Here is a 57671-nt window from a genome sequence, read left to right on the forward strand (position 1 = left end):
AGAATCACCACGCGCAATGAACAGTAATTAGGACTTAATGTGAAGATTTGGACAGTAGCAAATCAAAAGGGCGGTGTAGGTAAAACCACAACGGCTGTCAGTCTTGCTGGTATTTTGGCCTTGCAAGGTAAACGCGTATTACTCATTGATACCGACCCTCACGCCTCACTAACGTACTATTTTGGTATTGATTCTGAAGATTTAGAAGTCAGTGTGTACGATATTTTTGCCCGCGGCACCTCAATGCAAAGTGAAGAAGTACTTCAAGCATTGTGCCCCTCTACGATGGAAAACCTGGATATATTGCCCGCGACGATGGCTATAGCAACCCTCGATAGAAGTATGGGCAATAAAACGGGAATGGGCTTAATTTTAAAAAAAACACTTGCAAAAATTAGTGAACATTACGATTATGCGCTGCTTGATTGCCCGCCCGTTTTAGGTGTTTTAATGGTGAACGCATTAGCCGCCAGCGAACGTATTTTAGTGCCAGTGCAAACTGAGTTTTTGGCGCTCAAAGGGCTTGATAGAATGATGCGCACTATGGAATTAATGCAAAGCTCTCAAGCGAAACAGTACCAATATACTATAATCCCTACTATGTATGATAAGCGCACTAAAGCGTCGCTTGAAGCCTACAAAACGTTGCAAAATACATATAAAGATAAAGTATGGCCAGGAGTGATCCCCGTTGATACAAAGTTTAGAGATGCAAGCCTTGCACAAAAGGTGCCCATAGAGTTTTGCCCACGTTCACGTGGGGTTTACGCTTATAAAGCGTTATTAGATTATTTAATTGGACAAGGTTAATGAATGAGTAAGCAATTATTTGCTAATGAAAAAGTAATGACTCAATACTTAGGGGCGCTATTATGCGAAGACGAACCTGAGGAAAACCTTGAGCCTGTAGCAAAGCTACTTGAGCAAGTACCTAGTGCCTTACAAAACGACGAAGTACTTTTAAAGCCCAAAGCGCAATTAAAAGTAACCGAGCAGCTTTATTCTGAGCAAGTAAAAGAGAGTAATAGCGAGGCTGACGCCACTATTTCGCCACCTGCACCTATTGAGCCTGAGCCATTAGAGACACCTGAGGTGCAAACCCAGTTAAGTACAGAACCTGCTCCTTTATTACATAGCCAAGAAGATTACTTTGAAGGTGAATTTCAGGCTCTGTTTTTTGAAGTGGCTGGTTTAACATTGGCTGTTCCTTTGAAAGCGCTTGGAGGAATTCATCAATTAGGTGAAGTAAATCATTTATTTGGTAAGCCAAAGTGGTTTAAAGGCGTTATGCTTAATAGAGATGAAAAGCTAAACGTAGTTGATACTGCACGTTGGGTAATGCCTGAAAAGTACGATGAAAAGTTAGAGGCCTCTCTTAATTATCAGTATTTAATAACCCTAGGCGATAGCAACTGGGGTTTATTGGCCGAAAAGTTAATAAATAACATTACATTGAGTAAAGAAGATGTAAAATGGCGAAAAAACAGTGGCAAACGCCCTTGGCTTGCCGGTGTTATTAAAGAAAAAATGTGTGCTTTAATAGATGTAGATAATTTAAATGCACTATTAGAAAAAGGCTTAGATAGCCGTCAGTAGTAACGACCATTACGGGGTAACAGCATGAGCGAAGATAGACTATTATCAGCGAATAAAAACGCAGATAACAACGATGAAATTTTACAGTGGGTAACGTTTAAGCTTGAAGAAGAAACGTATGGCGTAAACGTAATGCAAGTGCAAGAAATTTTACGTTATACCGAAATTGCCCCAGTACCTGGTGCACCTTCATACGTTATTGGCATTATAAATTTACGTGGTAACGTAGTCACTGTTATTGATACTCGTGCACGCTTTGGTTTGCCTGCTGCGGATGCAACTGATAACTCTCGCATTTTAATTATTGAAGCAGAAGAGCAAGTAATTGGTATTTTAGCTGATAGTGTTTCTGAAGTTGTGTACTTACGCAGCTCTGAAATAGACAGCGCGCCAAATGTTGGTACCGAAGAAAGCGCTAAGTTTATCCAAGGTGTATGTAACCGCGATAACGAATTACTTATTTTAGTCGATTTAAATAAATTACTTAGCGATGACGAATGGGATGAGTTAAGCGATATTTAAGCTTTACCACTAAAATTATGTTGTTACTCAGTATCGCAATAGCAGCGCTAGGGATAGGTTTAATATCGCTGGCGCTAATTGTTGCATTAAAAAATAAACAGTCGGCGGAGCTTAATGCGGTATCACAGCAATTAAAAGATACCTCAGAGCAAACACATATATTACGCAGTGAAGTGTCTGAGCTCAGAACAGGGCTTTTAAGTATAGGTAAGCGCGTACTTGAAGTTGAGCAACAAAATCAAGAGTTGATGCAACAACAAGCTGCCCAAAAATATGATGACCCAGACGCAAAAATATATTCTCGTGCTGTTAAAATGGTTGAGCTTGGCGCAGATTTAGATGAGGTGATACGCGAGTGCGAGCTTCCTAGGGCTGAGGCTGAACTATTATTTTCGTTACATAAACAAAAAGACGCCTAGCGTCTTTTTTGCTTTTAACTACACAATACCAATGTGCAGTAATACTTAATAAATGGGGAGATATAATTTATCCACCTAGTTATGCCTTTACATTTAGCTTACCTTGAAAGTCTTGCCAGCCAGGTGGGAACTGCCCACGAAGCACGTACGAAAAAGCAATCAATTCAGCAATAACATAATAAAGCTCTTTAGGTATTTCCTCTCCCAATTCTAAGTGTGAGAGTGTTTTAGCAAGTGCTTCATCTTGGTGGATCATAATGCCTTTTTGTTTCGCTGCTGCGATTATTTCATCGGCCAACTCGCCAAACCCTTTTACACTTACCGCGGGGGTGCTTCCTGCTTCATACAACAGGCCAATCGCGAATTTATTATTTGCTGCTAAATTAGAGGTGTCAGTCATGTTAAACCTTAATATTTATAATGGCATGCGATTGATAAAACGCTTGATGACTAGCATCTCCGCGTTTTAAGTTTAGCTCGCCTACTTGCAAGCCATGCTGAGCTAATTTAGCCCTGAGGCTATCTAAGTGAGGGTGTGCAATTGCACTTACTTCTTGGCTAGAGGCAAGTAGCTGGCAATCGAGCGCTTTGTCCATAAGCTCAGCCACTATTTGTAATTGCCCTTGCTGTGCATAATCAAAATTTAATCTAACAAACCACACGTTTTTTTCGGTTTTATCTACACTGGCTTTTTTATATTGCCCTAAGGTTATCTCTGTTTGTCCCGCTTCAGGCGGAAGTTTCATCGGAAATAAAAACTGTGCTAGCGGGGTTGTGTCGCTTTGTTGGTTTGGCGTAGTTACTTGTACTTGGCTAAGGGTATTTTTAACTTGTAGCAGCTCTGGGGCAAGCTCTTGTATTTGTGTTTGTTGAAGTTGCTCTAATAGTTTATCCGCGCCATTACCTACTTTAAAAGTAGGTAAAAGCACATTAAGTAGGGCATCCACGCCTGTGTGGTTATTAAACGTTAGTGAAGTACTTGATTGGCTTATTATTGGCGCCGCTAAAATAGTAACCGCAAGTTGCTCAAGCCCTTTTGTAAAGCTACTTTGTAGTGTGTCGTTTGGCGTAGTAAGCGGTTGTAAGGTACTTAAAAGCTCTCGCTGTATGGTGGCTGGGTGCACATTAGTACTGGAGACCATTCTATTAAAAGCTTGATTCACTAAACGCGTAAGATCAGGTGTATTTTGAGTAGCTTTACTTGCTATGTCAGTAATTTGGCTACTCAACAATGTTTTAGGGTTGGAAGCGCTATTTGGGCGCTCACTCTCTGTTGGCAAATTTAAAAGCGAGGTTAAAAGTTTAGCCTCTGTTGGTTGTAACTGCTGACTTACAGCTGTGTTAAAAAGTGAGTGAGACAAACTGGGTTGGTTAGGAGTATTTACCTGTGAAGTTGTGGCATGTAGTGTTTTTAAACTCAGCGGCACAGAAGAGTTGCCTTGCGTACTTACATTTGTTGGTTGGGCGCTCACTGCATGGGGCTGAGCTTTATTGTTTGCTGATTGCCATAACGACACACTCGCCTTTAATTGCTGGGTTATTTGCACTAAAGGAGGAAGCTGCGCAAAGTGTTTAGCTAAAGGGCTGCTAGGGGTAAAAGAATGATTAGCAACTTCTGCGGTTATATTTAGCTTGCTTAAATTAGGGTTTGTTAGCGTGTTTATTTGTGTAGGCGTTTTATTTACATCAAGCTTAGCTTGTTGAGCCTGCAAAGGCGGCGTTTTACTCGCAAAGGGTTTGTTTTCAAAGTATTTAACGGCATCGTTAATTCGCGTTTTTATATCACTAAAGCTACTTTGTAACCATGACTTTATAGGGCTTTGTGCACTTAACTGCGGGCTTGTTTTATCAGCGGGGGGGCTGGCTGCATTTTGCTGCTGTGATAAAACCAAGTCGGTAAAGGGTTTACTAAATGAGTTATTAAGTGCGACCTGCATTTTAGGTAAGTTAGTTTTAATGAGCAGCTTATCTGCTTGATTAGTAATATTGACTGCCACGGGCTTGCTAGGCAATTCACTAAGCTGTTTATTGGTTATCGGGGTTGTGAACGAGCCGCTATGCTGAGGGTGCGAAATAATAGCTAATTTAGGCGTTGCTTGTAGTTGCGCGCTGGGCAGTAAGTTAGTTAATAGCTGCGAAATTTTATGTTGGCTGAGAGTTTGAGTATGAACGGTGTCAGCAAAGCGGTTAATAACATTTATTTGTGCGCCTTTATTGGTTGTATTAATAAGTACCTGTAATGGCTGCTCGGTATTTAACAGCTGTGCGGTTTCTTTGTTAATTGCAATACTGGCATTAAGGCTAGGTATCATAAGCTGCGGTGACGGCGAAAGCTGTACATTGACTGGCAAGGGTTTACTTTGTATTTCACTACCGGTACTAACATAATTTAAAAAACGCTGCAGTTGTGATGCGTTGCTAAGTGTAATATTAGTATTGTTGGCAGTAATATTTAGTTGCTTTCCATCAGCGCTGAGCTGTATGTTAGCACTTGCTATTTTGTCTGTATTTTGAGGGGCATGCGTTATGCCTAAGCGTAGAGTTTGCCAGTGTTTATCTATTAAAACATCGAGTGTAATTGAGCCTTTTGAAAACTGAATATTTTTAGCCGCAAGTACCTGCTCGGGTAATTGTACTAATTCGTGCGAAGTGCTCGGGGCGCTTTGGTTATTAACCAATGAATTAGATAATGTGATTTGCGTTGGATTATTCATTATTTTAAATCAAGTTTTCGCTAATTTTCGTGAATCGATTTTAAAGCAATATTCGTATTACCCTATCATTATGGTAGACTAACGCCTAATTTTTGGCATAGAGAAACGTCATCTTGTTACACATTAAGTCCGTCACCTGCATCAAGCAAGAACGTTGTTTGTTTGCGGATCTTAATTTTAGCCTAAATAGCGGTCAAATCATGCAATTAGCAGGTCCTAACGGGGCTGGCAAAACATCATTATTGCGTATTGTCGCAGGCTTTAGTGTGCCTGATGAAGGCGCTATTCTTTATAACCAGCAAGCTATTACCAAGCATTATGAAGAGTACGCCACAGACCTGCTATTTATAGGCCATAAAACCGGTGTCAATGTGCAGCTCAGCGCACTGGAAAACGTACGCCATTGGTTACACATTAACGGCTATACAAATGAGCCCGACTTATATCCAATTTTAGCTAAGCTTGGCTTAGTGGGCCTTGAAGATGTGCCGGTAAGAATGCTCTCTGCAGGGCAGCAGCGTCGTGTCGCTTTAGTGCGATTATGGTTAAGTGATGCAAAACTATGGGTGCTTGATGAACCCTTTACTGCACTTGATAAAAATGGCGTTGCTTTTTTACAAAAACGTTTTTCTGAGCACTTAAAAAGTGGTGGCGCTATTTTACTAACAACCCATCAAGATTTAACAACACAGTTTGAAAACCTACAAACGGTGACCTTGGAGTATCGTTACTGATGACTCGTCAACATTCATATTGGCTGCTGTTTAGTGCGGTATTTAGTAAAGATGTAAAGCTTGCATTTCGCCAGCGCGCTGAAATTATCAATCCTATCTTGTTTTTTCTCATTGTTATTTCTTTATTTCCGTTAGCAATTGGCCCAGAGCCCGGTCTATTAAACAGAATGGCGCCAGGTATTATTTGGGTAGCAGCTTTGCTCTCTACCATGCTTGGACTCGATAAATTGTTCAGAGACGACTATAACGATGGCTCGTTGGAGCAGCTAATTGCTTCATCGTACCCGCTATCACTCACCGTGTTGGCTAAAGTCGCGGCGCATTGGGTTGTTACCGGTTTACCATTAGTATTAATGACACCGTTATTTGCTTTATTGCTTAATTTAGAGAGCTCTGCGCTGTTAGCGACCGTATTAACATTATTATTAGGCACGCCATTATTAAGCTTTATTGGTGCAATTGGGGCTGGCCTTACTGTGGGATTACAAAAAGGCGGCATTTTAATGAGCCTATTAGTGTTGCCTTTGTATATTCCTGTTTTAATTTTTGCAACGTCAGCCATTGATACCAGTACTATGTCGCTGGATTATAGCGGGCAGCTTGCCATTCTTGGGGCCATGTTAGTAGTTGCTATTATGTGCGCACCCATCGCCATATCGTCAGCATTAAAAGTGAGTGTAAGTTAATATGTGGAAGTGGTTACATCCCTACGCAAAAGCAGAGCGCGCATATCAATTATGTAATACGTTACTGCCTTATTTTGCCGTTGTTACGGTTATAAGTATGCTTGTTGGTTGGATTTGGGGCTTAGGTTTTGCACCAGCTGATTATCAACAAAAAGACAGCTACCGTATTATTTTCATTCATGTTCCATCGGCTATTTTGTCTATGGGCGCATACTCTTCTATGGCTATAGCAGCTATTGTCGCTTTAGTGTGGCAATTACGTAACGCTGAACTTGCTGTAATTGCTATTGCCCCGGTGGGAGCATGTGTTACAGCTATTGCCTTAATTACCGGCGCTGCATGGGGTAAACCTATGTGGGGTGCTTGGTGGGTATGGGATGCACGTTTAACCTCTGAACTTATTTTATTGTTTTTATACTTAGGCGTGCTGTCGCTTTACCATGCCTTTGAAGATAAAAAATCAGCAGGGCGCGCAGCGTCTATTTTAGCCATTGTAGGGGTAATTAATTTACCTGTTATTCACTACTCCGTAGAGTGGTGGAACACCCTGCACCAAGGCGCAACAATCACAAAGCTTGATACAAAAGCCATTGACCCAAGTATGTTTTGGCCGCTTATGGTAAATATTTTAGCATTTGCAGCGTTTGTGGGCACTGTAACGTTAATTCGCCTTAAAAATGAAATATTACAACGTGAAAAGCATCGACCTTGGGTTCGAGCCTTGTTAAGTAAGGGGTAAATTATGCAGTTTGACTCTTTTTCTGATTTTATTGCAATGGGAGGCTACGGGTTTTACGTGTGGCTTTCATTTGGTACATGCGCCTTAATTTTGTTGGGCATTTTATTTAGCTCTTTACGTGATACAAAACGTATTATGGCCTCAGTAGAGCAGCAAGTTGCGCGCGAAGCGCGAATTAAAAAAGCGAAGCAGGAACAAATCTCATGAACCCAAGACGTAAAAAACGCCTATTGGTAATTATTGCAGTACTGTTTGGTATTGGTGCCTCTGTAGGCCTAGTGCTTTATGCGCTACAAGAAAACATAAACTTATTTTATACACCAAGCGAGCTAATAGACGGCAAAGGCCCAGATAAAGAAAAACCGCAAATAGGGCAAAAGTTGCGTATTGGCGGTATGGTTGTGCCGGGTTCTGTCATTCGTAATGAACAAAGTTTACAAGTCAGCTTTAAACTGATTGATACTGGGCCATTGGTAACAATTAAATACCAAGGCATTTTGCCTGACTTATTTCGCGAAGGCCAAGGTATTGTAGCGCAAGGTGTGCTTGTAGAACCAAACGTGATTGAAGCTTTTGAAGTACTGGCTAAGCATGATGAAGAATACATGCCAGCAGAAGTAGCAGAAGCCGTAAAAGGAATTAAACACGAAAAACCAAAATACAACCTAGATAGCGGTAGCTAATATGATCCCAGAACTTGGTTATTTTTCTTTAACGCTTGCCATGGTGCTAAGCGTTTTACTGTGTATTTTTCCGCTGTGGGGCGCGCATACCGGTAATCTTCGTTTAATGCGTGCGGCCCCGTCTTTAGCCGTTGGGCAATTTGCTTTTGTACTTCTCTCGTTTGCTGCGCTTATCTATGCCAGCTTAACAGATGACTTTACGGTATCTTATGTGGCGTACCATTCAAGTAGTACGTTGCCTTGGTATTATAAAATTACCTCTACGTGGGGTGGGCACGAAGGCGCTATTTTACTGTGGCTTGTAATGCAAGCAGGGTGGACCGCCGTAGTTGCTATGCGTTCTAAATCCCTACCTTGGGTGTTGCGTGCACGCGTTTTAGGTGTGCTTGGCTTTTTAGGTGTCGGTTTTATGATGTACACACTACTGCTTTCAAGTCCGTTTGAACGCTTACTGCCGTATTTCCCTGTTGAAGGGCGTGATTTAAATCCGCTTCTACAAGACCCCGGTATGATCATTCATCCGCCATTACTGTATATGGGATATGTGGGGTTATCGGTTGCGTTTTCATTTGCTATTGCAGCACTTTTAACAGGTAAACTTGATAACACCTGGGCTAAATGGTCTCGCCCATGGACGATGACTGCTTGGGGCTTTTTAAGTTTAGGAATAACCATAGGCAGCTGGTGGGCTTATTCTGAGCTTGGCTGGGGTGGCTGGTGGTTTTGGGATCCGGTAGAAAACGCATCGCTTATGCCCTGGCTAGTCGCTACGGCTTTATTGCACTCTTTGAGCGTGACAGAAAAGCGCGGTGTATTTAAATCGTGGACTGTGCTGCTTGCCATCGCTGCATTCTCCCTAAGCTTATTAGGCACCTTTATTGTTCGCTCAGGTATTATTGTATCGGTGCATGCATTTGCCACTGACCCCGATAGAGGTTTATTCATTCTAGCCTTTTTAGGCATTGTTGTTGGCGGCGGTTTATCGTTGTATGCGCTGCGCGTATCACAAGTTAAAAGCGAAGGCCGTTACAAGTTTGTATCACGCGAAGTGGCCTTATGGCTTAACAACATCTTTTTAGTGGTAGCCACATTAATTGTTCTTTTAGGTACTTTGTTACCTATGGTGCATAAAGAAATGGGCCTAGGCAGTATTTCTATTGGCGAACCGTTCTTTAATAAAATGTTTGCCATTTTATTAGTACCATTTGCCATATTAATGGGAATAGGGCCTTTTCTTCGTTGGAAACAAAACAAGTGGGCTGTACTACAAAATAAAGTATTAATAGGTGTGTTAATAAGTGTTGTTATTACCTGTGCGTGGTTGTTCTCAAGCTACGATGTCGTAAAACCACTTACATTATTAGCAACCACATTAGGTGTATGGGTTGCAGTCTCAACTGCTATAGATTTATACGCCAAGGCGTCGGTTCACGGAACGCTAAAAGAAGGCATTAAACGTTTAGGCATTAGCTACTGGGCAATGGTGCTAGGTCACGTTGGTTTAGCATTTGTTATTGCAGGCGTTACGCTTACTTCGGCGTACTCGGTAGAGCGTGATGTTTCTATGAAGCAAGGCGATATTGTTACGCTTAACCAATACGAATACCGATTTGATGGCGTTAAATCAATACGCGGCCCTAACTACAGTGGGCATGCTGGTGTAGTGTCGGTATTCAATAACGATAAACTAGTGACTGAGTTACATGCAGAAAAACGCAAATACGATATTGGTATGCAATTTATGACCGAAGCGGCAATTGATGCCGGCTTTACTCGCGACCTATATTTAGCGCTTGGTGAGCAATTAAGTAAAGGGGCATGGTCACTGCGTATTTATCACAAACCTTTCGTGCGTTGGATGTGGATAGGCGGTGTACTTATATCGCTTGCAGGGTTTATGATTTTATTTGATAAACGCTACCGTACATCAGCAAGTACACGAAAAAAAGCGTTGGAGAATGCGTAATGAACCGTAAAATTTTAGCTTTAGCACCGTTATTAATATTCATATTTTTATGTGTATTTTTGTATCAAGGTTTGTTTGCCAACCCGCGTGAAATTCAAACCGGTCGACTAGGCCAAACGATGCCTGCGTTTAACCTGCCTGATTTAATGCAAGATGATAAGCGCTGGACAGATGAAAGCCTAAAAGGCGAAGTTTATTTACTTAATGTATGGGGGACTTGGTGCCCTACATGTTTAGTTGAACTTGGGTATTTAACCAAGCTGCGTGAGCAAGGCGTAAAAATTATTGGTTTGTACTATGTACAAGGCTACGATGCCGATTTTGATGGTCCATTTGATATGCAAGCTTTGCGTACCGATGTGAGTGATATGCTCAGCCGTGCTGGCGACCCATACCAGTTTAATATTTTAGACTTGCACCGTACCTTGTCACTTGATTTAGGTGTATCAGGTGCCCCTGAAACATTTTTAGTGGATAAAACGGGTAAAATTTTATTACACCATACAGGGGATCTAAACCCGCGCGTATGGCGTGCTAAATTTGCCCCTGTTATGCAGGAGCTAAATTAATGCGAGTGTTTTTATTAACCCTGAGCTTTTTTATAAGTATGGCAGTGTATGCCGAGCAAGATCGCTACCAGTTTGACAATAACCAACAAGCCGTGCGCTTTGAAGAGTTAACCAAAGAGCTCAGGTGCCCTAAATGTCAAAACCAAAATATTGCAGACTCTGATGCCATTGTTGCAAAAGATTTACGCGACAAGGTACTCGCGTTGGTAAAAGAAGGTAAAACAAAAGACGAAGTAATCGATTACATGATAGACAGATACGGTTATTTTGTTCATTACGATCCGCCTGTAACACCAGCCACATTAGTACTTTGGGTTTTACCTGTACTTATTGTTATTTTGGGTTTTGGTTTTATTGTAATTCGCCAGCGTAAGGCGTCAGTTAAGCAAACCTGGAACAGCGATGATGAAGCAAAACTTGCTAAGTTAATTGCAGAAAATAAACGTCAGGAGCAAAATTAATGATTTTAATGTGGGCGTGTTTTGCTTTACTCACACTAGTTGCACTGGCTTTCATTATGTTGCCTTTTTTAAAAAAAGAGCGCGTGCAAACCATTACTCACAATGCTAATGCAGAATTGATCAGCATTTACGAGCAGCGTTTAGTTGAGCTGCAAAACGACTTAGACAATCAACGTATTGATGCACAAAGCCACAGTGAATCGGTTATTGAGCTAAAACGTCGTTTATTGAACGAGCTTTCACCAGAAAAATCGCTTAATAGCAAAGGTAATAACCGTATTTTTGCTTTAACAGGCGCAGCATTTTTATTAGCCCTCACCGGTGTTTTTTACACCTTTACAGGGAGCCAGCAGCAAATAGCAGCGTGGTATGATGCAATGGATAACCTTGCAGATTATGGCGAGCGTGCGGTAATGCAAAAAGGTGAGCCACTAACTCAAAACGAGTTGCAAGCGTTTGCTTTAGCGCTGCGCACTAAGCTTAGTGAATCAGGCGATGACGAAGTTGCGTGGATGCTGCTTGGACGTGTAGCCATGTCGTTAAACGAATTTGATATGGCGCAGCAATCGTTTGATAAAGCCCTGCGAATGAACCCAGACAACATGCAAGTACTCATTAGCTACAGCCAAGTTTTACTGCTTGAAGGCAGTGAAGAGAACATGACGCGTGCAGCGGGTATGCTATCTAAAGTGCTAAAGGTTGAACCAACAAACCTTGATGCTATTTCTTTATTAGCGCTTATTGCCTATGAGCGCAAGGACTGGCCGCAAGCCAAAGCGGCGTTTGAAGTATTACTGGCAAGCATGGATAAAAGCGATACGCGCTACTCAATGATAGCGCAGCGTATTTCCGATATAGAGCAACAAATGCAAAATGAGGGCTCTGTAATGCCGGTCTCTGCTAATAGTGCTATTAGTGTTACTGTGAGCTTAGCGAATGAGCTTTTCGATAAGCAGCCACAGCAGGGGACTTTATTTATTTTTGCCAAGGCTGCTCAAGGCTCTCCTATGCCATTAGCGGTTGTTAAACTAAATGAATACAGCTTTCCGCTAACGGTGCAACTCACTGATGCTAATGCAATGGTTGATGGGTTAAACTTATCAAGTGCTAAAGATATTGTGATCACAGCGCGGATCTCAATCGATGAGTCAGTTATGCCAAGTAGTGGTGAGTTAGAGGGTCACTCTGAGACACTACAACGTGAAAACGTAAGTGACTACCAACTTCAAATTGATACATTAATACCTTAAGGACATTAGATGTTAAAGCATAGTTTTACTTTTTTATGTTTATTGGTGCTAGCCGGATGTGCACAAGTACCAGAAAACAAAGTTGATGAGCGCGATCCGCTACAAAGCATTAACCGTCCATTGTACGACTTTAATATGGATATTCTTGATGCTTATATTTTACGCCCTGTGGCTGTAGGGTATGTAGAAGTGACCCCTGTGCCTGTACGCAATGGGATTGTTAACTTTACCGATAATATTAGTGCGCCTGTTGATATGATAAACGCAGGGCTACAAGGTAAAGCGGGCAACGCAGGCGTGAGTTTAGCGCGTTTTTTAGTTAACTCTACGGTAGGTGTATTTGGTATTTTTGATGTTGCAAGTTCACTTGGACTTGAGCTGGTAGATGAAGACTTTGGCCAAACATTGGGCGTGTGGGGCGTTGGCGATGGCGCATATATTATGCTGCCAGCAATGGGGCCGACTACAGCACGTAACTTAACAGGCGATGTAGTTGATAACTTTGTGTTACCAGAAATCGCTCTGACTACGCCTCAAACTATTTTAGTTTTTGCGCTTAAAGCGGTTGAAGCTCGTGCTTCGCTTATCTCGCAAGAAGGCTTACTTAATGATTCACTCGACCCGTATTTATTTGTTAAAGACATATACTTCCAGCGTCAGCTTTATGAGCTATACGACGGCAATCCTCCAATCAAAGAAGAGCCTGAAGACTTTGATGAAGACTTCTTAGAAAGCTTATAAATAACAGCTATAAAAAATGCCAGCAATTGCTGGCATTTTTTATGTGTATTTTGAGCTTAAATAAACAGATTCTGATGTTTATTATTCTTTAACCATCAGCTGCATTTGCTCATTAACCCACGTTAAGGCGTCATGGTATGCATTGGCAACTTCTTCGCCTAAATTTAACTGTTTAGCAATTTCGTTGGCGGCTTCCCAATCTGCGTGCTCATAAAACTTAACCAAGTTTAGATACTGAGCAAGCAGGCCTTCGTCATTCAATAGCGCAGCTTTTATCTCTGCAGACAGCGGGAGCTTTTGCATAACGCTTTCCATGGTTTCATCTAAAATGGCGTCCATAAGCGACATCATGCCAGTTAAAAAGGCCATACCGGTATCTTTAAACTGCCCGTGTGAAATAGCAAGTAGTTCACCAAATCGTGCACGTGTTAGCGAAAGCCTAATTAGCTCGACAGGTTTATCGGCAGAAACTTGCGCTGCGAATAATAAAGATAACAGCTTTTTAATTTCGTTAGCGCCAAGGACGATGAGTGCTTGTTTGATTGTGTTTATTTCGGCTCTGCGCGCAAACGCAGCTGAGTTTGAATAACGCAATAACTTGTATGATAGATTTACGTCACGTTCAAACACATCGGTTATCTTTTTAAGATCCATTTCAACAGATGAGGTTTCGTAAAGCAGCTCTGCTAATGCCATTTCTGATGGCGGCAGTGCTTTACTTTGTACCATTTCAGGCTTTGAAAAAAAGAACCCCTGAAAATATTCAAACCCAAGCTCAAGAGCTAAATTATAGGCTTCATAGGTTTCTACTTTTTCAGCCAAAAGCTTGATGTGTGGATAGGCTTTAATATCGTTAATTATGGTTTTTATTGCATCTTCATCAGTGGTTAAAAAGTCTATTTTTAAAATATCGATAAACGGGTAAAAATGGCGCCATACTGGTTGGTGAATGTAATCATCAAGCGCTAGGGTGTAGCCTTTTTCTTTTAAATCTTTAACAATAGCCAGTAAGCGCTTACCTGGTTGCACTGTTTCAAGGATTTCTACAACGACCGTCTCTTTCCCTAACATAGTAGGGTAACCTTTAAGTAAGGTTTCTAGGGTAAAGTTAATATAGGCGGGCTTGTTGCCAGTTAAATCTTCTAAGCCAAAATTAAACTGACTCCCTTCGATTAGTTTCGTTGTTGCTTCGTCACCGTCTATGTCTGGAAATACATTATCAACGCCATCACGAAATAATAACTCGTATCCAACAAGCTCCTTTTCGCGGTCTAAAATAGGTTGGCGTGCAGCATAAAAATACATAAATAGTTCCGTACAAAATAATAATTATTAGCAATGGCTATAATATATGGCAAAAAGTTCGAAATAGCATTAGGTAATTATTATTGATTTAATGAATTGTTATTAAATATTAGCTATATATGTAAATAAATTTACCGTATATCGGGTGTTTGAGGGTTAAATAGTCAATACGGCTGTTTTTTGTTCACTTCAGTGTAACAAGTTGGAGTTATCACCTTTAAGCATGGTATAGTCAAGACGGATGGTTTTTACCCCAATAGTGTCTTTATTATAATATTTTAAGAGTCATTATTAGGATTAAAAGCCTGTTTTATACAACTTTGTGGAGGCGAATTTGGAAACAGGAATGATTATTTCACTGGTATTGTATTTTATAGTCATGCTTGGCATTGGACTTTATGCATACAAACAGTCTACAAGTGATGTTTCGGGTTATATGCTAGGTGGACGTAGCTTATCTCCAAGTGTTGCAGCATTATCTGCTGGCGCATCGGATATGAGCGGTTGGATTTTAATGGGCTTACCTGGCGCTATGTTCGTTACTGGCTTTAGTAGCACATGGATAGCAATAGGCTTGGTTATTGGTGCGTGGTTAAACTACTTTTTAGTTGCGCCTCGTTTGCGTGTTTACACTGAAAAAGCAAACGATTCAATCACAATCCCAGACTACTTCTCTAATCGTTTTAATGATAAATCAAACCTTTTACGTGTAGTTTCTGCGGTAGTAATTATTGTGTTCTTTACGCTTTATACATCATCAGGTGTTGTAGCAGGCGGTAAATTGTTTGAAAGCTCGTTTGGCTTAAGTTACGAAATGGGTTTATACATCACCACTGGTGTTGTTGTTTTATATACCTTATTTGGTGGCTTCTTAGCAGTTAGCTTAACTGACTTTGTGCAAGGCTGTATTATGTTTATTGCCTTGATACTGGTACCGACCGTTGCTTACTCTTTATTAGATCAACCGCTAGAGTCAACACTTCATAGCGTTAACCCCGATATGCTTAATTGGATAGGTGCAGGCTCTGCATTAGGGATTATTTCGGCAATGGCATGGGGCTTAGGCTACTTTGGTCAACCTCATATTATTGTACGTTTTATGTCGGTGCGTAGCGTAAAAGATATGCCAACGGCTCGCCGTATTGGTATGACATGGATGATAGTTGCAGCCATTGGTGCTGTGGGTACTGGTTTATTTGGTGCCGCGTACACTTACGAAAACAACATTGTTGTTGAAGACCCAGAAACCATTTTCTTAATTCTTTCTGAGTTATTATTCCACCCATTAATTGCTGGTTTCTTATTGGCGGCTATTTTAGCTGCAATCATGAGTACAATTTCTTCGCAGTTACTTGTTAGCTCAAGTTCGTTAACTGAAGATTTTTACAAAACGTTTTTACGCAAAGAAGCAAGCGACACAGAGCTTGTTACTGTAGGGCGTATTAGTGTAGCAGCAGTCGCTTTGTGTGCTATTTACTTAGCGTACGATAGAGACAGCTCAATATTAAGCTTAGTAAGTAATGCATGGGCAGGTTTTGGTGCGGCATTTGGCCCACTGGTTTTATTTAGCCTGTACTGGAAACGCATGAACTTTGAAGGCGCACTAGCAGGTATGGTTGTTGGTGCTGGTACGGTTCTGTTTTGGATTTACTCACCATTTATGATTGATGGACAAAGCTTAAGCAGTTACATGTACGAAATTGTACCAGGCTTTATTTTAGCAAGCATTGCAATTGTCGTTGTAAGCTTAGCGACGAAAGAGCCAGCGCAAAATATTACTGCGCTATTTGATGAGGTTGAAAAAGAGCTTTAATCAACCCGTACTGTAGATACGAAAAAGCCACCTAGTTTAACTAGGTGGCTTTTTTATTTGCTATGTGTTGTCCTCAAATGTGTTTGCTTATTTAGGACATATCGATAACCAATAAGTTATTTAGCAGGTAATACAGTGCTTTCTACACTACCAAAGCCAATACGGGCATAGCCTGGCTTTTCACACCAGCCGCGCATAATTACATTATCGCCATCTTCTAAAAAGCTGCGTTGCTCACCATTACTCAGGGTTATTTTTTCTTTACCACCACGAGAAAGCTCTAATAAAGAGCCCGCTTCTTCATGTGTAGGGCCTGACTGCGTGCCAGAGCCGAGCATATCACCTGGCATAAAGTTACAGCCATTTACAGTGTGATGGGTCACCATTTGCGCCACAGTCCAATATGAATGTTTGAAGCTTGAGGCAGAGACCTGCGTAGGTTGGTGGTTTTCATCACGCATTTTTTGAGTCTGAATTTTAACATCCATTTGAATATCAAATGCACCTAGCTCGCGATTAGCGGCAGATTCTAGGTACGGCATTGGCTGTGGATCGTTTTCATCACGTGTCCAGCTAGTTCTAAAAGGTGCAAGTGCTTCAGTGGTGACAATCCAAGGCGATACGGTTGATGCAAAGTTTTTAGCTAAAAACGGGCCTAATGGTTGGTATTCCCATGCTTGTAAATCCCGTGCTGACCAATCATTAAATACACAAAAACCAAATACATGGTTTTCAGCGTTTTCAATGGCGATAGCATCACCCAGCTCATTGCCTTTGCCTAAGTAAATACCGAGCTCTAACTCGTAATCTAGGCGCTTACATGGGCCAAATGATGGAGTATCTGCATCGGGCGCTTTAGTTTGCCCTTTAGGGCGGTGAAACGTTTGCCCCGATACATCAATAGATGAAGAGCGGCCATGATAGCCAATCGGCACCCATTTATAGTTTGGTAAAAGCGGGTTGTCTGGTCTAAATAAGCTACCAACGGCTGTTGCATGGTAAATTGAGGTATAAAAGTCGGTGTAATCACCAATACGACACGGCAGTGAAAACTCTATATCAGCTTGAGCAATAAGGGTACTTTGCATTTCTTTTTGTTGCTGTGCGCCTTCACGCAATGCTTTTGAAAGCGCTAAGCGCAGTGCTGACCAGTATTGCTCCCCTAAACCCATAAATGTATTTAGTGTTGATTCGCTTGCTGCATCCAGGGCTGCTTTAGCATCACCGGTAAAAATGTTTAAGTGGCTCAATTTTGCTAAATCAATAACCTGATCGCCAATAGCAACCCCGCCTCTGAATTCTTCATTTGTGTTTTTAGTACGAAATTCTGCAAAAGGTAAATTTTGAATCGGGAAGTCACAGCCTTTAATATTGGCCGACTCTACCCAGCTAGTTAAATTAATGTCGTGGGTTTCGTTAATTTGGCTCATTACTTATCCTTTAGGTTTGATGTTGGGTGCATGCATTTATTTAAGCATACTTGTATCTTGCACCCTACTTTTTAAATATTAAAACGACAAAAAGCAGCGAAGATCGCTGCTTTTAATTTACTCAAAAAAGTTATAAAACGCCGCGGCGCTCTTGGTCTCGCTCAATTGACTCAAACAATGCTTGGAAATTACCTTCACCAAAACCACCATCATCTACACGTTGGATCATTTCTATAAAAATAGGTCCAAATAGGTTTTTAGAGAAAATTTGTAATAGGTAGCAGTTTTCACTTTGGCTATCGACTAATATTTGATGCTCGCGAATTTTTTCTTTATCTTCTGCAACCCACGGCACACGGTCAAAAATAGTGTCGTAATACTCAGGAATAATGTCTAAAGTAGCAATGGTCGATTTATCAAGCTTATCAAGCGAGCTAACTAAATCGTCAGTTAAAAACGCGAGATGTTGTACACCAGGGCCATTATATTCGCCTAAATACTCGTCAATTTGGTTGTTGTCATTGCCTTTACCTTCATTAATAGGAATTGAGAAGGTGCCACAGGGTGATTTTAATGCATACGATAGCAGCGCTGTTTTTTGACCTTTAATATCGAAATAGCGTACTTCTGTAAAACCAAATACGTCTTTGTAAAAGTTTGCCCATGTTTCCATAGTGCCTTTGTAAACGTTATTAGTTAAGTGATCTATACGTATAAAGCCTTTATCTTCAACTACATTAGGTGATGATAAATCTTCAAAGTCAGACTCATAAATAGACCCTTTATCACCAAATTGCTCAATAAAGTAAATCAGGCTATCGCCAATACCGTAAATGGCGGGATAAGGTAAGTCTTTATGGGTTGAGTCGGTTGCGGGTTTTGCACCACGTGCTACAGCTGTTTCAAATGCATGCTGTGCATCCTCAACGCGCCAACCCATAGAGCAAATTGCTGGGCCATGACTTTTTGCAAATTCAGCAGAAAAACCATCGCGTTCGTTATTTAGTAAAAAGTGAATGTCGTTTTGGTTGTAATAGACAATATCTTTGCCTTTAAATTTTTTTAATTTTGAAAAACCAAAATCAGTAAACACTTTATCCATGTAGTCTGCATCAGGTGTTGCGTATTCAGTAAACTCAATACCAACTAAACCTAGTGGATTATTTGCTTCACTCATTTTTATTACTCCTGCAATAAATATTGCTACTGCGATTATGTGTTGTTGTCGTGTTGAGCTAGATAATCAACTAGATTTTAAGTTTGGGGAAGAGGGGGAGCAGATTTAGCATTTGAGCAAACTGTAAATTTAATAAGACGTTTACTTAGTCAATAGGTTTATACCTTACGCTTTAGGGTAAACGAGCATGTATTAGCTTGATGCTTTTCGTTTATTAAAGTTTAAGGTGTTGATATAAATAAATAAAAAAGAGGTTTTATAAAAATAAAACCTCTTTTAAAAATGTAGTTACGTAATGTTTTTTGTATTTAATTGTTTACACTTTGTGTGCGATTGTTAAAAAACGTGTTGCGCTGCTCGAGCCAAAGGTTAGGTTTTACGGTTGGAGCTGCTTGGTAATGGCGCTCAATAGCTTGGTTTAATACCCGTGTTGTAGGGGTAAATGTCAGCTTTGATTGTGCACTGCCTATGCTTTTAATTTCGTCTCGAGTCAGGGCGCGCCCAGCATATAAAAGGGCGTTTAAATAACCGGGCACTGTTTCAAAGTTGTTATCTGTAAAGAGTAAAACAGATGACGTTAATGCCCAGGTGTTATTTATTTCACCGTCTTCTTTAACACCAGCAAGCTCGCCATCTATGTACACTTCAAATACCCCATTACTGGGGGCGGTATAAAATACAAATGCAACTCGGTGCCAGTTTCCAGGCTCTGTTTGTCCAAAGTAACCACTATCACTAGTTGATTTACCATAACCGCCCGTTGGGTCGATAAACATATCGGCATCATCAGTGAGGTAATCTTGTGTGTTTGCTTGCATGATAGCGCGATAAATATCTTTGCCTTCTTCTGGCCAATATAAATCCATTACTAAGGTGTAATCAGAAACCATTCCTTCACTTGCATAATCACCATTGGCAGGTGTATTTAGGGTTATTAATAACCCCTCGGTAGGGGCGTGGCGTGAAAACGCCATTACACCTGAGCTGCCATCAGCAAAATCAGTAATACCAAGTGCTTGAGTTGTATTATATTGCGTTTCTTCAGGGCCCCAGTTTGTTTGTTCTGGGTCAAAATAGCTCAATACTGAAGGGCCATAATCTGCTGCCAAAGGGCTATTTGCATCGTCAAAATTCCACACTGTGACATTACTTTGCTCATTACATGAAAAGAGTTGATTATCGGTATCTAGGTATAAGCATTGGCTTGTTCTAAAACGCGCATATTGATCAAGTAACCACCATGCTTCGTCAATGGCTTCAACGTTTGAAAAGGTAACACCGCTAAAAAATAGCTCGGGATTAAGTGCTGCGCCTTTAAACAACGCAACCTGATAAGTGCTCGCAGCTTGTATATCATCTGGTTTGAGTAAAAACCAATCTGGCTGACTGGCAAACATGGTGTTTAAATCGCTACCTGTAACCGTTACACTATATAACGAATTAAAGCCAGGAGTGTTAGAGGGCTGGCGCTCAACATAGTAGGCTTTATGAAAGTCTTCTTGTGTTAAGGTCCCTGGTGTCCACCTCGTTTGTACTAATTCTGGGTTAAGCATGGCCGCCGTTATATCACTTGCATGGGCTGCAGCTAAAGCCGTTATTTCTGCAAGTTCTAAACTACTTGGGTAGTTTTCAGAAATAGCAATTTCTGTGTTTGCATCAGGCGCATATCGGCCCATAATTTCATCAATTGCCAGCTTAGTTGGTTCATCACGTTCGCTAATGCTGTCAGTTTCAATGGTGCTGTAATCTATTGTTGGCGATGTTTTATCTTGCAAGTTAAACGTAAGAGTAACATCGGTGATGCCTTTGGCGTAAAAATCTGGCTGAATAACCACAGCGCCGTTCTCGAGCGTATTATAACTTTCACCGCCATGAGTATGGCCGCCTAACACTAAATCAATACCGCTTACATCGGTTGCCATATCAATGTCTAAGCCTTCACCTAAATGGCTTAGCATTACCATGTAGTCAACATCGCCTTGGTATTGGTTTACTATACTTTGTGCTATTTGTTGCCACTGCCAGCTCATTTTAAATTGTTTGATAAAATCAGGTATAGGCTCATCATCTATCGGTTCGTCTAGCTCGTTCCAAGGTACTGAGGTCATGCCAAATACACCTAAGGTCACACAGCCTACTTGTACTTTAGCAAAGCCTACAGCGGCAAAGTCTTGTAATTGTTCGCCTTCATAGCGTGTATTACTGGCAAGCACTATGGCGTTATCATCTTGCGAGTAGCTTAATAGTTTTTCTGGCCCCCATGCATAGTCGTGATTTCCGACCACACGTAAATCAAACTGCATGGCTTTAATGGCTTCTTCTGTAGCGCTACCTTGTGATAGTTGCTCAGCAACAGTGCCTTTTTCGTAGTCATCCCCCCCGTTGGTAAAAAGGGTATGCGGCGTTTGTGCAAGTACTTGGTTGTAGTAGGCCTTTATGCGGCTAAAATATTGCTCCTCATAACCGAATCGCGCATGTAGGTCGGCAACATGAACAAATCTAACCGATTGCTCTGTGGCTGTGGCATCACACGTTGGGCCTATAGCTGCAAAGGCCTCATTGCGCTGCATCTTAATAGCGAAGGTTCCTAGTGTTGTTACTTGCGCACTTACAAAACCATCTGCAACAAAAGAGTTATCAATAACTTCCCAGCCATCGCCAGATTGTCTAGCAATAAATAGTTGGCCACCTAATTGGTAATCATCAGGTATTTTTATGGTAATTGTTATTGGGTTACTAAAAGAAAGCGTACTTGGGGTGAGTAGGTGTATATCTGAGATAATATTTAGTAGTGCATTTGCATCATCTAATACTGTTTTTTCGTGTGTAAGTTCAGTGTTTTGAGAGACGGCATTGGCAGGTACAGTCAGTAAAAAGCTTCCTTCATCAAGGCTGACATCTAAACCTGTAGTTGTAGATACTGTTAACTCGCTAGGCTCAGGCTCAACGGGATCATTAGGGTTAGTTGTAACTTGATCGTCTGAACCACCACAGGCTGATAAAAAAACAATGCTTAAGGTTAAAAATAGGGTGTGAGATAAAGTTAACAAGCGCATGTACTGCGTCCCTGAGACTAGTTAAAAATTAATCAGCAGATAATACCAGTTTACAGCGAGGTGATATAGAAATTTGAGAAAATTTCCCCCATAGCGGCTATGGGGGAAATTATAATTAGTATTACGCGTAATTAAACGTGCAATATTATGCAGCTTTTTCTTCTAGGCCTTGTTTTTCCCATACTTTCGCTTTAAAGCTCATAAGCACTAAAACAATACCTACGCCAATGCTAAATAAGGCAATTTGTAAGTATAAGTTAGGGATTTCTTCAACGTTATTTGGATCAAAGTTACCAGCCAGTAAGCCAGCAATAATGTTACCAATTGAATAAGTTAATACAAATACACCCATCATTTGGCCTGTGTAACGACGCGGCGAAAGTTTACTTACCGCACTTAATGCTACAGGGCTTAAACAAAGCTCACCCACTGTATGTAAAAAGTAGGTTGTTACTAGCCAGTATGGCGCTACTTTTAAGCCTTCAGCTGCGTAGTGAGCGGCCATAAACATAACTAAAAAGCCCGAAGCCATAATAATTAAGCCCATTGCACATTTTACGCTGTAAGTCGGCGATACCATCTTTTTAGATAAGTTAATCCAAAGCGCGGCAAAAAATGGCGATAAAGCAATAATAAATAGTGAGTTTAAAGATTGGAACCATGTTGTTGGAATTTCAAAAGTACCAATAAGGCGATCTGTGTAATCACGGGCAAAGAGGTTAAGTGATGAACCCGCTTGCTCAAAGCCAGACCAAAAACACGCAGAGGCAACACACACTAAAAATAGTGCCCACATTCTTTGTTTTTCGCCCGCTGTTAATTTACCTGTAAAGTAAATAACCCCGAAATAAATGAAGAATATAATAGTAAACACAACAGCTGTGTAGCCTGCTACAACAGTTGGGTTAATAATAATTGCGCCCGTCATTGCTGCAGCGGTCACACCAGCGGCAATAACAACAAAAGCAGCAATACCAAACCATGCACGAGATGCACCTTTAGCGCTTAATGGGTTAGCAGGCAAAGCGCTGTGCTCTGGTAGATTGTTAAGCGTGCGCTTATATTGGATTAAGCCTATAGCCATACCCACAGCAGCTGCACCAAATGCCCAGTGCCAACCTACGTTTTCCATAAAGTAACCACATACGTAGTAACCAATTAAAGAACCTAAGTTAATACCCATGTAGTATATAGCGTAACCGCCATCACGGCGCTCATCAGCATCGCTGTATAACTGGCCTACCATTGCGCTGATATTTGGTTTTAGCAAACCAGTACCTGTAGCAACAAAGATCAAACCAATAAAAAATGAATACTCATGAGGCACGGCCAAAATAATATGGCCACACATGATGATGATACCGCCGTACCATACGGCCTTTTGACCACCGAATAATCTATCCGCTAGCCAACCACCCGGTAAGCCTAAGAAATAAACGGCACCTGTGTATAAACCGTAAATTGCAGCAGCTGATGCAACCGTAAAGGCAAGGCCTTCTTCTTGTAGGCTTGCTGTCATAAACAATACGAGCATCGCTCGCATGCCGTAGTAACTCATTCGTTCCCACATCTCAGTGAAGAACAATGTCGAAAGTCCTTTAGGGTGGCCAAACCAACCACTATCTGGAGCTGAACTCATATTTACTTCCTAACTTTAAGAATTGTTGTAATGGCCTTATAATTTTTTGCTTTAGCTGTTTTGTGCCATGGGCACTAAAACGCTCGACCATCTGTATATTATTTGTAGCTAAGATAATGATTTGCTAAATGGTAGTAACACCACAAGGTAAGAGACACACCCTTATCCTAGTTACAATTGCGCTCAAGTATACATATACCTTAGTGCGAGGGGAAGCATTCGCGATATATCACCTTGCACTGCGTTAAAAGTCTGCATAGGGAATAATTGGGGTGCCAGGAAACTCTAACGTCCCGTACACAGGGTTGAAGTAATAGCGAATATAGAGCTGGCCAAAGTTTGGTTCGTAAAAGTCAGCACGATCGATGGCTAAATAACCACCAAAAAACCAATGCGGCGTTATACGGTACTCAAAGCTTCCTTCAAGATTGTATGACACGCCAGAGCTGTCATCACTCTCAAATACAGGGTCCACCGCGGTAATCGATTCTCTATCGTAGGCTTGTAGCTGCAAGTCAGTGTCGTTAGGATAAAAATCAATGGCTTGGGTTTTTGTTTGCGAATACGAAATCCCCGTTTTTAAGCGATAAACAAAATCATCGCCCCAGCGCGCATCGTAGCTTAAAGGCACCGACAACCCAACGTAGTTTTGTGGGCTATAGTAACCGCCGTGGCCCCATGTTTCTTCACTTAAATTATACTGGTATGCCCAATGTAATAGACTTGCGCCGACGGTAAACTCACGCTCTTGATTACTAATAACGCGATAATAAGACCCGCCCATTACTCTATAGCGTTGGTTATCTTTAACATTTTGCCCTTTATAGAGCGTAAAGTCGGCGCTTGACCAAAAGCCCCAATCGCCACCTAAGTCATGAGATAGGTTGGCAGTTAGGCCTGTTGAGCGCACGCCGCCCCAAATTTCACCGGTATTTACATCTTCAAGCCCAGCATAAGAGAGCACGGAGCTTGTTACAGGGCGTTTTTCGAGCTCTAGGCTATAACCAAAATCGCCAATACTGTTGGCGTAATTTACACCCCATACTATGTCTTCAATTAAAAAGCCAAGTGGGGTCGTGCCTACATCAACACGCCAATTTTCATTTTGCCATCCAATACCTATGTCGACCCCATCTTGCTCAGGGCTTACTTCATCAATAGCACAGGTAAATATACAAAGTGCACCTTGGCCGTAGCGGCTACCAGCAAATTGCTCATCAAAGCGAGTTGTTTGTGCGCTAATAGTGGTTGGGTCTATTTTAATAAACCCTTGGCCTTGCCAAAGTGGAAAGTAGGCCTCAATAGGTACTAAGCCTGCGCCAAGAGTTGCCTCGCTTTCGGTGCTTGTTTGGCCACTAAAGTTTACCCCAATAGCAATGTATGCTTGGTTTTTGCTTTGCTCATTTATAAGCTCGCGCTTAGCGCCATTAATATACCACGCATCATTTTCATCTATGCGAGCAATTTGTTTGTAAAACGATTCATCGTTTAGGCGTTGCTCGCTTGATAGCGTTTTTAAATACCATTGCTTAGCTTGGTCTTGTTCATTAAAATTTCGAGCAACTTCAGCGCCCAAATAACTAAGCTCTTTATCATTGGGTGATTTAGCAATTAATTGATTGGCTAAAACTAAAGCATCACCTGCGTAATTAAAGTCATTTAACGAGGCCATTATTTGGCGTTGTAAGTAGGCTTGCTGATCATCTGTTTGCGTTATTGCGCGCTCAGTAACTTCTTTTGCCTGAAAGTCGTTACCTAATTCTCTGTAAGCTTTTGCTATTGCAAGCATTGCTTGAGGTTCAATTGGCTGATTGTTTTTCAGTTTTTGCTGATAAACAATAATTGCTGACTCTTGCTGCCCCAGAGCTAAATTAGCATTTATCAATGCCGTGGTTATGGCGGGTGTACTTTGGTACTTTTGATCAAGCTGGTTAAGCTTTGCTAATAATTCGCCACCTTCGTAATACTGATTAATATATGTGGTGTATAAATTGACGTACTGTTCTACTTCGTCAGCACTTGCATTATTAGGCAAGCTGTAATGAGAAAACCATTGTTCTACAGCAGGGCGCTCGTTTTGTTCTAATAGCCACTGCGCGTAAAGCATATGCCAATAAGGTGATAAAGTAGGCTCAGTATTTAATGCAGTATTAATTAACTTTAGAGCGTGTTTTTTCTCATCTATTTGATACCAGCTACGCGATAGCTCGGCTTTCATTACAGGAGTTAAATTTTGCGCTTCTAAATTACTTAAATGAAAAATAGCCGTGGTTCTATTTTTAGTATTTAAGTGTCGCTCGCTTTGTCGAAGAGACTCGTTGAGCCTAAGTTGTTGCTCAAGAGAAATTATGTCGTCATTTCGATCATTAACCGGCACATACTCTAAGGTGTTTAAAGCGCCTTGATAATCATCAATTGAGCGTAAAAATAAAGCATGGCTATAACGTAACTGTGGATTGAGCGGAAACTGCCAAAGCACATTATTAAATAACGTTTTTGCCTTTTGAGTTAACCCGTTTTGTTGATAAATAAACGCTAAATCGTAATAAAGCCAAGGCTGCTCAGGGGCCAGTTCAATTGCCTCTTTTAAGGTTTTCTCAGCAAGCTCTGTATCGCCTGCATCACTATATTGGCGTGCTTTTTCGCGAAGCTGGCTACTTAACGTTGCCGCATACACAGGTTTAAGTTGTGCTTTTTGAGACTGAGATAAAGCATTATAAAACTTGATTAACGACTGCTCATTGTTATCCAATTCAACAATTTCTAATAACCCTGTTAGAGCGCCATTATTAAGCGGATCATTTTTTAACACGGTTTGATAAATTGCGGCCGCTTGTGAATAATTACCTTGAGCAAATTGTAACAATCCGCGGTTATACAAAACGCTAGCAGGGTCTTGCTCAAGTGTGTCGGCTAAATTTAATTTAAGCAACGCCGTTTTAAACTGGCTATTATTAATGGCTTCTTTTGCTTGGCGTATGTAAAGCCAAAACTTCGCTGTGGTGGCTAAGTCTTTTAGCGTTTCTCGCTCGGCAAAGTCGGCGGTATGCGAATACGCCTTAGTAAAATAATTATAAGACGTTTGATTTTTACCCATACGCAAATAAAGGGTGCCAAGGCTGCGCATAATTGCGCCATCGTTAGGGCGCCCTTTGAGCGCTTTTAGTAAAAGCGGCTCTGCGGCAACGAGCTTGTTTTTTTCAAGTAACGCCTCACCTTTAAGCCATAGTTGGTAGGCCGGGTTAGCTAATAATTTTTGTCGCGCTTTTAAATCTTTTTTGAAATCTTGATACTGTAATTCGCCTTTGCTGCTAAACGGATATACGCTAAAGTAGCGCTGAAATTGTTTTTCTGTAGCGCTATTTAATTGCATGTTAGATAAAGCACCTAACCAGATTGTTTCTACTTCATTACTGTAGCGAGAGGTGGCACCATATTTACTTAAAATAGTTAGCGCGGTGCTATCAGTGGGGTTATTTCTGAGTAAGTGGCGCGCATATGCAATATCTACCGCGCCGATGTTCTCGTAACTGCGTAGTAGCCTTTCGTAGCCTTTTTTTACATTTTTCCATTGGCTTTGATCTTGTGCATACCAACTTAAGTGCTCAAGCTCAAACGCTAAGCTTGGATAGGTGTTTTTAAAAAGCCTGCTGTAAATTAATCGCGCTTGTTCGTAACGTCCCGCACGGGCAAGTAATTTAGCTTGTTGTATATCTGCTTTGTCTTCGTTTTCTAATCTAGCAATTAATCGTAACTGTTCTACACAAGGGTGGGTACGTGTGTTGTTACCGTCAATTTTTCTTAAAATTTGATTTGCTTGTATAGCCTTACCATTGGCAAACTCAAAACGAGCAAGCGCACACTGGCTTTCTATTCGATTAGGGGCAATGGCCAATAGCTTTTGTAAGCTATCGGCAATTAAATCTTTATTTTCTTGCACTTCACCAATATTGATTTGGCTTAAAAGCCACTCAACAGAGTGTGTATCAATGTCATTATTTGTTTTAGCATGCACACTTGCGCTGACTGCTAACGTACAAACAACAGCCCATTTTAACGACATTCAGTGCTCCACCTTGGCTTGAGCGTCCCGTCTGCTGTTATTAAAAAGCGCTTATTAAGCGCGCTACTACCAAACAGGTTTAATACACTGTCGTAATAGCGTGTTTGTGTGAATGACTTATCGACCATTAACTTTTGTTGAATGGCCATAACCAAAGAATCATCGCCATTTTCTTTTAGCATGGGCAGTAGGGCAGCATTAAAGCCTAATGGGCCACGCTTTTGGGTTTTGCCAGAGCGCGCATAGGTATTTAAAGGGACATAGCCACGGCTGTTTATAGCCTCTACAAAAGGGGTAAACTGCTCGCTTAGTTGTGCTTTGTATGGCGCATCGTTCGCCATCATGCTGGCCCATAAGTAAACCCTAATGGCGTTAAAACTGCCTAAATCGGTTGCTTTTTTATCGTAATAAAAACCTTTTGCTGGGCTATACATCACCCAGTCAGGGCTAACTCCGTTTTTAGCGGTATCCAAAATAAGCTTTGCAGACGCTTCATGTAATTGCTGCCAAGGTGAGTGCGGGTATAATTTGCTAAATTGCTGATAAATAAATAACGGTGAATAACTAGGGTTGAGTTTATAGGTGTTATTTTCAAATTCAAACCCAGCAGGGGCGGGTAATAAAGTAAGCCCTAACCCTGAAATATAGGCGGTTTCTTCTCGCATAATACGCTGCGCTAATACAGCAGCTAAAATACTATAGCGGCGGTCATCCCATAAAATAGCTGCTTGCGATAAACTATATGCTATCCATAAATCAGAATCTGATGCTGGGTTTGAGTCTATAATCCCATAGGTATCATTGCCTGTTTCACCCCATTGCCACGCAGGCAGACGTGTACTTAAATCGCCTTCAGAGAGATGGTCTTGCGTCCAATCTAAAATGCTATCAAACGCGGCTTTATCGTTTGCTACTAGCGCAAAAAATAGTGCGTATGATTGCCCCTCTGAGGTGGTAATATTTTGTTTTGAACCTAGGTCTATTACGCGGCCTTCATCACTAATAAAGTGATTTTTAAATACTTGCCACCCCTGCCAAGGCTCGCACTGCTGCGTTTGCGCTGACACAGAAAAACTTAAAAAAGCGGCTACTAATAATGCTCGGTTAAGTAATGTCATTATTCATCTCCTTCAGCTAAACGCTTATGGGTGAGTGCTTGTAGTAATCGCCATAAAATAAATGAAATTAGTAACAGCGTTAATATAGAAAGCAGGGCTAAAATAAATGGATGGTCAGATAAATGGAACCACACCAGCGTATGTACAGGAATATGACCGACAAAGTATTGCTCTTCGGTTTTTATTGTTTTAACGCCTTGTGAGTTTATAACCGCAGCACTGCCTTTTAATTGGCTTAATGTTTGCGAGTCCATAAGGGTTTTATCAATTAAGCCAAATGCTTTTTCAGTGGTGGCATTAAGTGATACAACAGAGCGCTCAGAATCAAAAGGAGATTGATAAGCTGTAATTACCGCCATATCTCCGCTACTTTTTACACTTACTTGTATTTTATCTGTGGCTTGCTCATCGTATGCACCGTTGTAAATTGCTTGCTTTATTTCACGTTGGTTATTCGTTAAAAGTACGTTTGTATGCGCATCTTCATCTAGTTGCTGAGCTGTGCTGCCAGGCTTTGCAACAACTAAAATATCTTTGTCGTCTAAATCAACATTTTCATTTAAATGGGCCACTGTCATTCTGTGGGTTGGATACCCCGTTATTGCGCCAAAATGACCGGTAAGATTAAACAGCAAAGTTAACGCTTTTGCAGAAGGCTGCTGGTCAATTAGTACAAGTGTTTGCTGTAAATCGGCATATTTGGTGTACGGGAAGCCACTGTTCGCAAAAACATTCAAATCTGGCAGGGCAATGTAATGATCAAAACCACTTACATCAATATTAGAATTACCATCAATAACACCAAACTCACCACCAGGTGGTGCTATTGCACACTCACCTTTTTTCAGCACACTAAATCTAAAATCAAAGTTTAGCTCGTTCCGAGTGGCTAGGTTTATGCCATTCAGTGAAAAGTTTTCTGCGTTTTGTGTAGTATCGGTATTGGCAATAAGTGGCAATAATGTTTTTGTAGTATTGAGTGTAGAATCGTCGTTATCTAACAAATATCCACTAATAAACTTTTGATTAATCAACATATTTAACCGAGAGTCCAAAGACCCGCTCTCGGGTGTGCTGCGATATTGCAATGTAATGGGGATGCCTTTTTCGCGCCAAGTAAATAAATCTGGCGCAAAACGCACGTTTAATTTTACGGGTCCGTTATTTAGCCCTTGTGCTTGTAGCTGATTGTCAAAATCAATTAATTCGTCAAAGTGTACTGCTCTATCAGCGCGTAACCAGCGCGGGGCATCGTACGCCTTGCGAAGCGGTAGTTGGTTAATTGCTTCTATGCTAGCTGTTCTGCCGGTCATGACTTTATGGCCAAAGGCCAATCCCGTGACGGCGGTTTTTAAATCGTCTTCATCACGCCCTAAAATAAGCAACATTTTGCTGTATCTATGTAGTGGGTTTGAAATAATCTCAACGGTTGGCTTTTCCACATCGGGATAGTCTTTTAAAAAGTCAGGCTTTGAATCGTTGGTAATAAAAACCACGCTGTGCGTATCTAATGATTTGTTAATCACCACCGGAAAATCAGCACCACGCCAGTCAGCTTGCGCGCCAAACCAGCTTGAAAGAGTCGCAGCCGCTTCAATCGTTTTGGTGTTAGGTGTTTTTGCAAACACAAACGGTAAGCTTAACTTATTGTAATCTTTGGCATCAAAAAAGGGCTCTGGTAAATATTCTAAACGGCTATCTATTGCCAGTTGCTTTTGATTGAGCGTGATATTGCTCGATTTATTAATTTCGGTCCAAATAGAGCGACTAAAGTAATCTTGGCAACGTAAATCATAATAACCAACAAGCTCAAACCGTACTTGGTTGTAGTCTTGTACATACTTAGCATTGAGTTTTAGGCTATGGTTAACGGTATTTTTAACCACACTTAGTTGCTCATTTATGGGCAGTACAGTGACTAAGTTTTCATTAAAATACACTTTTAAATGCGACACGTTCGCAATCAATGATGGCGAGTTTGTGTACGAAAAATTAAGCTGTAAATCGGTGCTTAATTTATCAATGCGGTTGGTAAAATCCACTCTTGAGTTGTTGTTTATGCCATCAAGCTTGTAGCCATCAAAGCCTAAAGCAGCAAAGTCTAATCTTAAACTAGACACGTTGGCGCTTTCTGGGTAGCCATTTATAAACACAGATTTATCGTGCATTGGCTCAATAGCACATGCTTTGTAAGCACTGCATGTTAGAAACAGTATTAGAAATGTATTAAGCAAATTTTTAATCATAATTATAATGCACTATTGGTTTTTTAGGGGTGAAAGAGTTTATATATACAACAATTTTTGTCATTAGTTTTACAAAGGGTTGTAATGGCTTAGGAGCATGAAACAATAAATTACTAAATCCTCTTAAACTTGTTTTTTGTACTTCTTTAAAGCTATATGAAGGGCGGTCATGACGAAAATTATTTTGCCAGTCAAGCCACGCATCCGCTCTTGAAAAGGTGCACTGTATAAATGCTTTTTGCTTTTCGAGCGAGAGATCTTTTAACGTTAAGCCTATTTGTTTGTTTCGGGTGTTACATACATACGTTGTAAACGAAAACTGTTTATTACCGCGGCTCATTAATAGCTCTATTTTGTCGTTTACTCGGCATAAATGAGCGTGCTCTGTTTCAATGCCCACCCCATTATCAGAGTAATCGGTTATTTTAACTTTTAACGTATGCCCATTTGCTAAGCGCACGCCGGCCGGAAAGTTTGCCTTAATACGGTGTGACTGCCTTACTTGCCTAGCTTCTGCAGCAACGGCTACCGCAGCGCCTAAAATAATAATATTATAAATTGCCCAGCCCATGCTGATTAACAAAACGCCCACTTGGCTCGGATCGCCAAAGCCTAAGCGTAAAACACCTACAAGCATGCCAACTAAGTTTATGAGTAAAAGTACCAAGTAGGGTTTAGATATACCCCAATCGTAATGCTCTTTATCATTTAAGCCGCCTTTTTCTGTTACGTTAAACTTACCCTTATTAGGGTTTATTAGCGCAACGGTTGTAGGCTTTAATATGTACCACGCAAGAACAGACTCATACACTTCCCCCCAAAAAGAGTAGCGATATTTACCCTGAATTCGTGAGTTGGTCGCTTTTATTTGTATGAGTGTAGGCACTACATAAATAAAAATAGCTAAAAACGGCGCATAGATAATGTAAGCATTAAAGTATATGAGCGCCAGTGGCGCGGTTAAAAATACAATACGCGGAATGCCCGATAAAAAGTGCAGCATGGCGTTTAAGTAGCACAGGCGCTGTGGTATATCGAGCCCTTTACCTAAAATTGGGTTATCGAGCCTAAATATTTGTGCCATACCCCGAGCCCAACGAATACGCTGGCCAATATGTGCAGAGAGGCTGTCGGTGGCAAGGCCTGCAGCTTGTGGGATATTTATATAAGCGGTTTTATAACCGGCACGTTGCATACGCAGAGCAGTGTGGGCATCTTCGGTTACCGTTTCAAATGCAAAGCCACCAATATTGTCGAGTGCTTCGCGTTTTAAAACAGCGCATGAGCCACAAAAGAAGGTGGCATCCCACATGTCATTACCATCTTGGATCAACCCATAAAAAAGCATGTTTTCATTAGGGATTTGGCTGTGGTTATTTAAATTACGCTCAAACGGATCTGCTGAGAAAAAGTGATGCGGTGTTTGCACTAAACATACTTTGCTGTCTTTTAAAAATTGCCCCATGGTCATTTGTAAAAATGAGCGGGCAGGTACGTGGTCACAGTCAAAAATAGCAATGTAGTCGCCGTTAGTGTAGCGCATGGCGCTATTCATATTACCGGCTTTAGCGTGGTTATTATCGGGTCGTGTTAAATAACCCACCCCCACTTTTTGAGCAAATTCTTTAAACTCAGGGCGTTTGCCATCATCAAGAATATACACGTTGAGCTTATCAGCAGGCCAATCAATGCTCATCGCCGCAAGCGTGGTAGGTTGTACAACACTTAATGGTTCATTATAAGTAGGAATGTATACATCAACTGTTGGCCATAAGTCAGTGTTTTCTGGCAACGGAACAGGTTTACGCTCAAGGGGGTTTATAGTTTGAAAAAAGCCTAAAATGAGCACTAGCCACGCATAGGTTTCTGCCAGCAGCAAGCCTGCGCCTAACGTAAGTGCAACAGGGTCATCCCAATTGAGGGTTTCTGTGTAGCGCCACCATAAATAACGCGATGAAGTGGTTACCGATAGGGTGATCATTACAATCGTGGCCATTTGCCCTTTAACGCGCTTAAGCCCGTATGCCACTATCAAAATAAAACTAATAAACACGGCTTGCGCTTCTAGGCTAAACGGAATGGTTATAAAAATAGCCAGTAAAAACAATATAAAGGCTACAACCACATATTTTATTAGTTTATTTTGCCAAATCTTAGCGTCAGCCATGGTTTTAAAAGCACTTTTTTTAGGACCCTTAACGTTTTTTGATAACAAACGCTTTAGTAATCTACCTAGTTTTAAGTCAAACCAACGCAACTGTTTAAGTGAATAACTTACCCCATTATAAAACTGATTTGATAGCCGCTCCCTTACAGAGTTATTTTTAGGTTTGTATTTAAAAAATAACAAATAAACGCTTTGAATGATAAAGCGCAAAATATTTGAATAAATAAACGTGCGGTACGGCAAGCGAAGATGCGGGTAGTAATCATACAAAACAAGTTCAAAGTTAATTTTGTGGTCTTTTATATTGATAAACAATGAACTAATCAGCGTAATAAAAGGCATTAAAAAGGCTTCTATTACGTTTACTTTGTGCTGGTTAAAATAACTATGAAACTTAAATAAAATATAACGTACAAGTTTTTCAGTAAAAATAATGCTTAACAGTAAATACAAAGTACTGTGTATTGGGCGCTTATAAAATAAAGAAAAGCTCATAACTACAGGGCCGATTTACTTACAAGCCAGCCGGCAAGTGTTTCAAAGTCATCGTTAGCAACACTGTAAGGCGCACAATTAAGCGCTACATTTCTATAGGCTGTAGACTCTTTAATTACTTCATCACTATTTATAAAAAAGGGCGCCATAAGCGGCAAGGTAGATTGCCATAAAGAAAACAGGTCAAACTCAAGTGTTGATGCAGAGTTATAACGATTGACTAAAAAGAAGTGTTTCCACTGGTTGTCAGTGTGTTTTAACGTTTGTAGTTTTTTATAAATTAAGCTGTGGCAAATAGCATCACAATTAACTATTTCAATCACTATGTCGTTTTTATCGAGCGGATAGTGGGTGATATCAATATGTGCAGGGCAATCAAAAAGAAGCCAAGCATTATTGTTATAATCCAGTTTATTGCAATTTTTTATAAAATCGAATAACGCGGCGGTACTAACACTTTTATCGCCAAAAGGTAAAAACACTATGCCATCACTATCTTGATGAAAGTGCTCAAGGGCTTGTTCAAAGTCCTGCTCGTTACTCCAGCCTTGGTTGTACTGCCAAGGCAGGCCAAAGTGCAGGCCCAAATCGCTTTTAGAGTCTAAATCTATAGTGATAACGTCAGAGCCCGACTTTTTTAATACGCAGGCTAAGTTGGCAACCATAGAAGTAGCGCCAGTGCCGCCTTTAATGCCTTTTAGAAAAATTCTTTGCAAAGGATTGTTTACCTGTCGTTTCAATTACTACTTACGCATTTACTGCACGGTGTATTTCGTTCAGTAATGCATATTTTTTTATTGTTTGTTTATTTTTTTGTTTATTAACAATTTCAACGTAATCTTCACTTTTGCCGCCAAAACGTCGTGCAAGGTTCTCAATGTCATTTGATGTTAAGGTTTCAGAGCTTTTTGTCGTTAAATTACGCATTGTTGCCTTTGTGCTAAAGTTTATTATTTTTATTTAAAGTGGACAATATTTGTCTATTATATATAGAATAGCGGGTAAAACTAGTAAAAAAGTATTTTTTATAGGCTAAATTCAGTGCAAAACTTTAACATTTCAGGCTTGCAGCCCTCTGCTGCAGAGCTAAAACCTGCATCGTTATATGCAATTTTAGCCCCTTTAGACAATTTTGCTACTGAACTGGCATTACATGCAATTAATAACCCCTCAGTCTCTGATATTTATATTGTTTCTTCTCAAATAGAAACATTTTTTGAAGGTCCTTTTAGCGATGCATTAAATCATGCATTTGACCAACACAAAGTGCATCCGTTTAGGTTTTCGGCAGATACGCGCGACTGGCCAAAGCAACAAATAATTAACAACACCCTAAAAGAGCTAAATGCTTATAAACAGCTAAATAACGCATTAGTCATTGTTCACTTTAGTACGACTGATTTAGCTTCATTGGATCAAAAGCAACTGATGCAAAGTGTTCAGGCCTATAAAAAATTTAGTACACAATCAGGAGCAACTGTCTTATTTTTAGTTTCAGGCCCTGAGGTGACTAACTATCGCTTTTTATTAAGGCGGTTAAATTCGGAACTCGACGGGTTAGTATATGTTGAGAATGATTCCACAGTGCGCGTACTAGAGTACGATTATTGGCATCACAGTACAGGTATCATCGCCTCTGTACAGTATCCATTAATGATTGAAAATGGCTGTTTTAAAGTGCAGCAAAATAGTATTACGGAACAACAAACCTCAACATCGGGTGTATTTGCAGATGAAGACGACGTGTGGATTGTACAAGGAGCTATTCCTGAAGGGACCAAGCTTCCTGCAAAATATAAAATAATAAAAGACAACAATGCGCTTTTTTCTAAAGGCCCTAAATTAGAGGCGGCAACATTGGTATTTGCAGTTTCGCGCTATACCGATTTAGCCCTGCTTGCCAAGCAATGTTTTGAGCTGAGAAAAAACTGTGGTCGCTGGCTTAAATTAGTGATTCAGAACGTTGATGGGGTGATCCGCCATCAAGATGAATGCTTATTTTTGACCTTAGGTGTTAATCTAATTTTGTATAGTTTTTCAGAGCCTTCTAGGTTGCTCTCACAGGTGCAGTCAATTCAAGGGTTTCAATTTTCAAGACCGTTACCGCCTTCTATTGAACATGTACTTCAATTTACCGAAAATACCTTTTCTAAAGGTTACCTGCCTTTTATAGAATTTACCAAACAGGTAGAAGTTCACAGCGATTCAGCTGTAAATTTAGGGGTAAGCGGGGTTTTGGTTAAATTAGAGCTTTTGCCTCGGATTGACCCAATCCACCCTTTGCATTTATTTCATATAAAGCGAGAAGGTGACGTATTCAGTTTGGTAGAAAACACCGTGTATTTGTATTTACATGCGTGTCGCGAAAATGATGTTAACAATGCGATAAAGCACTTGTTTAAATTAGAAACAAACGATTTTTTTGCGCAGCAAAATATTATTTCCGATCATTTTTATATTCAGCAAGAATGTAAACAGCTTAGGCGTTATTATGCGGGCCAAGATATAACCGATTACTCTGCCCAATTAAAAGAGAATGAAAGCTATAAATTTTCGCAAAAAATAGATGCAAGTGTTGCAGCTGATTTAGAAACACCAGAGTTTACTAAAAACGAGCGCGCAGATGCTGTGCCGTTCAAAATGGCCATAAAGAGTAACGTATGAGTATCAATCAATTATTGATTACAGCAATTTTAGCGATGCTAGTTGGCGTATTTTTATGTATGTCGGGGTCGTTGATACTGAAAAAAATAAAAAAATACTATGCTCAGCTTACGTTTAAACATGAAGTACTCGAACCTTACAAACCAAATAGAATAAAGAAGGGTAAATAGTGAAATTATCAGGCTTAGGGGTGTGGAACCTCTATTTTTTAGTTAAGTTTGCACTTTTTTATTATGGTGCAATCGACTTTGGCTTATTAGCAAATGCTGCGCTGGCTGCTTTTTTTGCTATTTCTTACACGCACCCTTTACTAAATAAAGCCAAACATTGGTTAGGCGCAGTAATGGCCATTGTTTTACTTTATAAAGATTCGTGGTTGCCCCCTATAGACCGTTTAACACGCCAAGCTGGTAACGTGCAAGACTTTAGCTTTGGCTACTTTTTAGAGCTCATGGCGCGTGTCATTAATGTTGATATGTTATTGGCACTGTTTGTTATTACTGTGTGCTTTTGGTATTGCTCACAGTGGATACGCTTTACCACCGTAACAATAGTTGGGCTTATGTTTGTAGCCTGGCAGGGGACAAACAACGAGGATAATTTAATTACACAGCCAGTGGCGGCTAATAATGTTCAAACAGCAGCGCCTCGTGCACAAGCACAGGTGGTAACACAAGAAGCAAAATCGCCTGATCAGCAATTAAAAGAGTTTTATCAGCAACAAAGTTTGCTAGCAAGCCAGTTCCCTCAGCAATATAATGGCGAGTTATTTGATGTCATAGTACTAAATATTTGCTCGATGGCCGTGGCTGATCTAGAGGCTATTGGCGTAAGCCTTGATGATTTATATAGCGATTTTGATGTGGTGTTTTCTGATTTTAATTCGGCTACTTCTTACTCTGGGCCTGCTGCAATTCGCCTTCTACGAGCAAGTTGTGGTCAAACAAGCCAAACTGCCTTATTTGAAAATGCACCAGAGCAGTGTCATTTGTTTAAAAATTTAGAAAACTTAGGTTACAAAAGCAATGTGGTTATGAACCACGACGGCCACTTTGATGAGTTTAAAGGTTTGGTGAAAAAGTTTGGTAAAATAGATGAGCAGCCTTACGATATAACTAACTTACCTGTAGCTCAATACGGGTTTGACAACAAACCTATTTACTCAGACGGGGCAGTACTAAACTCATGGTTAAATGATAAAGGTGAAGACTGCGCGCCATGTGCTATGTATTACAACACCACCAGTTTGCATGATGGCAATCAACTAGCGAATCAAGCCCGCATGAGTAGCCTTGAAAGTTACCCAATTAGACATAAAAACTTATTTAACGATATTAACGGGTTTATTAAAAACCTAGAAAAACGTGGTCGTAATGTCATGCTGATGATAGTACCTGAACACGGCGCAGCATTAAAAGGCGATAAAGTGCAGTTTGCTGGGCTTCGTGAGATACCAAGCCCAAGTATTGTATCTGTTCCGGTGGCGATTAAGTTTATTGGTAAAAATGTACAAAGCTATTCACAAACGCTTGTAAGCGAATCAACAAGTTACTTTGGTTTATCGGAGCTAATTAGTGGCGTGCTTAGCACAAACTTTTTTGCAGGTAATGGCAATATTGCCGACTTAGTTGATACGCTGCCTCGTGCACCTAAAGTAGCCGAAAACGCTGACACAATAATGATGTATGTTAATAAGCGCCCTTATATTCAATTAGATGGCGGAGACTGGACCCCATACCCGCAAAATTAATAGCATATTTGCACGACCCCTTTTAAAACGCAGCTTACACGCTGCGTTTTTTAGTTTTAAGCTGCACGTTATTACAGTTTGATGTTTATAGGCGTGAGTTTACAGTGATAAAGACGATGGCTTGTCCAAATTTGTTTACAATTTACTGTATTGAATAACGGAGTTAGCGTATTATTCGGCTAATATAGTTTTTCCTTATTCGAGGATGTATGCGTCTAGATATTCATTGTGCCGACCGTGTAGGTATTGCCCAAGAGATCCTAAATATTTTAGTAAACTACGATGTTGACTTAAAAGGGATTGAGGTTGATTCGGTAAATTGCCGTATGTATGTAAGCTTTCCTGAAATTGAATTTGAGCAATTTCAAAAAATTATGCCTTCTATTCGTTTGATTGATGGCGTACATGATGTTCGCACAACCGCCTTTTTACCCTCTGAGCGAGAGCATAACGAATTAAATACACTGCTGCGTGCACTTCCCGATGGCGTTATCTCGATTGACGCAAAAGGGTGGGTACGTTTGTGTAACGACGCTGCCTGTAAAGACCTACAGTTGAGCGAAAAAGAAGTGGTAGGGGCCAATATTAATAACCTACTAAAAGGGTTTAACTTTACGCGTTGGTTAGAAGGCAAAGAAGTACTTGGACAAACAACCCGGGTAGATGTTGCCGGTGAAGACTTTATTGCCGATATTTTACCGATTGCCGTCCCGCAAGGTGGTGAAGGTGACGTGTTAGCTGGTGCGGTTATAAATATAAAATCGCAAAGCCGCCTTGGTCAGCAGGTCAGTGCCTTTAGACGTTACGGGCAAGAAAGCTTTGCAACTATTCACAACTTTAGTACTGCTATGCGCCGGGTAGTGCGCGAAGCACGAAAAATGTCGCAGCTAGAAGCCCCCATTTTAATAACCGGAGAAACTGGCACAGGTAAAGAGCTCCTTGCTCGTGCGTGCCACTATGCCTCTAATCGTTCGGTTAAGCCGTTTATTGCACTTTCGTGCGCATCTTTGCCCGATGATGTGGCTGAATCTGAGTTATTTGGTTACGCCGGATATGAAGAAAACACCGCACCTAAACGCGGAGTACTAGAGCAAGCAGATGGCGGTACTGTGTTTTTAGATGAAGTTGGCGAAATGTCTACACAGCTACAAACAAAGCTGCTGCGCTTTTTACAAGACGGCACATTTAGAAAAGTGGGCGACGAAAACGAAGTAAAAGTAAACGTGCGTATTATTGCAGCCACACAAAAAGATTTACCCGCGATGGTGCAAGAGGGCGTATTTAGAGAAGACTTATACTATCGAATTAATGTACTCACATTAGAGATTGCACCACTGAGAGACCGTAAAGCTGATGTGGGCCCATTAGCCGAGCACTTTATTCAAAAGTACGCACAGCAAAACGGCCACGCAATTCCGCTTTTATCACAAGAGTGCTTACGCTTTTTACAAGAGTACCCGTGGCCAGGTAATGTGCGCCAGCTAGAAAATGCAATTTATCGGGCGGTGTCGTTACTTGATGATAGCGAGCTACGTGTAGAGCATTTGCAATTGCCCACCTTTACCCACGATTTAGGCTACTTAGAGTCAGATTTTGAAGGGTCGTTAGATCAAGCTGTAAAACGTTTTGAAGCAACCTTGCTACGCAAATTGTATCCGGCTTACCCAAGCTCAAGACAATTAGCTAAGCGTTTAGGGCTTAGCCACACTGCAGTGGCAAATAAACTACGAGATTACGGTATTAATCGCAAAACTGTTAAAGTTTAATAGCCGCTTTACTGGGCACTAGCTCTTAGTGCCCATGTTTTTAGTAACCCCATCAATGGCGATAGTTTCTATGCCATTTTCATCAAAATTAATCACTATGCTTGCGTTATTACGAGTAAAAAAGTAACTGCGGCCATTCAGCTCAATCACGTAATTGCCTTTTACGGGGTCTTTAAATTGCTGCTTTTTTAAACTGACAGTATGTTTACCTATTTGCCAATCAAACGCTTCAATAAAGCCATTATTAAACTCTTGTACCCACACTTGGCTATCGTCTTTAGCTAAAGTGATTGCTACCGAGTATGAGTTAGGTAATTGCGACATATCGTAGCTTTTGCTACCTATCGAAAATTTACCAAGCTGCTGCTGCCATGCAAAGCCAAAATTAAAGGTTTTTTCTATACCTGTTGGGTAAGTTACCGTACCTGGGCCTTTAATTGTAAAATCGGCCAGTGCGCTGGTGCTAATGCATAATAAACTGGTTGTGAAAAGTGTCGCTAATTTATATTTCATACTATGACTTTTTTATATTTATAATTTGAGATTAAAACAGAACATTCGCCTTAACAAGTGGCTATGTTACACTGAGTTAACTTTATACTGGTAAGACCTTCTCGTGAACTTATATATTAGACTTCTTTTATTATTTTTTAAAATTAAGCGCAACCGCGACTACCAACAGTTACTTGATACTGTTGATATTGATTACAAAGCACTGCCAACAGACTGCGATATCAACCTGCATCTAACAAACTCGCGTTATTTGGCTATGATGGACTTGTCGCGCACTTGGATGATTGAGCGAATTGGTCTATTAAAACAAGTAATGAAGCGCCGTTGGTTTCCTATTGTTAATGCTACAGCCATAACTTATATTCGCGATATTAAACCTATGCAGCGTTATACCATTAGTACCAAGCTGGTGGGGTGGGATCATAAATATTTTTACATTGAACAAAAGTTTCATTCTGCACGTGGCCTGCATGCAATAGCGTATGTGCGCGGTGTGTTTAAAAACAAAAAAGGCATTGTGAGTATTGAAGAAATGCTTGAAGTAGCCGAGTTTGATGGTGTAGCGCCTATTTTACCAAGCGAAATTATGCACTGGAAAGAAATGCTTGAGCAAAAAAAGGTGAATAACCTTCCTAAATAATTTTTATAAAATAAGGCCTTTCGGCCTTAAACACATAGAACATAGGTGCTGCAAATTTAATTAAAAGCTGTACCTAACACCAAACATGGCAACGACAGGGTCAAGCTCAACGGTTGATGTAAGGGCTTTTGCACCGTTTGCATACACTGTGGCATCGGTATCTATATCAATCATTGATACCATGGCATGTAGCCCCCAATGTTGATCGATTTTATAGTTAGCGCCTACTTGTGCAATAAAGCCAAACGAATCATCGAGTTTTACTTCAACATCATCAGTGCCTAGGGTTGCTTTTAGCGCTTGAGAAGGCTGCTCGTCAAAAAAGGTGGTGTAATTTAACCCTACACCAATAAATGGGCGTAGCGCGTAACTTGTATCTAAAAAGTGGTATTGCGCAACTAATGATGGCGGAAGCTGTTTGATGTCGGCAATTTTATTGCCAGCTAACCCACCCGCGCCATTTACATCGTGCGAAAACGGCGTAGCGGCAATAAGCTCTACCACCCACTTATCGTTAAATGCATAATCGATTGTAATACCTAGCTGCGTGTCAGAGTCGCCTTTGAGGCCCAGTGTTGGCGCTTCGTTAATTGCCGAACTGCTGTTATCTGGATTTACATTAATAGCGCCAACATTAACGCTAAGGTTAGCGTGCGCTGCAGGGGTAATAGCAAGTAAAGAGGTAAGTAATGCAATGCTGATTTGGGTTTTCATGTTGAGCTCCAATAACTACTTTTTGATTGACGCTATTATTACAATCTCCGAGCGTTGAAAACCTGTTCTAGATCAAAGTTTCAAAAATGTTTGAAGCATGTGAACCCTTTTCTTGATTTAGATTAAAGTCAGTGCAAAAAGTATTTTAATTAATTGACACAGCAATGTATTTAACGGTCATCGCACTGTATTAACTTTGCCATTATTTGGTCATATTCTCGCGCTTTAATAATCTCTCTTATGGTTATTGAGTGTGTTGTTATGTCTGTTGCAAAAGTATCGCAAAACAGTGTAAGTAAGCCTTTAAGCGCGGTGGTAAAAAATACGCAAACGCTTATTAGGTTTGAGTCTGTAACGCCTAACCAAGGCGGTGCCATAGATTGGCTTAGCAATGAGTTAACTGCGCTTGGTTTTAACTGTGAGCAGTTTATTTGTGAAGGCGTTACTAATTTAATTGCCTACGTTAGTTTTGAGCAAGAAGGGCCATGTGTTGCGTTTTCTGGGCATATTGATGTTGTGCCCGCAGAGTCGGGCAATTGGCTAAGCCCGCCTTTTGCCGGCAATATTATTAATAGTGCCGTGTATGGTCGCGGCGCTGCCGATATGAAAGGCGGCGTGGCGGCTATGCTTGGTGCTACTAAGGCACTATTAAAAGAGACTAAAAGTAAAAAAGGGCGTTTTTACTGGCTTATTACCTCCGATGAGGAAGGAGAGGCCGTATTTGGCTCAGAGGTAATAGCCGCGCGTTTAGCAAAAAATAATATACAGCTTGATGGCTGTATTGTTGGTGAGCCGACAAGCTCTACACACGTAGGCGATACAATTAAAAATGGTCGCCGAGGCGCTATTTCTTCTCGTATAAAAGTTCACGGCAAGGCCGGACATGTTGCCTACCCACAGAACACTATAAATGCTGCGCATATCGCAGGTAATATTGTAAATTGTTTAAGTAATTTAACATGGCCTGACGATGAGCCAAGCTCTAAAACCACCTTGCAAGTGACCGGCATTAATATAAATAATGTTGTTGATAATTTAGTGCCTAGCCAATGCGAAATTACCTTTAACGTGCGATATAGCCATGGTTATACAAGCAATGCAATAAAGCACTTTATATCAGCGGCGCTGAGTGAATACGCTCAGCACCTGGAGGTTGAATGGGAGCGAGCGTGTGAGCCCTATTATACGACACCAACAAACGGGTGGAGTTTATTGCAGCAGTTAGAACACACCATTTATGCGCAAACAGGGAGTTACCCCATGTTAAGTACCAGTGGCGGTACTTCGGATGGGCGATTTTTTGCAGACCAGCATACCCAAGTTATTGAGTGCGGCGTTAAAAATAGTACCATTCATCAGGTAAACGAGCATGTTCCGGTTGATGATTTACTTAAAATTGAGGCCATTTACACAGACTTATTAGCGCGAATTTTTAGCCATAAATAGTAATCGCACAATAAAAATAAACAGCGAGAATCACCTCGCTGTTTGTTTGAGTAGGGCGTGTTGATCTTTAATGATTGAGTTTGCAGCAGTATGTTTGGTTTTTAGGCAAGGCAGAGCCTATGAAGTGTGGTTATTCCCCATAAATAGGCGATAACGCAGCATAAATGCCAAACATGCGCTGCCCTTCGGGTTCTGCCTAGGGGCGATAAACTCTTTGTTGCTCGGTTTTTACTTATTCTTACAGGGATGTAAGTCATTAGAATAACGCAGGAGCAGTTATCGAGCCCACTAGGTTACAAACCTCGCGCCGCGATTAAATCGCCCCTAGATTGAACAAATTTCAATCCGTAAAGTTCAACACGCCCTAACCTAAATAGCGCTTGGCTTTATTTTCTTTTACGTTTTGTAAATCTACCAGCACTAACCCATCAATACAGTTGTTAAAGTCGGGGTCGATACTAAAGCTTAAAAACTTTACGCCGCCAGGCTTGCACAGCTCAGTATATTGCTTAAATAGCGTAGGAACTTGTGCCCCCATATTGGCCAGTACATGTTTTAATTCTACAAAGTCTTCTTTTACATCGTTGCCACTAAAAACAGTTTTACACTGAGTGAGTTGTTGCTCGCTTAATTTAAACTCGTTATTGGGGGTGGCGAGGTGTTGCTCTGATTTATAATAATGTTGATAGTAATGCACGAGCATGGCTTTTGCTTGTTCAGGCAAGGCGTTAGAAACGCTCACCGCGCCAAATAAGTAACGATATTGCGGGTAGTTTTTAATAAATGCGCCAATACCGTACCATAAGTAGTCTAAGCTTTTACGCCCCCAATATTTAGGTTGCACAAAGCTGCGGCCAAGTTCTATACCTTGCTCTAAATACGGTTTCATTGCTTGTGTGTAACTAAACAAACTATCGGTGTATAAGCCTTCTCGGCCATGTTTCTCTATTATTTCCTTTGCACAAGCAAGGCGATATGCACCCACTAATTCTAGCTGCGTAGGATCCCATAGCACTAAGTGTTGATAATCCATATCATATTTGTCGATGTCGCGGCGTTTTCCGCTGCCTTCACCTACCGCTCTAAAGGCAATTTCTCTCAGTCGTCCAAGCTCTCTAAACACTGGTGAGCTGCCAGTGTACTGATATAAATGAATATGCATGCCATCTTGTGTTTTGCCTAATAACTGACAACTCTCTATGGCTTTTTTTAGCTCTTTGCGGCACTCGGGTATTGCAATAGGGGTTTGGGTTTTAAGGGGAAGGGGTTTTTTAGTGGTAAGGCGATAAAGTTGCTTGCGAATGAGATTAACGATTTCTTTATCTTTTAAGTTTTCGATTAAATATGACTCAGGCGGAATGGAAGCACCAATTTCAAACTCTAATGACTTTTGTCGCTGCTTAAACATTTCTTTTACTAATAATAAGCTCGCAAGTGGTTTGTAAATCATTGAGGTGCCATAAAAAAGCGGGCTGTTTTTAGCTTTTATATAAATAGGTAAAATAGGGCTGTTTGCTTTTTTAGCCATGCGTAAAAAGCCACTGTTCCACTTGCAATCTTTAATACCAGTAGGGCTTAAACGCGAGACCTCTCCCGCAGGAAAAATAAGTAACGCACCTTCATCTTTTAAGTGTTTTTGTATATTACTTAATTCTTGTTTTTTACTGGTTCCCGATAAATTATCTACTGGCAACAGCAATGAATGCATAGGGGTGACCGACATTAGCATGCGATTGGCAACCACTTTTAAATCTTGCCTAACGCTGGAAAGTACTTTTATCAGCGCAAGTGCGTCGAGCGAGCCAATGGGGTGGTTAGCCACAATAACTAACTTACCTTCGCTGGGTATGTTTTCAATTTGTTTTGGTTTGTAGCGGGTATCAAAGTCAAGCTCATCAAGCACTTGTTCAACAAACTCTAGCCCTTGTAAATGGGGGTAAGCATCGCCAAAGGCGACAAATTCTTGTTCATGTAATAAGTAGCCAAGCCCCTTTTTAACTAAACCTTTTACTTTAGGGGAGTTCTCTAATTGTGGTAAGTTTGCTGCTATTACTTTATCAACGCTTATCATATTAACCTCATTTACAATTTGGCCTATTCGCCATCCTGTTTAGAGTAAAAAAAGGGTGTGACATTTACTTTGCAGTTGTGTGACTTTTTAAAGAGCACATAACGAGCTGCTTAGTTGTTTATTAGTGTAGATAAAATTTATTCAATAAAATTAGGAGCTTCTATGTCGGTATTAGTAGCCATTACCGGGCGAGATAATACAAAGCTAATTGCAAAGCTAAAAGAGCTATTACCCAATGAAGAAATAATCCAATGGCCAGAGTGTCAAAAGCTCAACAATGTAGAGTTTGTATTAGCCTGGAATGCACCAGATGATTTGTGGCAGCAATTACCAAATTTAAAAGCGGTGTCATCGTTTGGGGCGGGTGTAGATAGTATTAATATGTCTTTATTGCCAAAAGAGGTAGACGTGGTTCGCATTGTTGATACTGAGCTTGCTCAAGATATGGCAGAGTACGTGCTAGGCCATGTACTTGCGCACAAGCTGCGTTTAAAAGAGTATTTTGTTAAGCAATCACAATGCAATTATAAACCTAAGCGCGCATATAAATATAATCACGTGGGTATTTTAGGCTTTGGTGAGCTAGGTAAAGCGTGCGCCAAAAAACTAACCCTGAATGGCTTTACAGTAAGCGCTTGGTCAAAAACTGATAAAAGCGATGAGCAGGTGCATCTATATTCTCAGCAGCAAGGCCTTAATGAAATGCTGCCTACAATTGACTACTTGGTATGCCTACTGCCGCTAACAAAAGATACTAAGGGTATTATTAATGCCGATTTATTAGCTAAGTTACCGGCTCATGCCTGTGTAATTAACGTTGCCAGAGGTGAGCACCTAGTAGAGCAAGATTTAATAAACGCACTTAACAGTGAAATGTTAAGGGCTGCCACGCTCGATGTATTTACTCAAGAGCCGCTACCGCACGACCACCCATTTTGGCATAATGCTAAAATAACGATTACACCACACTGCGCCGCGTTATCTGATTTAAATAGCGTAACAGCGCAAATTGCAGAAAATATTAATCGCCTAAAAAGTAGCCTTACATTAAATAATCGGGTTAATAGAACAAAAGGTTATTAATAGATAGCAAAACAGTTTAACAAACAGCTTGTTAACATTTGTAATTTTAATTATTGTGAAGTTTAGTCACTAAAATAAAAATAATAAGAGTAACGTATGAAATCAAGTCAAGGCGGAGTAAAACTAAGTTTAGTAGTGGTTTCTATTATAGTGCTAGGCGTGTCTGCTTGGTTTAACCAAGCAAGTGCCGATCAAGTGCCACAAAGCAAAAGTTCACAAACTTCACAAAGTGAATAAGTGCATTTGCAGGCAAATTATAAAAAGTGGGCTCTGTTAATTTGTTTTTGGCCTAATAAAGCCAGATCATTAAAGAGTACCCACCTTTCATTAGGTCATTTAATTACTAAAGTGCGCTTCGTTACTGGTATTTAGTTAAATAAGTTAATTAGTACCGTTTAGCATGGATCTCTCGGTTTTCATGCTTTTTCTCATCACTTTTTTTAAGCAACACATACGTTGCGCCACTGCCACCATGGTGCTTTAAAGCGGTATGATACGCTAATACCGCGGGTAGAGCCTGTAGCCACTTATTAACATAGCTCTTTAGTATACCGGGCTTAGCTTTATTTTTTATACCAATGCCATGGCGTACTAATACAACGCGAATGTTTCGCTGGTGGCAATCAGTAATAAAGTTAAATAATGTTGTGCGTGCGTTTTTAAGTAATTGGCCATGCAAATCTAATGTGGCATCAACTTGGTATTTAGCTAAGCGTAAGTTTTTAAATACTGCGCTTTGTACGCCATCTTTTTTAAAACTGAGTAATGCATGCGGGTCTAAAAGCTCTACATGCTCAGATTGTAAGTAATTTTCGTCATTCGCTAGGCTAAGCTCGGCAGCTTTACGTTTTTCTTGTTGGGCAAGGGTGGCACTGGGATTACTTGCAAGGGGAGTTACAGTATCGTGGTTTATAGGTTTTACATCTTCCATAGAAGATAAAAATAAATCGAAATCAGATAAAGACATAGTAAGACCTAAATGAGGATTAATACGAGATAAATTTTATCTTAGTTCAATCTGTTCCCCAAGCCTTTTAATTTTTTCAAATAAAAAAGCCCAGCAAGGCTGGGCTATAAAATATTCTAAGGGGAAATGTTAACTCTGCGTTACATTAAATTGTCCAAACGTATACACTTTGAACAAGTAAAATGTATTGATCAACACTAAACTCATATTCGAAATAACACTCGACGACATTAAATCCAAGCTAAAAGACAAAAATAACAGACCACATGCACTAATTGCTGCAACACGCAGTATTGTTATGTGGTTAATAAAGAATGCACCTAAACCTAGTGCAAGTAATACAGTGTTTAAAAGCCAATCTAGCTCGTTTAGCATGGTCGTTTCAATAGTTCAGTTGTTGAAAAAAGGAGCGCCATTATGTTGATCTTTTGCACACCTTTCAACCAAGTAATTTTAAATTTTCAGATTAGTTTTTTTAATGCTAAATATAGCTAGCTAGTGCTGCAAAAAAGCCATTATTTTTTATTAGTTGGTACTTTTGACAGCTTTGCGGCGCCTTCATATCTGCGCATAAATAAAGGGCATTGCGCTTCTCGTCTAGCTGCGGGTGTAAGTTTGAGTCAAGTAATTTACGGCCATATCCAAAGACCCCTGGCCAATAAATACTTTCGCTCACTAACCCTAATTTTTTATAGGTGAGCAAAGTTGGTTTTGGAAAAATAATGGCTACGGCAAAAATGATAGCCAGCGTAATAAGTAACCCTTTTTTAGACTTTACAGGCTGCTCTGCTGGGGTTGATGTTGGATTAGCTGAAGATTGCGGTGCTGTTTGCGGCCTATTGCGGGGCTTTTTTACAGGGGTTTTTCTTTTTTGTGGTGTTTTACCAAGCAATGATTGTTTTTTTGTGTTGTTTGACATAAAGCAAATCTGGCCTTTTGAGCGTAGGTCTCTATAATAAAATGATTAAATATCTAGTTATATAATAACTTATACAATGCTTTTAGCCTACGAGGAAGATACATGGATACGCAGCTATCAATTTTAATAGTAGATGATGTTAGCACAGTGCGTAGTTTTTTGAGCCAAACGCTCATGCACTTAGGAATAGAAAACGTTAAAGAGGCTTCAACGGCTAAACAATGCATTAGCGAATGCCAAGCAGCTAATTACAATATGATTTTTTTAGATATTGAACTGCCTGACGGCGATGGTAAAGAGTTAATCGCGCAAATTAATGATATTAACCCTGAAACTAATGTGGTGATGGTGTCGGCCCATTCAGCAGTAGAAAATGTTAAAGAAGCCATTGATAAAGGTGCTAAAGGATTTGTGGTTAAGCCATTTACGCCTAAAAAAATTGCGGCCATGTTGAAAAAGTTTTATCCCGATTTGGAAAACGTTTAACCAGCTTTAATAGTAATGCGTTAAATTAGCTTAAAGTTTAGCGGATTGCTAAATACCAAATTTTAGATATAAAAAAACCGGCCTAGGCCGGTTTTTTAATCATAAAACAAATTATAGCGCTTTAATTTTAGCTGCTAAACGGCTCTTATGACGAGCTGCTTTGTTTTTATGAATTAGACCCTTAGTTGCGTAACGGTCTAGGATAGGTGTAGCAACAGAGAAAGCTTGCTGTGCAGCTTCTTTATCGCCAGCTTCAATAGCAGCGGTTACTTTTTTGAAGTAAGTACGCATCATTGAACGACGGCTTGCGTTGTGCTGACGGTTTTTTTCGCTAGTGATAGCGCGTTTTTTTGCAGACTTGATGTTAGCCAAGGTTTGCTCCTAACAATCTTAAATAAAGCTTAAATTAAAGGCCGTGGAATATGCCTGTTTTTATCATGAATGTCAATTTAAATTTAACAACTCAAGAAAAACTGCTCCTTATAACGAACATCAATTTGCCGCTTTAGCAGTTAATATCGCTATTGTAACAAAGCACAGACGCCCAGCCTAGTGCTTTAAAGCGATTTATAAAAAAGACTGTGGCATAATTGCGCTAACTAAAGGTTTTTAAGTAGGTTTAAGGTGTCAAAAGGATTATTTCGCTCCGGTATGATTGTAAGTTGTATGACAATGATATCGCGTATTTTAGGGTTAGTACGAGACGCTGTCGTTGCAAACTTATTAGGTGCTAGTGCAGCTGCTGATGTTTTTTTGTTTGCTAACCGTATTCCCAATTTTTTACGCCGTCTATTTGCAGAGGGGGCCTTTGCTCAGGCATTTGTGCCTGTACTTAGCGAAATTAAAGAACACCATGGCGATGATAAAGTTAAGTTATTTGTAGCACAGGCTGCCGGTACGCTGGGCACAATTTTGCTTTGCGTGACTATTTTTGGCGTTATTGCCTCACCTGTTATTGCCGCGTTATTTGGTACTGGCTGGTTTATTGATTGGTGGCAAGGTGGCTCTAATGCAGAAAAATTCGTGCTGGCAAGCTCCTTATTAAAGTTAACCTTTCCGTATTTGTTATTTGTTAGTCTAGTAGCACTTAGCGGTGCGGTAATGAATGTGTATAACCGTTTTGCAGTGGCTGCTTTTACGCCCGTATTACTTAATGTTTCAATTATTACCTGCGCCATTTTATTGCACGACAAATTTAGCGTGGGGGCGTATGCGTTAGCTATTGGTGTATTTGTGGGCGGGGTGGTGCAATTGTTGTTTCAGTTACCATTTTTATACCGAGCAAAAATGCTGGCACGTCCTCGCTGGGCGTGGCAAGACGAGAACGTTAAAAAAGTGCGTAAGCTTATGCTACCGGCATTATTTGGTGTTTCAATAAGCCAAATTAACCTCCTGCTCGACACCATGATTGCCTCGCTATTAATGACGGGCTCTATCGCATGGCTTTATTACTCAGATAGGTTAATTGAGTTTCCACTTGGTTTATTTGGTATTGGTATTGCCACTGTTATTTTACCCGCACTTTCTAAATTGCATAGCAGTAAAAAGCTCAGTGATTTTCAGCATACGTTAGATTGGGGTGTGCGTTTTGTGATTTTTTTAGGCATACCCGCCATGGTTGGTTTAATGATTATAAGCCCGCTTATCATTACTGTGCTATTTGATCACGGTGCATTTAAAGACGCTGATGTTGATCATGTTAAAGCGGTAAGCTTAGGGGTGGTTGCCTACTCGGTAGGGTTAGTTAGCTTTATGCTTATTAAAGTATTAGCGCCGGGTTTTTACTCGCGTCAAGATACCAAAACACCTGTGCGTATTGGTATTATTACGCTGGTGCTTAATATGGTATTTAATATTATGTTAGCCCCGTTTATAGGATATTTAGGGCTTGCTTTAGCAACGTCTATGTCGGCCAGCTGCAATGCTTTTTTACTTTACAGGCAACTTAAAAAAGAAAACGTGTATCAGTTTTCTGCAATGAGCCTGCGCTTTAGCGTAAAGTGCATTGTGGCAAGCTTGGTAATGGGCGCTTTAACGTGGTACGTCAGCAGCCGTTATTATTGGGCTACATGGCATTTTTCTGAGCAAGTAATGTTGTTAATTGTATTGCTAGTAATTGCTGCAATAAGTTACTTTGCGGTGCTGTTTTTACTTGGTGTAAGACTAAATACGATAAAAAGTGTAGCAACTACTGAATCAAACTAAAAAAAAGATTATAATCGGCAGCCCTGTGGTTTTGAACGATTTTAAAGTCGTTAATAATACTCGCTGAAAAAGGCATTAGGTGGCATGGAGTTAATTAGAGGTATACACAATATTCGAGCGCAGCATTATGGTTGTGTGTTGACTATTGGTAATTTTGACGGTGTGCATTTAGGCCATGGCGAAGTATTAAAAGGGCTGTTAACAGATGCCAAAGCACATAACTTACCCAGTACTGTGATGTTATTTGAGCCGCAGCCGCAAGAGTTTTTTGCTAAAAACAATGCGCCAGCTCGACTTACTCGGTTACGCGACAAACTCAGATTACTAAGTAACTTAGGTATTGAGCGGGTTATTTGTATTAGCTTTAACCAACAATTTGCCAATATGCATGCAGAGCAATTTGTTAGTGATATTTTAATTAAAAAGCTAGGCGTTAAAGCACTCACAGTAGGTGATGATTTTAAATTTGGTAAACAGCGCCAAGGGAATTTTAATTTACTGCTCAGTATGGGCAAACAAGCGGGCATGGATGTAAAAAGCACCGCGAGTTTTCGCCAATTAAATGCTAGAGTAAGCAGCACACTAATACGTGAAGCATTAGCCGCAGGCGACTTAGAAAATGCTAAGTTAATGCTAGGGCATAATTATGCTATTTCAGGGCGTGTAATACATGGTTGGAAAAGAGGGCGAGAGCTTGGTTTTCGAACTGCAAATATAGCGCTTAAACGCCAAGTTTGCCCTGTAAATGGGGTGTTTGCCGTAAAAGCAAACATTGCCGGGAAACACGTTTATGGGGTAGCCAATATTGGTAACAAGCCCACTTTTAATGGAACTCGTGCTTTGTTAGAAGTTCATCTTTTTGACTTTGCACAAGATATATATGGACAGTTTATGCACGTGGAGTTAATAAAAAAACTTCGCGATGAGAAAAAATTCGAGACATTAACACAGTTAACGGCACAAATTGCAACCGATGTTGCCGCCGCAAAACAGTGTTTTGGTTTAAATTAGGTAGCCGATAGATACGGAAAGTAGGATTAATGAGCGACTACAAACATACTTTGAATTTACCGGAAACACAGTTTCCAATGCGTGGCAATTTGGCACAACGTGAACCAAAAATGCTTAAAGCATGGTATGAAGACGACCTGTACGGTCAAATTCGCAGCGCTAAAAAAGGTAAAAAGACCTTTATTTTGCATGACGGCCCTCCGTATGCAAACGGCGATATCCATTTAGGCCACTCAGTAAATAAAATTTTAAAAGACATAATTGTTAAGTCTAAAACTTTATCTGACTTTGATGCACCTTATGTGCCTGGTTGGGACTGTCATGGTTTGCCAATTGAGTTAATGGTTGAGAAAAAAGTAGGCAAGCCTGGCGTTAAAGTAACCGCGAGCGAGTTTCGTGAAAAATGCCGTGCTTACGCTAAAAAGCAAGTTGAAGGTCAAAAAGTAGACTTTAAACGTTTAGGTGTGTTTGGCGATTGGGACAAACCTTACTTAACAATGAACTATGACTTTGAAGCAAACGCTATTCGCGTGCTTGGTCGTATTATTAAAAATGGCCACCTTCATAAAGGTGCAAAGCCTGTGCATTGGTGTACAGACTGTGGCTCTGCATTAGCAGAGGCCGAAGTAGAGTACCAAGATAAGCAATCTCCAGCGATTGACGTACGTTTTACATTTGCAGATCAAGACGCGGTTGTTAATGCCTTTGATTTAGCCGATGGCCATAAAGGCCAAGGCAGTGTAGGTACTGTTATTTGGACTACAACACCGTGGACCTTACCCGCTAACCGTGCGGTAGCAGTGCATGCAGATTTAGAGTACGCCTTAGTACAAGTAGATGATGAAGGCTCACAGCAACGTTTAATTTTAGGCTCAGAGCTTGTTAAAGATGCAATGGATCGTTATGGCTTTAATCATTTCCACGTACTAGGTTATGTTAAAGGTGCAGCACTTGAAAACTTACACGTTGCTCACCCATTTTACGATTTTGATGTACCGGTAATTGTAGCAGACCACGTAACTACTGACTCAGGTACGGGTGTGGTACATACCGCGCCAGGCCATGGTCAAGAAGATTTCGCGGCAGGCTTAAATTACAATCTTGAAGTAGCAAACCCTGTGGGCGCGAATGGCGTTTACCTGCCTGATACAGAATTATTTGCTGGTCAGCATGTATTTAAAGCAAATGCCAGTGTAATTGACGTACTAACAGAGCGCGGTGCTTTAATGCATCATCATGCGCTTACGCATAGCTACCCGCATTGTTGGCGCCACAAAACGCCTATTATTTTCCGTGCTACACCGCAGTGGTTTGTAAGCATGGATCAGGCTAACTTACGTCAAGACTCGTTAAGCGAAATTAAAAACACCCAATGGTTGCCAGAGTGGGGCGAAAGCCGCATTGCGAACATGGTTGAAGGTCGCCCAGATTGGTGTATTTCACGCCAACGTACTTGGGGTGTGCCAATTGCTTTATTTGTTGATAAAGACACTGGTGCTTTACACCCAAATACGCAAGCGCTTATTGAGCAAGCTGCAGAGCTGGTAGAAAAATCAGGCATTCAAGCATGGTATGACCTAGAGCCTGCCACCTTGTTAGGCGAAGAAGATGCCAAGCAATACATGAAAGTACAAGATACGTTAGATGTATGGTTTGATTCGGGCGTAACACATGCGTGTGTTGTTGACGCACGTGAAGAGTTAGTTGGCCCAGCCGATTTATACCTAGAAGGTTCTGATCAGCACCGTGGTTGGTTTATGTCATCAATGATGACCTCAGTTGCTATTAACGGTCACGCACCTTACAAGCAAGTACTAACGCACGGCTTTACCGTAGATGAAAACGGCCGCAAAATGTCAAAATCGTTAGGCAACGTTATTTCACCACAAAACGTGATGAATAAACTTGGCGCTGACATTTTACGTTTATGGGTAGCTTCTACCGATTACACCGCCGAAATGACGGTATCGGATGAAATATTTAAACGCTCTGCAGATCGTTACCGCCGTATTCGTAACACTAGCCGTTACTTGTTAGCTAACTTAAGTGGTTTTGATCCAAAAACAGACCAAGTTGCTGTTGATGATATGGTTGAGCTTGATAAGTGGATTGTTGGCCGTGCAGCCCAATTACAAGAAGAAATTTTAGCAGCTTACGATAGCTACCAAATGCTATTAGTAACGCAAAAGCTAATGAACTTCTGTACAGGTGAGCTTGGTTCGTTCTACTTAGATGTTATTAAAGACCGCCAGTACACAGCAAAAAGCGACAGTCATGCACGTCGTTCTTGTCAAACTGCGCTTTATCATATTGCTGAAGCAATGACTCGTTGGATGGCACCAATTATGAGCTTTACAGCTCAAGAAATTTGGGAAGCACTACCGGGCGAGCGTAGCGATTATGTATTTACATCGGTATGGTACGACGGTTTACACGCACCGACAAACAGCCAATTTAGCAACGATGACTGGCAAGCGATTCTAAATGTACGTGACGAAGTAAACCGCGTATTAGAAGCAGCCCGTAAAGAAGAAGTAATTGGCGCAACGTTACAAGCAAGCGTTAACTTATACGCCGAAAAAGCACTGGCTGATAAGTTAGCAGCATTAGGTGATGAACTACGTTTTGTGTTACTAACGTCTGCGGTCACTGTATCTGCAGTAGATAGCCAGCCAAGTGATACACAAACAACCGAAATTGAAGGTTTGTACATTAGCGTAGCAGCCACAGATGCAACTAAATGTGAGCGTTGTTGGCATTACAGCGATGATGTAGGCTCAGAGCCTGCACACCCTGAAATTTGTGGTCGTTGTGTAAGCAATGTTGACGGCGAAGGTGAAAAGCGTCAATTCGCTTAGGAGCTTTACTCAGTGAGCAAACTAGCCCAAAAAAGTGGTTTAGTGTGGCTTTGGTTAAGTCTATTACTGCTTGTAATAGACTTTGCCACTAAAACACTTGTTGTAAATACCATGGCTTATCAAGAGTCGATTAATTTACTGCCTGTTTTTAGTATTACCTACGTACATAACTATGGAGCGGCCTACAGCTTTTTAAGTGAAGCGGGTGGCTGGCAACGTTGGTTTTTAAGTTTTATTGCCATTGCTATTAGTGCGCTATTAGTGTGGTGGTTAAAGCGTTTACCAGCGACAAATAAAATATTATGTAGTGCTTATGCGTTAGTGCTTGCTGGCGCTATTGGTAATTTATATGACCGTGTTGCTTATGGTTATGTAATTGACTTTATACATGTGTTTTATAAAAACTCGCATTTTCCAGTATTTAATATTGCCGACTGTGCAATTTGTATTGGTGCCGCATTATTATTATTTGATGCCTTTACAGGCGAAAGTCCGAAGGAGCATAAAGCATGAGCCAAGCTGTAATTGGTGAAAACTCAGAGGTTATTTTTCACTTTTCTATTAAACTAGAAGATGGCTCTGCCGCAGACTCAACCAAGGTGCATAATAAACCAGCCAAGTTAACGATGGGTGATGGCAGCTTAACGGCTAATTTTGAAAAGTGCTTACTAGGTTTAAGTGCAGGCGAAAGCAAAACGTTTGAGTTAGAACCAGAAGATGCTTTTGGCCAACCTAATCCAGATAATATTTACTATGTAGAACGCAGTAAATTTGGTGCAGAAACGCCAGCTAAAGTCGGCGCAATTATTGCCTTTACTCAGCCTGATGGTACTGAGCTGCCAGGACTGGTACGCGAAGTACAAGGTGAGTCGGTTACTATAGATTTTAATCATCCGTTAGCAGGTCAACGTTTAACGTTTGAAGTAGATATTATTGAGGTGCAAGGCTAATGGATATTTTATTAGCGAACCCGCGAGGCTTTTGTGCAGGGGTAGACCGTGCAATTAGCATAGTAGAGCGCGCTTTAGATATTTTTGAAAAGCCAATTTACGTACGCCACGAGGTCGTTCATAACCGCTACGTAGTAGATGGCTTAAAAAACCGTGGTGCCGTATTTGTTGAAGAGCTAGACCAAGTACCTGATGACAGCATTGTTATTTTTAGCGCCCACGGTGTATCGCAAGCAGTACGCTCAGAAGCTAAACGCCGCGATTTAAAAGTGTTTGACGCAACATGCCCATTAGTTACTAAAGTGCATATGGAAGTAACGCGTGCGAGCCGTAAAGGTATTGAGTGTATTTTAATTGGTCACCATGGTCACCCAGAAGTTGAGGGTACTATGGGGCAGTATGACAATAACGACGGTGGTATTTACCTTGTAGAAACCGCAGAAGATGTTGCCAAACTTAACGTTAAAAATGCTGATAACCTATTTTATTGTAGCCAAACAACGCTTTCGGTAGATGACACTGCAGATGTAATTGATGCGCTGCGCGAAAAATTCCCAGCAATTGATGGCCCGCGTAAAGATGACATTTGCTATGCGACACAAAACCGTCAAGATGCTGTGCGTGATTTAGCAGACAAGGTAGATGTGCTATTAGTTGTGGGGGCAAAAAACAGCTCTAACTCTAACCGTTTACGTGAACTTGCAGATAAAATGGGCACAACCGCTTATTTAATCGATGATGCAACAAATGTTGAAGCACAGTGGTTTGGTGAAACTAACGCTGTGGGAGTAACTGCGGGGGCTTCTGCGCCAGAAGTGCTTGTACAACAAGTTATTGCACGCTTAAAAGAGCTAGGCGGCAAGCAGGTAGTTGAAAACCCAGGTGAAGAAGAGAATATCGTATTTGCCGTTCCTGTTGAGCTGCGTTAATCTATATAAATTAATTATTTAGATTACAAGGAGAGCCGTTATGAGCAAGGTGCCGCAAGGTGAAACATTGCTTTTTTCGGCTCTTTTTAATGAGCGCGGGGTACTTGCCACGCTTATTGTTACCCAAGTTGTAGCTACCATCTTAGCGTTTGCTCCTTTTGTTGAAGGGGATAGCTGGCAAAGCCTTGGCGTAATTAGTTTATTTTCTCATATGACCGTTTTGGTCAGTATTTCTGCTTTATACTCTTTTCGGGGTGTTTTACAAAAAAAGCCGCAAACCACCCAACTTTTTGCTTTTTTTATTTCCTTTTTAGTCAGTACCGCTTTATTTAGTGTGCTGTGTGCCCGCTATTTTTTAGATATTACAAATAATGAAACGAGTTTTTATTTTGTATTACGAAACTGCTTAATTGTTTTTTTGATCACGGCTTTATTTGTACAGTTTTTACTGATTTATTTTGAAAAAGAGCAGCAAACAAAAGCGCTCGCGCGCGCGGAGCTTGATGCTTTGCAAGCCAGAATTCGCCCTCATTTTTTGTACAATAGCCTTAATACCGCCGCCGAGCTAACACATCATGATGCCGATGCTGCAGAGCAAGCAATACTTGCGCTTGCGGCGCTGTCGCAAGCGGCTATGCGCTCGGGACAGCGCGTTTCTCTCGAAGATGAGCTGACCTTATCAAAACAATATGTTGCGCTGGAAACCTGGCGCTTTGGCTGTCGTTTAAAGCTTAATTGGCAAGTGCCTGCTGATTTACCAGATATTAGTATTCCGTGCTTAACCCTTCAGCCGTTAATAGAAAATGCGGTGTGTCATGGGGTAGAGCCCAGTGAAACAGGGGCCGTTATTAGTGTAGAGCTACACGTAACAACAGGGTATTTAACATTGATTGTTTCTAACCCTATCACTCATAATGAGGCGTTAAAAAGACCAAATAACGGCATGGCACTTGAAAATATTCGCCAACGATTGTTTATATATTACAAAGAAAAAGCACAACTAACGATCACACAAAAAGAGGATGTATTTAGAGTAAAAGTGGTGATCCCTAAGCAGTTTGAGAACCCCCAATGAATGTTGTAATTATTGATGATGAACCGCTAGCTCGC

Annotated in this window: 52 protein-coding genes (2 of these 52 cut by a window edge); 32 read left to right on the plus strand and 20 right to left on the minus strand. The window is 40.7% G+C overall.

Annotation, left to right across the window (positions count from 1 at the left end):
- The 5 genes in view from PSH54_RS14540 to PSH54_RS14560 are tightly spaced (at most 24 nt apart) and all read left to right on the plus strand, a layout consistent with a single transcriptional unit that may run on beyond the window.
- On the plus strand, positions 1-27 hold the final stretch of the coding sequence (locus PSH54_RS14540) for a flagellar motor protein MotB (RefSeq protein WP_273606419.1). 939 nt of this gene lie to the left of the window's left edge; 27 of the gene's 966 nt are visible here — the last part of the coding sequence; the start codon falls outside the window, past its left edge; the stop codon is at positions 25-27.
- Between the two features lie 12 nt (positions 28-39).
- The gene (locus tag PSH54_RS14545) at positions 40-810 is read left to right on the plus strand and encodes a ParA family protein (protein WP_054983008.1); all 771 of its coding nucleotides are present in this window, start codon (positions 40-42) and stop codon (positions 808-810) included.
- Between the two features lie 3 nt (positions 811-813).
- Positions 814-1596: a chemotaxis protein CheW gene (locus tag PSH54_RS14550; protein WP_055015939.1), complete on the plus strand. Its 783-nt coding sequence runs from the start codon at positions 814-816 to the stop codon at positions 1594-1596.
- Between the two features lie 24 nt (positions 1597-1620).
- Positions 1621-2118 (plus strand): chemotaxis protein CheW, encoded by a 498-nt coding sequence (locus PSH54_RS14555; protein ID WP_004588316.1) that lies wholly within the window; start codon positions 1621-1623, stop codon positions 2116-2118.
- A 17-nt stretch (positions 2119-2135) separates the two neighbouring features.
- Positions 2136-2537, plus strand: coding sequence for a DUF2802 domain-containing protein (locus tag PSH54_RS14560; protein WP_004588317.1), 402 nt, complete (start codon positions 2136-2138; stop codon positions 2535-2537).
- A 79-nt stretch (positions 2538-2616) separates the two neighbouring features.
- On the opposite strand, the gene PSH54_RS14565 is transcribed toward PSH54_RS14560, so the two are convergent.
- Both PSH54_RS14565 and fliK read right to left on the minus strand, forming a co-directional pair.
- Positions 2617-2937, minus strand: a complete 321-nt coding sequence (locus PSH54_RS14565) for an EscU/YscU/HrcU family type III secretion system export apparatus switch protein (protein WP_273606420.1) — start codon at positions 2935-2937, stop codon at positions 2617-2619.
- Position 2938: 1 nt separating this feature from the next.
- A complete protein-coding gene (gene fliK, locus PSH54_RS14570; protein WP_273606421.1) occupies positions 2939-5251 on the minus strand; it encodes a flagellar hook-length control protein FliK in 2313 nt (770 codons plus the stop codon).
- Between the two features lie 113 nt (positions 5252-5364).
- Between fliK and ccmA the strand changes: the two genes are divergently transcribed.
- Genes ccmA through PSH54_RS14620 form a run of 10 tightly spaced genes read left to right on the plus strand, consistent with a single transcriptional unit; the run spans position 5365 to position 13080 of the window.
- Complete coding sequence (ccmA, locus tag PSH54_RS14575; RefSeq protein ID WP_273606422.1) at positions 5365-5985, plus strand: cytochrome c biogenesis heme-transporting ATPase CcmA; 621 nt, start codon at positions 5365-5367, stop codon at positions 5983-5985.
- Entirely contained in the window at positions 5985-6671 is a 687-nt protein-coding gene (gene ccmB / locus PSH54_RS14580; protein WP_004588321.1) for a heme exporter protein CcmB, read from the plus strand. The genes ccmA and ccmB overlap by 1 nt, the downstream gene beginning before the upstream one ends.
- A 1-nt stretch (position 6672) precedes the next feature.
- Positions 6673-7410 (plus strand): heme ABC transporter permease, encoded by a 738-nt coding sequence (locus PSH54_RS14585; RefSeq protein WP_004588322.1) that lies wholly within the window; start codon positions 6673-6675, stop codon positions 7408-7410.
- A 3-nt stretch (positions 7411-7413) separates the two neighbouring features.
- Positions 7414-7617: a heme exporter protein CcmD gene (gene ccmD / locus PSH54_RS14590; RefSeq protein ID WP_004588323.1), complete on the plus strand. Its 204-nt coding sequence runs from the start codon at positions 7414-7416 to the stop codon at positions 7615-7617.
- A complete protein-coding gene (gene ccmE, locus PSH54_RS14595) occupies positions 7614-8093 on the plus strand; it encodes a cytochrome c maturation protein CcmE (protein ID WP_004588324.1) in 480 nt (159 codons plus the stop codon). The genes ccmD and ccmE overlap by 4 nt, the downstream gene beginning before the upstream one ends.
- A gap of 1 nt (position 8094) precedes the next feature.
- A complete protein-coding gene (locus tag PSH54_RS14600; RefSeq protein ID WP_029773819.1) occupies positions 8095-10059 on the plus strand; it encodes a heme lyase CcmF/NrfE family subunit in 1965 nt (654 codons plus the stop codon).
- Entirely contained in the window at positions 10059-10628 is a 570-nt protein-coding gene (locus PSH54_RS14605) for a redoxin family protein (RefSeq protein ID WP_029773820.1), read from the plus strand. The genes PSH54_RS14600 and PSH54_RS14605 overlap by 1 nt, the downstream gene beginning before the upstream one ends.
- The gene (locus PSH54_RS14610) at positions 10628-11089 is read left to right on the plus strand and encodes a cytochrome c-type biogenesis protein (RefSeq protein WP_004588327.1); all 462 of its coding nucleotides are present in this window, start codon (positions 10628-10630) and stop codon (positions 11087-11089) included. The genes PSH54_RS14605 and PSH54_RS14610 overlap by 1 nt, the downstream gene beginning before the upstream one ends.
- Positions 11089-12339: a c-type cytochrome biogenesis protein CcmI gene (ccmI, locus tag PSH54_RS14615; RefSeq protein WP_273606423.1), complete on the plus strand. Its 1251-nt coding sequence runs from the start codon at positions 11089-11091 to the stop codon at positions 12337-12339. Before PSH54_RS14610 ends, ccmI begins: the two co-directional genes overlap by 1 nt.
- Before the next feature lie 9 nt (positions 12340-12348).
- Positions 12349-13080: an MlaA family lipoprotein gene (locus PSH54_RS14620; RefSeq protein WP_273606424.1), complete on the plus strand. Its 732-nt coding sequence runs from the start codon at positions 12349-12351 to the stop codon at positions 13078-13080.
- An 81-nt stretch (positions 13081-13161) separates the two neighbouring features.
- Here the strand turns inward: PSH54_RS14620 and PSH54_RS14625 are convergent, their stop codons facing one another.
- Entirely contained in the window at positions 13162-14385 is a 1224-nt protein-coding gene (locus PSH54_RS14625; RefSeq protein ID WP_096041370.1) for an EAL and HDOD domain-containing protein, read from the minus strand.
- A 334-nt stretch (positions 14386-14719) separates the two neighbouring features.
- On the opposite strand from PSH54_RS14625, the gene putP reads away from it, so the two are divergent.
- On the plus strand, positions 14720-16198 hold the full coding sequence (gene putP, locus PSH54_RS14630) for a sodium/proline symporter PutP (RefSeq protein ID WP_264390348.1): 1479 nt from the start codon (positions 14720-14722) through the stop codon (positions 16196-16198).
- A 116-nt stretch (positions 16199-16314) separates the two neighbouring features.
- Here the strand turns inward: putP and fahA are convergent, their stop codons facing one another.
- The 10 genes from fahA to bcsR form a co-directional block, all read right to left on the minus strand.
- Complete coding sequence (gene fahA / locus PSH54_RS14635; RefSeq protein WP_273606425.1) at positions 16315-17628, minus strand: fumarylacetoacetase; 1314 nt, start codon at positions 17626-17628, stop codon at positions 16315-16317.
- 130 nt (positions 17629-17758) lie between these two features.
- A complete protein-coding gene (gene hppD, locus PSH54_RS14640) occupies positions 17759-18805 on the minus strand; it encodes a 4-hydroxyphenylpyruvate dioxygenase (RefSeq protein ID WP_055253161.1) in 1047 nt (348 codons plus the stop codon).
- Between the two features lie 308 nt (positions 18806-19113).
- Positions 19114-21861 carry a metallophosphoesterase gene (locus tag PSH54_RS14645; RefSeq protein ID WP_273606426.1) on the minus strand — a complete coding sequence of 916 codons (2748 nt, stop codon included), beginning with the start codon at positions 21859-21861 and terminating at the stop codon, positions 19114-19116.
- 145 nt (positions 21862-22006) lie between these two features.
- The gene (locus PSH54_RS14650; RefSeq protein ID WP_024032295.1) at positions 22007-23500 is read right to left on the minus strand and encodes a peptide MFS transporter; all 1494 of its coding nucleotides are present in this window, start codon (positions 23498-23500) and stop codon (positions 22007-22009) included.
- A gap of 244 nt (positions 23501-23744) precedes the next feature.
- A complete protein-coding gene (locus PSH54_RS14655) occupies positions 23745-27563 on the minus strand; it encodes a cellulose synthase subunit BcsC-related outer membrane protein (RefSeq protein ID WP_273606427.1) in 3819 nt (1272 codons plus the stop codon).
- Positions 27554-28681, minus strand: coding sequence for a cellulose synthase complex periplasmic endoglucanase BcsZ (gene bcsZ / locus PSH54_RS14660; RefSeq protein ID WP_273606428.1), 1128 nt, complete (start codon positions 28679-28681; stop codon positions 27554-27556). Before bcsZ ends, PSH54_RS14655 begins: the two co-directional genes overlap by 10 nt.
- On the minus strand, positions 28681-30927 hold the full coding sequence (bcsB, locus tag PSH54_RS14665; RefSeq protein WP_273606429.1) for a cellulose biosynthesis cyclic di-GMP-binding regulatory protein BcsB: 2247 nt from the start codon (positions 30925-30927) through the stop codon (positions 28681-28683). The genes bcsZ and bcsB overlap by 1 nt, the downstream gene beginning before the upstream one ends.
- The gene (gene bcsA / locus PSH54_RS14670; protein ID WP_024032291.1) at positions 30920-33589 is read right to left on the minus strand and encodes a UDP-forming cellulose synthase catalytic subunit; all 2670 of its coding nucleotides are present in this window, start codon (positions 33587-33589) and stop codon (positions 30920-30922) included. The genes bcsB and bcsA overlap by 8 nt, the downstream gene beginning before the upstream one ends.
- A gap of 2 nt (positions 33590-33591) precedes the next feature.
- A complete protein-coding gene (gene bcsQ, locus PSH54_RS14675) occupies positions 33592-34305 on the minus strand; it encodes a cellulose biosynthesis protein BcsQ (RefSeq protein ID WP_273606430.1) in 714 nt (237 codons plus the stop codon).
- A 31-nt stretch (positions 34306-34336) separates the two neighbouring features.
- Entirely contained in the window at positions 34337-34516 is a 180-nt protein-coding gene (gene bcsR / locus PSH54_RS14680) for a BcsR/BcsP family cellulose biosynthesis protein (protein WP_055253153.1), read from the minus strand.
- Between the two features lie 114 nt (positions 34517-34630).
- Here bcsR and bcsE point away from each other — a divergent pair, with 114 nt between their 5' ends.
- From bcsE to tyrR, 3 genes are all read left to right on the plus strand, one after another.
- On the plus strand, positions 34631-36253 hold the full coding sequence (gene bcsE / locus PSH54_RS14685) for a cellulose biosynthesis protein BcsE (RefSeq protein ID WP_273606431.1): 1623 nt from the start codon (positions 34631-34633) through the stop codon (positions 36251-36253).
- A 169-nt stretch (positions 36254-36422) separates the two neighbouring features.
- A complete protein-coding gene (gene bcsG, locus PSH54_RS14690) occupies positions 36423-38003 on the plus strand; it encodes a cellulose biosynthesis protein BcsG (RefSeq protein ID WP_024032287.1) in 1581 nt (526 codons plus the stop codon).
- Positions 38004-38212: 209 nt separating this feature from the next.
- Positions 38213-39769 (plus strand): transcriptional regulator TyrR, encoded by a 1557-nt coding sequence (tyrR, locus tag PSH54_RS14695; RefSeq protein WP_004588344.1) that lies wholly within the window; start codon positions 38213-38215, stop codon positions 39767-39769.
- Positions 39770-39787: 18 nt separating this feature from the next.
- On the opposite strand, the gene PSH54_RS14700 is transcribed toward tyrR, so the two are convergent.
- A complete protein-coding gene (locus tag PSH54_RS14700; protein WP_024032286.1) occupies positions 39788-40282 on the minus strand; it encodes a hypothetical protein in 495 nt (164 codons plus the stop codon).
- 103 nt (positions 40283-40385) lie between these two features.
- On the opposite strand from PSH54_RS14700, the gene PSH54_RS14705 reads away from it, so the two are divergent.
- Positions 40386-40922: a thioesterase family protein gene (locus PSH54_RS14705; protein WP_004588346.1), complete on the plus strand. Its 537-nt coding sequence runs from the start codon at positions 40386-40388 to the stop codon at positions 40920-40922.
- A gap of 60 nt (positions 40923-40982) precedes the next feature.
- On the opposite strand, the gene PSH54_RS14710 is transcribed toward PSH54_RS14705, so the two are convergent.
- Positions 40983-41636 (minus strand): OmpW/AlkL family protein, encoded by a 654-nt coding sequence (locus tag PSH54_RS14710; protein WP_004588347.1) that lies wholly within the window; start codon positions 41634-41636, stop codon positions 40983-40985.
- Positions 41637-41897: 261 nt separating this feature from the next.
- Between PSH54_RS14710 and dapE the strand changes: the two genes are divergently transcribed.
- Positions 41898-43082, plus strand: a complete 1185-nt coding sequence (dapE, locus tag PSH54_RS14715) for a succinyl-diaminopimelate desuccinylase (protein WP_273606432.1) — start codon at positions 41898-41900, stop codon at positions 43080-43082.
- Between the two features lie 364 nt (positions 43083-43446).
- On the opposite strand, the gene PSH54_RS14720 is transcribed toward dapE, so the two are convergent.
- Positions 43447-45153, minus strand: coding sequence for a GNAT family N-acyltransferase (locus tag PSH54_RS14720; RefSeq protein WP_029774118.1), 1707 nt, complete (start codon positions 45151-45153; stop codon positions 43447-43449).
- A gap of 162 nt (positions 45154-45315) precedes the next feature.
- On the opposite strand from PSH54_RS14720, the gene PSH54_RS14725 reads away from it, so the two are divergent.
- Entirely contained in the window at positions 45316-46236 is a 921-nt protein-coding gene (locus tag PSH54_RS14725) for a 2-hydroxyacid dehydrogenase (RefSeq protein ID WP_273606433.1), read from the plus strand.
- A gap of 96 nt (positions 46237-46332) precedes the next feature.
- Positions 46333-46473, plus strand: a complete 141-nt coding sequence (locus PSH54_RS14730) for a hypothetical protein (RefSeq protein ID WP_024032281.1) — start codon at positions 46333-46335, stop codon at positions 46471-46473.
- A gap of 148 nt (positions 46474-46621) precedes the next feature.
- On the opposite strand, the gene smrA is transcribed toward PSH54_RS14730, so the two are convergent.
- The 3 genes from smrA to PSH54_RS14745 form a co-directional block, all read right to left on the minus strand.
- Positions 46622-47203, minus strand: coding sequence for a DNA endonuclease SmrA (gene smrA, locus PSH54_RS14735; RefSeq protein ID WP_024032280.1), 582 nt, complete (start codon positions 47201-47203; stop codon positions 46622-46624).
- A 129-nt stretch (positions 47204-47332) separates the two neighbouring features.
- Complete coding sequence (locus tag PSH54_RS14740; protein ID WP_083901815.1) at positions 47333-47578, minus strand: hypothetical protein; 246 nt, start codon at positions 47576-47578, stop codon at positions 47333-47335.
- A gap of 106 nt (positions 47579-47684) precedes the next feature.
- On the minus strand, positions 47685-48122 hold the full coding sequence (locus PSH54_RS14745; protein WP_273606434.1) for a hypothetical protein: 438 nt from the start codon (positions 48120-48122) through the stop codon (positions 47685-47687).
- Positions 48123-48224: 102 nt separating this feature from the next.
- Here PSH54_RS14745 and PSH54_RS14750 point away from each other — a divergent pair, with 102 nt between their 5' ends.
- On the plus strand, positions 48225-48608 hold the full coding sequence (locus PSH54_RS14750) for a response regulator (protein ID WP_004588354.1): 384 nt from the start codon (positions 48225-48227) through the stop codon (positions 48606-48608).
- Positions 48609-48719: 111 nt separating this feature from the next.
- Here PSH54_RS14750 and rpsT read toward each other — a convergent pair whose 3' ends face one another.
- On the minus strand, positions 48720-48980 hold the full coding sequence (gene rpsT, locus PSH54_RS14755; RefSeq protein ID WP_004588355.1) for a 30S ribosomal protein S20: 261 nt from the start codon (positions 48978-48980) through the stop codon (positions 48720-48722).
- A 294-nt stretch (positions 48981-49274) separates the two neighbouring features.
- On the opposite strand from rpsT, the gene murJ reads away from it, so the two are divergent.
- From murJ to PSH54_RS14795, 8 genes are all read left to right on the plus strand, one after another.
- Positions 49275-50813, plus strand: a complete 1539-nt coding sequence (gene murJ / locus PSH54_RS14760) for a murein biosynthesis integral membrane protein MurJ (RefSeq protein ID WP_443197776.1) — start codon at positions 49275-49277, stop codon at positions 50811-50813.
- Positions 50814-50897: 84 nt separating this feature from the next.
- Positions 50898-51824: a bifunctional riboflavin kinase/FAD synthetase gene (gene ribF / locus PSH54_RS14765; RefSeq protein ID WP_024032277.1), complete on the plus strand. Its 927-nt coding sequence runs from the start codon at positions 50898-50900 to the stop codon at positions 51822-51824.
- A 29-nt stretch (positions 51825-51853) separates the two neighbouring features.
- Positions 51854-54682, plus strand: a complete 2829-nt coding sequence (ileS, locus tag PSH54_RS14770) for an isoleucine--tRNA ligase (protein ID WP_054983029.1) — start codon at positions 51854-51856, stop codon at positions 54680-54682.
- 12 nt (positions 54683-54694) lie between these two features.
- Positions 54695-55195, plus strand: coding sequence for a signal peptidase II (gene lspA, locus PSH54_RS14775; RefSeq protein ID WP_004588359.1), 501 nt, complete (start codon positions 54695-54697; stop codon positions 55193-55195).
- Positions 55192-55632, plus strand: a complete 441-nt coding sequence (gene fkpB / locus PSH54_RS14780) for an FKBP-type peptidyl-prolyl cis-trans isomerase (RefSeq protein ID WP_004588360.1) — start codon at positions 55192-55194, stop codon at positions 55630-55632. The genes lspA and fkpB overlap by 4 nt, the downstream gene beginning before the upstream one ends.
- Complete coding sequence (gene ispH, locus PSH54_RS14785) at positions 55632-56561, plus strand: 4-hydroxy-3-methylbut-2-enyl diphosphate reductase (protein ID WP_029774112.1); 930 nt, start codon at positions 55632-55634, stop codon at positions 56559-56561. Before fkpB ends, ispH begins: the two co-directional genes overlap by 1 nt.
- A 40-nt stretch (positions 56562-56601) precedes the next feature.
- The gene (locus PSH54_RS14790; protein ID WP_273606436.1) at positions 56602-57636 is read left to right on the plus strand and encodes a sensor histidine kinase; all 1035 of its coding nucleotides are present in this window, start codon (positions 56602-56604) and stop codon (positions 57634-57636) included.
- Positions 57633-57671, plus strand: partial view of a LytR/AlgR family response regulator transcription factor gene (locus PSH54_RS14795; protein ID WP_273606437.1) — the start only. The gene runs 666 nt beyond the window's last position; 39 of the gene's 705 nt are visible here — the first part of the coding sequence; the start codon lies at positions 57633-57635; the stop codon falls past the right edge of the window. Before PSH54_RS14790 ends, PSH54_RS14795 begins: the two co-directional genes overlap by 4 nt.

The sequence above is a fragment of the Pseudoalteromonas sp. Angola-30 genome (genome assembly GCF_028599215.1).
GTDB lineage: Bacteria > Pseudomonadota > Gammaproteobacteria > Enterobacterales > Alteromonadaceae > Pseudoalteromonas > Pseudoalteromonas atlantica.

Bases quoted from the DNA above. Each gene is read 5' to 3' on its own strand.
- fliK (WP_273606421.1), bottom strand. From the start codon at position 5,251: ATGAATAATCCAACGCAAATCACATTATCTAATTCATTGGTTAATAAC.
- bcsA (WP_024032291.1), bottom strand. From the start codon at position 33,589: ATGAGCTTTTCTTTATTTTATAAGCGCCCAATACACAGTACTTTGTAT.
- PSH54_RS14710 (WP_004588347.1), bottom strand. From the start codon at position 41,636: ATGAAAACCCAAATCAGCATTGCATTACTTACCTCTTTACTTGCTATT.
- hppD (WP_055253161.1), bottom strand. From the start codon at position 18,805: ATGAGTGAAGCAAATAATCCACTAGGTTTAGTTGGTATTGAGTTTACT.
- PSH54_RS14620 (WP_273606424.1), top strand. From the start codon at position 12,349: ATGTTAAAGCATAGTTTTACTTTTTTATGTTTATTGGTGCTAGCCGGA.
- ribF (WP_024032277.1), top strand. From the start codon at position 50,898: ATGGAGTTAATTAGAGGTATACACAATATTCGAGCGCAGCATTATGGT.
- PSH54_RS14750 (WP_004588354.1), top strand. From the start codon at position 48,225: ATGGATACGCAGCTATCAATTTTAATAGTAGATGATGTTAGCACAGTG.
- PSH54_RS14655 (WP_273606427.1), bottom strand. From the start codon at position 27,563: ATGTCGTTAAAATGGGCTGTTGTTTGTACGTTAGCAGTCAGCGCAAGT.
- PSH54_RS14610 (WP_004588327.1), top strand. From the start codon at position 10,628: ATGCGAGTGTTTTTATTAACCCTGAGCTTTTTTATAAGTATGGCAGTG.
- ileS (WP_054983029.1), top strand. From the start codon at position 51,854: ATGAGCGACTACAAACATACTTTGAATTTACCGGAAACACAGTTTCCA.
- PSH54_RS14790 (WP_273606436.1), top strand. From the start codon at position 56,602: ATGAGCAAGGTGCCGCAAGGTGAAACATTGCTTTTTTCGGCTCTTTTT.
- PSH54_RS14730 (WP_024032281.1), top strand. From the start codon at position 46,333: ATGAAATCAAGTCAAGGCGGAGTAAAACTAAGTTTAGTAGTGGTTTCT.
- PSH54_RS14605 (WP_029773820.1), top strand. From the start codon at position 10,059: ATGAACCGTAAAATTTTAGCTTTAGCACCGTTATTAATATTCATATTT.
- ccmI (WP_273606423.1), top strand. From the start codon at position 11,089: ATGATTTTAATGTGGGCGTGTTTTGCTTTACTCACACTAGTTGCACTG.
- PSH54_RS14550 (WP_055015939.1), top strand. From the start codon at position 814: ATGAGTAAGCAATTATTTGCTAATGAAAAAGTAATGACTCAATACTTA.
- PSH54_RS14600 (WP_029773819.1), top strand. From the start codon at position 8,095: ATGATCCCAGAACTTGGTTATTTTTCTTTAACGCTTGCCATGGTGCTA.
- smrA (WP_024032280.1), bottom strand. From the start codon at position 47,203: ATGTCTTTATCTGATTTCGATTTATTTTTATCTTCTATGGAAGATGTA.
- bcsB (WP_273606429.1), bottom strand. From the start codon at position 30,927: ATGATTAAAAATTTGCTTAATACATTTCTAATACTGTTTCTAACATGC.
- ccmD (WP_004588323.1), top strand. From the start codon at position 7,414: ATGCAGTTTGACTCTTTTTCTGATTTTATTGCAATGGGAGGCTACGGG.
- PSH54_RS14740 (WP_083901815.1), bottom strand. From the start codon at position 47,578: ATGCTAAACGAGCTAGATTGGCTTTTAAACACTGTATTACTTGCACTA.
- PSH54_RS14745 (WP_273606434.1), bottom strand. From the start codon at position 48,122: ATGTCAAACAACACAAAAAAACAATCATTGCTTGGTAAAACACCACAA.
- PSH54_RS14565 (WP_273606420.1), bottom strand. From the start codon at position 2,937: ATGACTGACACCTCTAATTTAGCAGCAAATAATAAATTCGCGATTGGC.
- bcsR (WP_055253153.1), bottom strand. From the start codon at position 34,516: ATGCGTAATTTAACGACAAAAAGCTCTGAAACCTTAACATCAAATGAC.
- PSH54_RS14700 (WP_024032286.1), bottom strand. From the start codon at position 40,282: ATGAAATATAAATTAGCGACACTTTTCACAACCAGTTTATTATGCATT.
- fkpB (WP_004588360.1), top strand. From the start codon at position 55,192: ATGAGCCAAGCTGTAATTGGTGAAAACTCAGAGGTTATTTTTCACTTT.
- PSH54_RS14625 (WP_096041370.1), bottom strand. From the start codon at position 14,385: ATGTATTTTTATGCTGCACGCCAACCTATTTTAGACCGCGAAAAGGAG.
- ccmB (WP_004588321.1), top strand. From the start codon at position 5,985: ATGACTCGTCAACATTCATATTGGCTGCTGTTTAGTGCGGTATTTAGT.
- murJ (WP_443197776.1), top strand. From the start codon at position 49,275: ATGACAATGATATCGCGTATTTTAGGGTTAGTACGAGACGCTGTCGTT.
- PSH54_RS14720 (WP_029774118.1), bottom strand. From the start codon at position 45,153: ATGATAAGCGTTGATAAAGTAATAGCAGCAAACTTACCACAATTAGAG.
- PSH54_RS14725 (WP_273606433.1), top strand. From the start codon at position 45,316: ATGTCGGTATTAGTAGCCATTACCGGGCGAGATAATACAAAGCTAATT.
- tyrR (WP_004588344.1), top strand. From the start codon at position 38,213: ATGCGTCTAGATATTCATTGTGCCGACCGTGTAGGTATTGCCCAAGAG.
- PSH54_RS14650 (WP_024032295.1), bottom strand. From the start codon at position 23,500: ATGAGTTCAGCTCCAGATAGTGGTTGGTTTGGCCACCCTAAAGGACTT.
- PSH54_RS14555 (WP_004588316.1), top strand. From the start codon at position 1,621: ATGAGCGAAGATAGACTATTATCAGCGAATAAAAACGCAGATAACAAC.
- bcsZ (WP_273606428.1), bottom strand. From the start codon at position 28,681: ATGACATTACTTAACCGAGCATTATTAGTAGCCGCTTTTTTAAGTTTT.
- PSH54_RS14585 (WP_004588322.1), top strand. From the start codon at position 6,673: ATGTGGAAGTGGTTACATCCCTACGCAAAAGCAGAGCGCGCATATCAA.
- fahA (WP_273606425.1), bottom strand. From the start codon at position 17,628: ATGAGCCAAATTAACGAAACCCACGACATTAATTTAACTAGCTGGGTA.
- PSH54_RS14560 (WP_004588317.1), top strand. From the start codon at position 2,136: ATGTTGTTACTCAGTATCGCAATAGCAGCGCTAGGGATAGGTTTAATA.
- dapE (WP_273606432.1), top strand. From the start codon at position 41,898: ATGTCTGTTGCAAAAGTATCGCAAAACAGTGTAAGTAAGCCTTTAAGC.
- PSH54_RS14645 (WP_273606426.1), bottom strand. From the start codon at position 21,861: ATGCGCTTGTTAACTTTATCTCACACCCTATTTTTAACCTTAAGCATT.
- ispH (WP_029774112.1), top strand. From the start codon at position 55,632: ATGGATATTTTATTAGCGAACCCGCGAGGCTTTTGTGCAGGGGTAGAC.
- ccmE (WP_004588324.1), top strand. From the start codon at position 7,614: ATGAACCCAAGACGTAAAAAACGCCTATTGGTAATTATTGCAGTACTG.